We start from the raw sequence: 57,363 nt of genomic DNA, 5'->3' as shown, positions 1-57,363 counted from the left end.
GCCCGATTTCACGTAGAAGGTCGACAGGACATGCGGGTTGCCCAGCGTGTCGTACACGCTCATCGGGGTCTGCTTGTTATAGGTGGTCGGGTCGGTGGCGTCGAACGGCGTGTTGGTCGGGGTCACGCTGCGGGAGTCGAGGTTCAGCTCCACCTCGACTTCCTTGGTGGCCACCGGGGACAGGTCGGAAGAATCGATCCGCAGCGGCACCGGGGCGCCGGCAGCCAGCTGGCCATTGGCGTTGAGGCCGTAGCCGGTCAGTTTCGCGCCCTGCGCATTGATCAGGAAACCACCTTTGTCCATCGAAAACTGGCCATTGCGGCTGTATTGCACCATGCCGGAGGTTTCAGTACGGAAGAAGCCGGCGCCGTTGATGGCGATGTCGAGCGGGTTATTCGAGGCTTCGACGTTACCCTGGGTGAACTGCTGGGCAATGCCCGCCACTTTCACGCCGATGCCGGGCGAAATGCCGCCGGCGCCGTTGAGCGAACTGGCGTAGACGTCGGCGAACTGGGTGGTCGAGCCCTTGAAGCCGACGGTGCTCGAGTTGGCGATATTGTTACCGATGACGTCGAGGGCTTTGGCAGCGCCGTTCAAGCCGCTCAGGCCTTGTTGGAAAGACATGGTGTACTCCTGGAATGGGGTGAGTAAGGTAAGCGGCTGGCTTACAGGACTTGTTTGATATCGGCCAGGGTGACGGAACCCTTCACCGGCAGGTTCAGCTTGATGCCGTCCTTGCCGCCGGTGGTCACGCTGGCGACGCTGTCGAAGGACAGGGTCTTGGCGTCTTTCATCGGCTCGCCGCCGCGGCTGGCGACGACCTTGTACGTGTACATGCCATCGGGCAGGGTAACCGGCTTGCCGTCGGCGTCGACCCTGGTCGGGTCGGGCACGCCGTCCCAGGCGATCGGGACAATGCCGGCATCCTGGGCGCCGAGGTCGATGGTGGCGACTTCCTTGCCGGTGCTGGAACTGGTGATTACCACCTGCACCTTGTCGGCTGCGCTGGCCAGCTCGACGCCGAGGATGGCCTTGCCGCTGTTCAGGCCCAGCTTGTTGCCCTCGACCAGCACGCCGTGGCCGATCAGGTTGGTCGCCTGCATCGCTTCGGACGACTGGTAGCTGGTCTTGAGCGATTCCAGCGTGGCGTTGAGCTTGTTGACCCCGGTGACGGTCGAGAGCTGGGCCAGCTGGCTGGTGACCTGCGCGTTGTCGAGCGGATTCAGCGGATCCTGGTTCTTCAGCTGGGTAACCAGCAGGGTCATGAACTTATCGGTGTCGGCCTGGACGCCATCGACCTCGACCTTCTTGGCGTTCATGGTCGACATCAGGTCGGTGACCCGGGGGGAGGCGGCGGCGGTATTGGTTGCGGTAGTCATGGTGGTCTAGTCTTATTGGCCGAGGGTCAGGGTCTTGAGCAACATGGTCTTGGCCGCGTTCATGGTCTCGACGTTGGTCTGGTAGGAGCGCGAGGCCGACAGCATGTTCACCATCTCGTCGACCACGTTCACGTTCGGCATCGCCACATAGCCCTTGTCGTCGGCCATCGGGTGCTTGGGGTCGTAGACCTGCTTGAGCGGCGACGGGTCCTCGACCACTTCGCGCACCCGCACCCCGGTGGCGCCGGACTGGGTCGGCACCGACTCGAACACCACCGCCTTGGCGCGGTAGGCTTCGCCGCTGGGGCTGGAGGCGCTGTCGGCATTGGCCAGGTTGCTGGCGACGGTGTTCAGGCGCTGGGCCTGGGCGCTCATCGCGGAGCCGGACACATTGAAGATATTAAATAGCGACATGCGTTATCCCTTACTGGCCCTGGATGGCCGCCAGCAGGCCCTTGATCTGGTGGTTGATCATCGTGATCCCGGCTTCGTAGCGCAGCGCGTTGTCGGCGAACTGGTTGCGTTCCTGGTCCATATCGACGGTATTGCCGTCGACGCTGCCCTGCACCACCCCGCGGTACATCACCGGGGTGCCGTTGGACAGCATGTCGCCGGTCGGCGCGCCGCGGCCGATGTGGCCCTGGGTGGTGGTGGCCAGCGGCCCGGATGCGGCGCCCTTGCTGGCCAGCGCGCCCTGCAGCGCGGCGCTGAAGTCGATGTCGCGTGCCTTGTAGTTGGGCGTATCGGCATTGGCGATGTTCGACGCCAGCAGTTCCTGGCGCTGGGCGCGCAGGGACAGGGCTGCTTCATTGAAACCTAAGTACTGGTCGACTTTGCCGATCATGCCGCCTCCTGGGATTTGATGCGTATTGGGACAGCACCGATCATACGGACGGGCAACAACAGGCAATCGATGGAGAAAGGACGGCAAAACCCGGCTATTCAAAGTTTCACCAGGGAATCACGCTGCCTAGAATGGCAGCATTCCCAGTTTCCCAGGTTGGACTTCCATGAAACGCCATCTCGCCGCACTGCTCTTCCTTGCCGCGCCGCTTGCCTGCGCCCAGCAGCAGCTGGCCCAGCGCCAGAACCTGCCCGCGCTGCGCACGGTCGTCGAACAATACCTGCAGACCCAGGTCGCCGGTCTGCCCGGCCAGGTGACGGTCAAAGTGGGCGCGGTCGACCCGCGCACCAGCCTGGCGGCCTGCCCTGCCCCGGAAGCCTTCCAGCAGCCGGGCGCGCGGGCGTGGGGAAAAACAACGGTCGGGGTGCGCTGCACCGCGCCCGCGCCCTGGACCATCTACATCCAGGCCACGGTGAGCGTGGTGGCCGACTACGTCGCCGCCGCCGTGCCGCTGGCCCAGGGCCAGCCGGTCGACGCCGGCCAGCTGGTCATGATGAAGGGCGACATCGCCGCCATGCCAAACGGCATCATCACCGACATGGCCCAGGCTGTCGGCCGCACGCCCACCGCCTCGCTGCAGGCCGGCACGCCGCTGCGCCTGGACACGCTCAAGTCGCGGCCGGTGGTGCAGCAGGGCCAGGCGGTGCGGCTGGTCTCGAAAGGATCGAATTTCTCGGTCTCGAGCGAAGGCCGCGCGCTCGCCAATGCCGGCGAAGGCCAGGTGGCGCAGGCCCGCACCCAGTCCGGCACGGTCGTCAGCGGCACCGCGCGCGCCGGCGGCATCATCGAAGTCGCGATCTAGCCCCAGGCCGGCGCCTATTTTCACGCCCACCCCTTTTCTGCGCTAAAGTTTGTGAAATCCTTGCCGATACACGATGCAGATACCGGAGTTTCCGCTCCGGACCGAGAAGGATGATGCTGTGAAAATCAACGATACCGTCAAGGGCAACCCAGGCCTTCAGCCGGCCACGACGCCGGCCAACAACACCCGCGGCGCCGACAGGACCGCGAGCACCGCCGCCACCCCGGCCGCCACCGACAGCGTGCGCCTGTCCTCGCAGGGACAGGCCATGGCCGGCGCCGTGGCAGGCAGCAACCAGGTGTTCGACACCAAGAAAGTCGAACGCATCAAGCTGGCCATCGCCGATGGCCAGTTCCAGGTCAATTCCGAGAAAGTCGCCGACGGGCTGCTCGACACCGTGCGCGACTTGCTCCATTCACGCAAGCGATAAACTTCCATGCCTACCAGCCCGATCACGACCCTCGCCGCAGAACAGCAACACGTCATCTCCCTGGTGGAGCTGATGAAGCAGGAACAAACGCTGCTGGTCGCAGCGGACGCCGACGGGCTGGCAGAACTTACTCCGCGCAAGAACACCCTGCTGCAACAACTGGCCGCCCTGTCGGCCCAGCGCCACGCGGCGCTCGCCGCCGCCGGCTGCGAAGCCTCGGAAGCCGGCATGGAACCCTGGCTGGCCGTAGGCGGCAGCGCCGAAGCGCGCGCCCAGTGGGAAGCCCTGCTGGTGCAGGCCCGCGACGCCAAGGAACTGAACCGCGTCAACGGCATGCTGATCAACAAGCAGCTGGCGCACAACCAGGGCGTGCTCAACGCCCTGCGCATGCCGGCCGGCCTTGACGCCGGCGGCGTCTACGGCGCCAGCGGCCAGACCGTCGGCAGCGGCCCCTCGAAGCATTTCGTCATCGGCTAAACGTTGAAACTTCGGGGTCAGGTCTGACATTTGGACACGAGCTCTGCTGTTCGTACCGTCCAAACCGTGCACAGCTGAGCGAGCTCAGGGCGAGAACGCGCTGATCCGCTACCGTGAGCGGCATGACGCGGCCACTTCGACTGGAATTTCCTGGCGCCCTTTACCACGTGACCTCGCGTGGCAACCGGCGCACCCCAATCTATCGGCACGATACCGACCGCCAGGTCTGGCTGGCCGTACTTGCGCTGGTGTGCAAACGGCACAACTTCGTCGTCCACAGTTTTTGCCAGATGACGAATCATTACCATGTGCTGATCGAAACGATCGAGGGAAATCTCTCGCAAGGCATGCGCCAACTGAACGGCCTGTATAGCCAATACGTCAATCGGCAGCACAGCCTGGTCGGGCACCTGTTCCAGGGGCGCTACAAAGCCATCCTGGTGCAGAAAGAAAGCTATCTCCTAGAACTGGCGCGTTATGTAGTCTTGAATCCACTACGCGCGCGCATCGTTGCCTCGCTGGACGATTGGCATTGGAGCAGCCACCGTTATTTTGTCAGCGACGACCACCCGCCGGGCTGGCTCGAGCGGGACTGGCTCCTGCGCCGGTTCGGCGATAGCCGCGCGGACGCGGTCGCCGGCTACCAGGCGTTCGTCTCTGCCGGGATCGGCAAAACCAGCCCGCTCGCGGCGACCCGGCACCAGATCCTGCTCGGCGATGACGATTTCGTGGCGACGCACCAGTACGCGCAGCGATCAGAAGATTTCACCGAGGCCGCCAGGACCGAGCGCCGCGCAATCGCCCTCCCCCTCGCCGAGTATGCGGCCCGGTACGCCGACCGCAACGAAGCGATGGCGCGGGCCTATCATTCCACCGCGTTCACCATGTCGCAGATCGCCCGCAGCTTTGGCGTATCGAACAAGACGGTGAGCCGGGCTGTGGCGCACTTCACGCCATCCTAGGAAGCAGCGCGCCGGCAACGCACAAGCCGGCACCGGCACCGGCAATATCAACGGCAAACTTCGGGGTCAGGTCTGACAATTGGACACGGCCTCGACCGTATCTTTCCGCAAACCGCACACAATTCCCGGCAGGGCCCGGATTGGCAAATCAAGCTTGCCGGGATCCCGCACGCACAGCAGAGCTCGTGTCCAAATGTCAGACCTGACCCCGAAGTTGATGGTGATTAGTGGAAGTTTTTTGCGGGCTGCAGCATAGCTTCGATCCGGCCCGGCTCCACCGGCCGGCTGAAGCAGTAGCCCTGCATCTGGTCGCAGCCGTGGCGCTGCAGGAAGGCCAGCTGTTCGTCGGTTTCGACGCCTTCGGCGATCACGTTGAGCTTCATCGAATGCGCCAGCGCAATCACGGCGTTGACGATGGCGGCGTCGTCGGCGTCGCGGGTCAGGTCCATCACGAAGGAGCGGTCGATCTTCAGGCTGTGGATCGGGAAGCGCTTGAGGCTGGCCAGGCTGGAATAACCGGTGCCGAAGTCGTCGATCGCCAGTTGCACGCCCATCGCGGCCAAGCGGCCCATGGTCTCGGTGGCGGCCGCCGGGTTTTCCATCAGCACGCTTTCGGTGATTTCCAGGGTCAGGAAAGCGGGGTCGCAGCCGGTGCCGGCAAGCAGGGCGGCGACGCGCTGCGCCACGTCCTGGCCGAGGAACTGGCGCGCCGACAGGTTGACGCTGATGCGCACCGGACTCAGGCCCGCTTCACGCCAGGCCACCTGCTGGCGCATCGCCGTTTCCAGCACCCAGTCGCCGATCGGCACGATCAGGCCGGTTTCCTCGGCGAGCGGGATGAAGTCGGCGGGCGAGACCATCGGCCGGTCCTGCGGCTGCCAGCGCAGCAGGGCCTCGACCCCGGACACGACGCCGCTGCCGATGTCGACCACCGGCTGGTAGTACAGCAGGAATTCCTGGCGCTGCAGGGCGCGCTGCAGAGCGCCTTCCATGCGCAGGTGCTCGACCGCCTGGGCGCCCATCTCGGCCGTGTAGAACGAATGGTGGTTGCCGCCCTGCCCTTTGGAGCCGTACATCGCGCTGTCGGCGCACTTGAGCAGGGTCGCGCTGTCCTGGCCATCCTTTGGGTACATGGCGATGCCGATGCTGCCGGACGGGAACACGTCCTGGCCGCACAGGGTCACCGGCTGGAACAGGTTGCCGAGCAGCTTGCGCGCCACCTTGGTCGCGTCTTCCTGGCCGGCCAGGTCGGGCAGCACCACCACGAATTCGTCGCCGCCCTGGCGCGCCACGGTGTCGCTCTCGCGCAGGCTGCTCGACAGGCGGCGTGCGATCTCGACGATCAGCTGGTCGCCGGCGTCGTGGCCGAGGCTGTCATTCACATGCTTGAAGCGGTCGAGGTCGATGAACATCACCGCCACCTGGCGCTGCGCGCGGTGCGCGTGCATGATGGCCTGGCCGAGCCGGTCCTGCATCAGGACCCGGTTCGGCAAGCCGGTCAGGGCGTCGTGGTTGGCCATGCGCAGCAGGGCTTCCTCGGCCTGCTTCTGGCGCTGGATGTCCTTGATCACGCAGATGAAGCGCTGGTTGCCGTTGGCGTCGCGCATCGCCGAGACGTTGACGCTGACCCAGACCCGGGTGCCGTCGCGCCGCAGCAGGCGCTTTTCGCGGTGGTAGTCGTTGATCTCGCCGGCCTTGAGGCGCTCGATCAGCGCCAGCTCGTCGGGCAGGTCTTCCTGGCAGGTCAGCTGCTGGAAAAAGCGCTGCAGCAGCTCGATCTCGGTATAGCCGAGGATCTGCGACATCTTGCTGTTGGTGCGCAGCACCCGCCCGTCGCCGGCCAGCAGCACGATGCCGACCGCGGCCTGGTTGAAGGTGAGGCGGAAGAACTGTTCGCTCTCCTGCAGGCGCAGGCGGGCCTTGCGGCGGAAGGTAATGTCCTGGCCGATCAGCAGCAGCATGTGGCCGCCGTCCTTGCGGGTGCGGCGGATATTGAAGTCGATATAGCGCAGCCCGTCCGCGCGGGCGTCGAGCGTGACCAGCACGTTGTCGTGCGGGGCGCCGGTGCGCAGGGTCGCCTTGGCGGCGGCCGCCAGTTCCGGGCAAGGGATCAGCTCGGCCAGCGCCAGCGCTCGCTCGGCCAGCGCGTCGTCGGGCAGGCCGAGCAGGCCGGCCATCATCGGGTTCACCGAGCAGGCGCGCAGTTCGGCGTCGACCACCACCAGGCCGGCCGGCATGCCGTCGATGACCTGTTCCAGGTAGTTCTGGTTCTGCAGGCTGCTGCGCTGGCTGGCGTGGGTATAGGTGTCCAGCGCCAGCCCCATGTCGAAGCAGACGATCTTGAGCAGCGCGTCGACCGCGGCGTGGTAGCGTCCGGGCTGGTGCTGCAGGCGGTCCCACAGCATGGCGGTCAGCTCGGACAGGTATTTGCGGTAGGCGCCGATATACCATTTCGGGTCGAGCCCGATGCGCTGGTGGGTCGCGCCCACCATCAGGCGCTCGCGGATGTAGGCCTCGCCGTATTCGCCGGTCGTCAGGCTGCTGAAGTAGGAAGCCTGCACATGGCGCAGGCGCGCCTCGGCGCCCTCGCCCAGCAGCGCGCGCAGGCGCGGGAAGGACGCCAGGTGCGCGTAGAAGCGGTCCGAGAAGGCGTCGCGGTGGCATTCGAGCAGCGCGTGCACGTCTTGCAGCGCGGCGATGTCGGCCTCGCCCAGTTCCAGGAAGGCCTTGCGCCCCGCCACTTCATCGCGGTCGAGCCCGATCTCGCGGGCGAGGTCGTCGATATGGTCGTGAAAGCCGCTCATGACTGGCCTCCCGCGCATCCGGAGCGGGTTCGGTACTGGGTGTTCATGGGGAGACCTGCGAAAAGGACGATATTTACGCTTGGATAAAGTCATTGCATGATAGCAATCGACTTATCGGGAATCGAGTAAATATTCACTAATTATCACAGATGTTGTTAATCGGCCATACTCCCAGTGTGGTTTTGTTGCCGAGGGTAAATAGATACTTGGGATGGGTCAAAGTGGAGGCTGGAAGCAGGCCGCACAGTAGGGTGAACATCAACCCCGAGGAGACCGCCATGCCCCGCCACCTGTCCTTATCCCTGCTGCTGAGCCTGCCAGCCTTGAGCGCGCTGGCGCAGGACGTGAGCGTGACGATCGCCCCCGTGCGCGAGAAGTTTGCGCGCAGCGACGAGGTGCTGGTGCGCGTGACCCTGCAGAACAATAGTGCGGCGCCGCAGTTCCTGCTCAAGTGGCACACGCCCCTGGACGGGGTCGAGGCGCCCATCTTCGAGGTGCTGCGCGACGGCCAGCCGGTACGCTACCTCGGCATCAAGGCCAAGCGCCCGGCGCCCGGCCCGGGCGACTACCTGCGGCTCGAGCCGGGCGCCGCGGCCAGCAGCACGGTCGAGCTGTCGGCACTGTACGAGATGAACGTCACCGGCCCCTACACCCTGCGCTACCGCAGCGGCTCCCCAAGCCTGTACGCCAGCCCGGGCATGCGCCCGGTCGCGGGCACGCTGGCCTCGAACCCGGCCAGCATCTGGATCGACGGCCGCCTGCCGCGCGGCGCCCGCGCGCCGGCCAAGCAGGCCGTCGAGGGCGCCAGCCTGGACTTCAGCAAGTGCTCCAACGCGCAGCAGGAACAGCTGGCGGCGGCCGTGAATGCCGGCAAGGCCATGACGGTCGACGCCCACGGCTACCTGGCGGCGGCGGCCGCCGGCGGCAGTTATGGCGCCCGCTACGGCAGCTGGTTCGGCGCCTCGGACGTGGGCCGCGCGGCCACCGTGAACACGCACTTCACGGCGATCCGCGACGCCTTCGAAACCAAGCCCATCAAGATCGACTGCGGCTGCACCGCCTCGTATTTCGCCTACGTCTACCCAGCCCAGCCGTACACGATCTACGTGTGCAATGCCTTCTGGACCGCGCCGCTGACGGGCACCGACTCGCGCGGCGGCACCTTGCTGCATGAGCTGAGCCACTTCGACATCGTGGCCGCCACCGACGACCATGTATACGGCCAGCAAGGCGCGGCCGAGCTGGCCCGGACCGACCCGGCGCGGGCCATCAACAACGCCGATTCGCACGAGTATTTTGGCGAGAACACGCCGGCCCAGCAATAATTGCTAGCACTTGCGTATACAAACTGCCAGGGCACGATTGAGCCGTTTGGCAATTTGTTGACACTCCACAAAAATTGTCACGTTCGGTTCAATTCAACTTTACACAAACTCATGTTTCCGTAAATATGGTTTTGGGTTAACTCATGTCGTCCGGGTAACTCGATAAGGCCGAGGCAAGGCCACATAACTATTTTTCATACGGAGAACGAAGATGAGCTTGAACGGCATCGTGAAGTCGGCATTGGGCATCGCTGCGCTCGCGGCAGCATGCAACGTGGCCGCCGCGCCAAAAGGCGTGGCGGTCACCGTGGTTCCCGAGAAGAGCGCGCTGGGCCAGGACGACGACGTGGTGGTGCGCGTCACCATCACCAATACCTCGAGTGCGCCGCACTACATCCTCAAGTCGCGCACCCCGTTCGACGGCGTGGAAGAAGCGCTGTTCGAGGTGCGCCGCGACGGCCAGGCCGTGCCCTACCTCGGCGCCCACATCAAGCGCGCCGCACCAACCGCGGCCGATTACTTCGTGCTCAAGCCGGGCGCTTCGCACAGCGTGAAGGTCGAGCTGTCGGCGCTGTACGACATGAGCGTGAGCGGCGACTACCAGATCAGCTTCAGGCAGGCCTCGCCGCAGCTGTTCCTGGCGCCGGCCCCCGGCAGCGGCCGGGTCGGCGCGGCAGCCGCCGCCGACCTCGATTCGGCCAGTGCCGACAGTGCCTCGCTGGTGTCGGCCCCGGCCACGGTGTGGATCGACGGCCGCGTGGCGCGCGGCCAGAAGTCGCAGGCCATGCTCGATATCGAAGCAATGAAGGCAGCCGCGGCGCAGCCGGCAGCGGCCAGCCTGAGCTACAGCAAGTGCACCACCTCGCAGCAGGCCACGATCGCCTCGGCCATGGCGGCCGGCTCGACCATGGCCGGCAACAGCGACACCTATATGCAGAACGGCGCGATCGGCGCCCGCTACACCAAGTGGTTCGGCGCCAACAACGCGACCCGCGTGGCGACGGTGAAATCGCACTTCGCCGCCATCAAGGATGCGTTCGCGAACAAGCCGGTGACCGTGGATTGCGGCTGCAAGCAGAGCTACTACGCCTACGTGTACCCGACCCAGCCGTACAAGATCTACGTCTGCAAGGCCTTCTGGACGGCGCCCATGACCGGCACCGATTCCAAGGGCGGCACCCTGGTGCACGAGATGAGCCACTTCAATGTGGTGGCCGGTACCGACGACCACGTGTATGGCCAGTCGGGCGCGGCCAGCCTGGCGATCAGCAACCCGGCGCAGGCGGTCGACAATGCTGACTCGCACGAGTATTTTGCCGAGAACACCCCGGCGCTGAACTAGGTCCCGCGCCCAGGCAATCCGACGCCCGCATCCGCGGGCGTTGTTCGTATCAAGGGCCGGTAAAGCTGAAGCGCACCGGGGCCGCCGGGCTATGGCTGACGGCGTCGAGCTGCTTTACATCGGCCAGCCACGGGCCGTCGTAGCGGATCTGGTAGCCGTGCTTGCCCTTCCTGAAGGCATAGGAGGGCGTGATGTCGAGGGTGTTCATGTGCGTGGTGTGCGGCGCCACCGGGTGGAAGTCGGCGGCCGTGAAGGCGCCGCGCTTGACCATCATGCCGGTGTAGTCGACCGGCTTGCCGCTGGCGTCCAGCACCTCGAAGCGGCGGCCGGTGATGTCCTCGCCGGCGGCGAGCTCGCGCGGGACCCAGATCGTCGCATCGCCGCGGTTTTCCACCATCAGGCGCACGCGCACCTTGTTGCCGGTGGTCTCGACCTCGAGCTGGTGGCGGACGGTGGCGGCCTGGTCTGCGGTGGCGGCGCTCACCAGGCCCCCGGCAGCGAACAGGACGGCGGGCAGGAATCGAACGGCATGCATGGGTGCTCCTTGAAATATTCTTTCATCAGAAACGCCGGGATGAAATTTTATTGCACAGCCACAGGCAGCGGTTCCGGCGTCGAGGCCAGGATCATCACCGCCACGCGCCGGTTGCGGGCCTGGTTGACCGGCGTATCGTTGGGCGCCACCGGCCGCGTGGAGCCGTAGCCGATGGCCGACAAGCGCGCGTCGAGCACGCCCGCTTCGATGAACAGGCGCACCACGCTGGCTGCGCGCACCGCCGACAGTTCCCAGTTCGACGCGTAGCGCGCCGTCGCGATGGGCAGCTGGTCGGTATGTCCTTCGACCTCGATCCGGTGCGGATCGTTCCTGAGCAGCCCGGCCACCTCGCCCAGCAGCTCGCGCGCGTCGCGCTGCAGCTCGGCCTCGCCCTGGTCGAACAGGGCGCTGGCATTGATCTCGATGCTGATGCCGCGCGCATTCTGGGTCACCCGCACCTGTCCCGACTTCACCAGCGGCAGCAGGGTGGCCGACAAGTCCTTGGCCAGCACCTGCATGCGCTCGCGCTCGCGTTTCGCGGCCTCGAGCCGCTTGCGGTTGACGATGTGCGACAGCGGCAGCACTGGTTCCACCGTGGTGGCGGCCTGGGGCGCCAGGCTGCGCCCGCCGAAGGCGTCGCCCAGCGCTTCGGACAGTACCGCGTACTTGCCTTCGTTGACGATCGAGATCGCGTACATGACGACGAAGAAGGCGAACAGCAGGGTGATGAAATCGGCGTAGGAAATCAGCCAGCGCTCGTGGTTTTCCTGGGCGCCCGAGGCGTCGTCGTAGCGTTTGCGCGCCATGCTGGTCGGGCCCCGGTCAGTGGCGCTGCAGCAGGCTGGCCACGCGCTCGTCGACCACGCGGGTATGGTCGCCGGTGGCCAGGTCGTGGAAGACTTCGGCGAGGATCTCGTACTGGGTCACCTTGTCGGCGACGATGGCCTTGAGCTTGTTGCCGACCGGGTAGAAGAACAGGTTGGCCAGCCCCACGCCATACACGGTGGAGACGAAAGCCACCGCGATGCCGGAACCCAGGCGCGACGGATCCGACAGGTTTTCCATCACATGGATCAGGCCCAGCACCGCGCCCAGGATGCCGATGGTCGGCGCATAGCCGGCGGCCGACTCCCAGATGCGGGCGGCCTGGCGCTGCGAGAATTCGTAGGAGGAGATTTCGCTCTCGAGCAGGCTGCGCAGCTTGTCGGGCTGGATGCCGTCCACCACCAGGCGCAAGCCCTTCTGCACGAATTTATCGGGCGTGGCCATGTACTGCTCCAGCGACAGCAGGCCGTCGCGGCGCGCGCTCAGGCTCCACAGCGCGATTTCGCGCGAGAGCTTGTCGCGCCCGGATTTCGGCGGGAAGAACACCCAGCGCAGCATGCGCACGCCGCCCAGGAAGGTGCGCGCCTCGCTTTGCAGCAGCGTGGCGCCGGCAGTGCCGATCACCACGATGGCGAAGGCCGCCGGCTGGATCAGCGACGCGAATTTGCCACCGTCGAGCGTGTGGCCCACCAATACGCCCGCGATCGCGAGCACCAGTCCGGCTACGCTTGCCCAGTCCACAATTGCTCCTTGAGGGTAGCGCGCAGGCGCGACACGGCCTGGGTGTGCAGCTGCGACACGCGCGATTCGCTCACGCCCATGACCGCGCCGATTTCCTTGAGGTTGAGTTCTTCCTCGTAGTACAGGCCCATCAACAGCTTCTCGCGCGGCGGCAAGTTGTCGATGGCGTCGATGACGGCCTGGCGAAAGCCCGTTTCCATCAGGCTGCGCAGCGGATCGCTGTCGTCCACCGCATAGCGGTCGAGGAAGCTGCCGTCGCCGTCGTCGTCGTGAAAGTCTTCGTAGTACAGCAGCTGGTGGCCGCCGCCGTCGCCCAGCATGTCCTGGTAGTCGGCCAGCGACATCTTGAGCGACTGGGCGATTTCGGATTCGCTGGCCGGGCGGCCGAGGCGCTGGTTCAGCGCTTCCATGGCGGCCTCGACCTTGCGCATGTTCTGGCGCGTGCTGCGCGGCATCCAGTCGCTGTTGCGCAGCTCGTCGAGCATGGCGCCGCGGATGCGCAGCACGGCATAGGTCTCGAACTGGGCGCCGTGGTTGTCTTCGTAGCGGTTGATCGCGTCCAGCAGGCCCATCATGCCGGCCTGGATCAGGTCATCGACTTCCACCGAAGGCGGGAGCTTGGCCTTCATGTGGTGGGCAAGACGCTTTACCAACGGCATATGCTCCGTCAGTAGATGGTCCTTGTCCGATTTGCCTTTGGCCGTGTACATGCGCGCTCTGTTACCTTTGTCTTCTTTTATTCCATAACCCGTTACAACCCGGCCTGCGCGCTGCCTCCCCTGCCCAGCCCGGGCATCGCGTGCAGCGCGAACTTGCCCGCCAGGCGCCGGAAGGCGACCGAAGCCCCCGCCAGCGGGAAGGCATCGACCACCGCCCGCCCCAGGCGCGCGGCACGGTGCAGGTACTCGTCGGCCGGTACCGAGCCCATCGAGTTCAGCGTGACGGCGAGGTAGCGTGTTGCTGCAGTTGACATATTATCGTATACAACCTTGGCCTCCGCCTCTGTCGCGCCGGTAACAAGGATGCCGAAAGGACGGCGCCCCAGTTGCTGCGACAGGCGCTTGATCAGCGCGTAGGCATTGGTGATCGATGCGGCCGAGGTCCCGACCTGCACCACGATCTCCGAACTGGACATCAAGGGCAGCGGCAGTTCGCCGTCCGGGCCCAGCTCGGCGTCGACCATCACGATGCCGGCCTGCTTGGCCAGCACGTCGAAGATCTTGGCCAGGCGGCGCGCATCGGCGCCGCCTTCGCCGCGCTGGGGCACGCCCAGGCTCGCCACCGAAAAGCCCTGCGGCACCGCATGCAGCACCTGGTTCAGCGCGCAATCCTGGTGGGCCACGTCGGCCAGGGTCGCGGCGCGGCCCAGGCCCAGGCGGCGCGAGACGCCGTAGTCGCGTTCGCAGGCGTCCACGATCAGCACGTCGTTGCCGAGCTGGGCCAGCGAGGCGCCCAGGTTGACCAGCATCGCGCCCTTGTCGTCTTCAGGGGTGGCGGACAGGAAGGTGACGATGCGCGGGCGCGGGCCCTGCAGCATCCGGCGCAGGCCTTCGGCCTGGTCGAAATCGAAACTAGCCAAGGGACACCTCGCGCAGCGCATGTTCATGGCCGTCCATGCGGCCGGCGGCGGCCATCATCAGCGGCAGGTCGGCGTCGCCGAACTGGGCCGAGGCGGCGCGGTTGTTGCGGAAGGCGCGGTCGAGCAGCATGCCGCGGTCGGCCAGGTGCAGGTCTTCCGGCACGCGCTGGCCGTTCGAGATGTAGTGCAGGTTCAGTTTCTGGCGAATGACGACGTCGAGCACGTTGCCGATCGAGGCGGCTTCGTCCAGCTTGGTCATGATGCAGCCGGCCAGGCCACTGCCCTGGTAGGCGCGCACCACTTCGTTCAGGGTCTCGTTGGTCGAGGTCGCGTTCAGGCACAGCAGGCGCTTTACGTCGGCGCCCGATTCGCTCAGCATGGCCACCTGCTCCGTCACCATCTGGTCGCGCTGCGACATGCCGATGGTGTCGATCAGCACGGTGTGCTTGTTCTTGAGTTCCTTCAGCGCGATGCGCAGATCGGCCTCGTCCTTCACCGAGTGCACCATCACACCCAGGATCTTGCCGTAGATGCGCAGCTGCTCGTGGCCGCCGATACGATAGGCGTCGGTGGTGATCAGGGCCAGCTTGTCCGGGCCGTGGCGCATCACGCAGCGCGCCGCCAGCTTGGCGGTGGTGGTGGTCTTGCCGACGCCGGTCGGGCCGACCAGGGCGAACACACCGCCGCGCGAGAGCAGGTCGTCCTCGTTGGCGATGGTGGTGAGGTTACGGGCAAGGACGGTCTTGATCCAGCGCAGCGCTTCGGCCGCGTCCTTGGTGACCGGCATCTTGTCGATCAGGTAGCGCGCCAGCGTGGCCGAGAAACCGGCGGCCAGCATCTCGCGCAGCACGGCGGCTTTTTGCGGCTCGCGCTGGGCGGTGGCGTTCCAGGACAGCTCGGCCAGCTGGGTTTCCATCAGGCCACGCATGGCGCGGATCTCGCTCATCATGCCGCTCATCTCGGAAGCGGCCGATTCCTTGGCCTGGGCAATGGCAGCGCTCATCATCGAGCTCATGGCGGCCATGTCGATGGCGGGGGCCGCGGCCGGGGCGCGGCGGTTTTCGTAGGTCGGCGGCACTTCCACTTCGACCGGGGCCGGGGCGGCGCGGCGTTCCACATAGGCTTGGCCGGCGAAGGCGTCCAGTTGCGGGGCGGCGGCGCGCGGAGCCGGCTGGCGGGGCGCCGGCGCGCGGGTGAAGACCGGTTCCGGGTCGAAATCGTCGTCGAAGCTGGCGAAGCGCGGCTGCGGTTCGGCCTGGGTGCTTGGCGCCGCCAGCGAAGCGACGTCGTCGTTATCCAGCGCCAGGATCTCCACCACGCCGTCCACCGGGCGGTTGGACAGGATGACCGCGTCAGGGCCGAGCGCCTCGCGCACCTTGCGCAAGGCGTCACGGGAAGTAGCCGCTGTAAATTTCTTTACGTTCATCTTTTTTTCTCCGCACTTCAACTGGTGTGTTCTACGTCGCCGCGAGCGCAAGCGCCCGTCCATAAGCAGCATTGTGGGCGATGCCGTGGAGAAACCATCGGGGGAGAAAGCGGGGGAAAGGGGTCTATTTCAAACGGCGGGGGCTTACCACGGTTGGCATCGCCAGGCGACCAAGCGGTACGCAGCTTATCGACGATGGCGACGAACCTTACCAACGTCGCTCAATTTATAATGATCTACCCTCAAACAACGTCGCCCCGGCGCAGGCCGGGGCCTAATTTCCCCTCCGAAGCCGGCGCCGGCAACTGTTCGCAAAAATCGGGGTGAATAATGCCAGCGGCATTGTTCACGCCTGCGCCGGTACGACGGTCTTGAGGTCAGGTAAACAAAATCAGTGAGCGGATGGCGAACCGACACCCTCCCCTTACGCCGGGATCCCCACCAGACTGGTCACCCGAATCGTCTTGGTCTCCGGAATCTCGTTATGCGACAGCACCTTCAGCTGGGGCACTGCGCGGCGCAGGAAGCGGGACAACAGCACGCGCAGCGGGGCCGGGACCAGCAGGACCGGACTCAGGCCCAGTTGTTCCTGCTGCTGGGCGGCGTTGGCCGCCTGCTGGGCGATGGTGTCGGCCAGGCCTGGTTCGATGCCGGTGCCGTCGCCGCCCGCGCCCATGGCTTGCATCAGCAGGCGCTCGAGGCGGTTGTCGAGGGTCATCACGGACAATTCGTTCATGCCCGGGAACAGCTGCTGCACGATGGCGCGGCCGAGCGACACCCGCACCATGGCGGTCAGCTCGCCCGGGTCCTGGGTCTGGGTGGCGTATTCCGACAGCGACTCGATGATGGTGCGCATGTCGCGGATGTGGACGCCTTCCTGCAGCAGGTTCTGCAGCACTTTCTGCAGGGTCGACAGCGATACGACCTTCGGCACCAGGTCTTCCACCAGCTTCGGGCTGGCCTTGCCCAGGTGGTCCAGCAGGTCCTGGATTTCCATGCGGCCCAGCAGTTCCGAGGCGTGGGTCGTGATCAGGTGGTTCAGGTGGGTCGCCACCACGGTGCCCGCGTCGACCACGGTGTAGCCCATGCTTTGCGCTTCGTCGCGCAGGCCGGCGTCGATCCAGGTGGCCGGCAGGCCGAAGGCCGGATCGACCGTCGCCTGGCCCGGCAGCGTGCCGCTCGCCATGCCCGGGTTGATCGCCAGGAACTGGCCGTTCATCGCTTCGCCGGTGCCCACTTCCACGCCCTTGAGGGTGATGCGGTAGGCCGAGGGCTTGAGTTCGAGGTTGTCGCGGATGTGCACCGGCGGGGCCAGGAAGCCGACTTCCTGGGCGAATTTCTTGCGGATGCCCTTGATGCGCTTGAGCAGCTCGCCGCCCTGGTTCTTGTCCACCAGCGGGATCAGGCGGTAGCCCACTTCCAGGCCGAGGGTGTCGACCGCCATGACGTCCTGCCAGGTCGCTTCTTCGGTTTCGGCCGGGGCGCCCGCGCCGCCCGGGGCGCCGCCTGCCGCCGCTTCGGCCGCCGCCGCCGCTTCCTGTTGCGGCTTGTCCTTGGCGCGCTTGGCGATCATGTAGCCCCCGCCGCACAAGGCGCTGCCCAGCAACAGGAACACCAGGTTGGGCATGCCGGGGATCAGGCCCAGCGCGAAAATGATGCCGCCGGTGATGTACAGGACTTCCGGACGGGCAAACAGCTGGTTGGTCACCTGGCTGCTGATGTCGTCTTCGTTGGCCACGCGCGAGACCACCATACCGGCCGCGATCGAGATGATCAGCGACGGAATCTGTGCCACCAGGCCGTCGCCGATCGCCAGCAGCGTATAGGTCTCGGCCGCCTGGCCGATCGCCAGGTCGTGCTGCACCACGCCGACAATCAGGCCGCCAATGACGTTGATCAGGGTGATCATGATGCCGGCCACGGCGTCGCCCTTGACGTACTTGGAGGCGCCGTCCATGGCGCCGTAGAACTCGGCCTCTTGCGAGACTTCGCTGCGACGCTTGCGGGCGTCTGCTTCGCCGATCAGGCCAGCGTTGAGGTCGGCGTCGATCGCCATCTGCTTGCCCGGCATTGCGTCCAGCGCGAAGCGCGCGCCAACTTCGGCGATACGGCCCGCACCCTTGGTGACGACCGAGAAGTTGATGATGGTCAGGATGATGAAGACCACGATACCGACAGTGAAATTACCGCCGATCAGGAAGTGGCCAAAGGCTTCGACCACCTTGCCCGCGGCGGCGCCGCCGGTATGGCCCTCGGTCAGGACAATACGGGTCGAGGCCACGTTGAGCGCCAGGCGCAGCATGGTCGAGATCAGCAGGATCGACGGAAAGGCCATGAAATCGAGCGGCTTGACCGTGTACAGCGCGGTCAGCAGCACGATGACCGAGAGGGCGATGTTAAAGCTGAAGAACACATCCAGCACGAAGGCCGGCAACGGAAGGATCATCATCGCCAGCAGGACGATGATGAAGACCGGAGCGGCGAGCGCGCTGGCGCCGCGCGCCGCCAGCCCGTTGGTCCATGCCGGTAACTTGATGCTGTTCATTAGTGCAATGCTCCGTTGCTGTTATCGGGTGCGGCGCTGCCCGGCCCCTTGTAGGCCGGATCGTTCGGGTCCATCTCGGGCGGAACGGCCAGCTTGGCCGGACGGTCCGGATAGTCGCCGTCGCCCTTCTTGTAGGCGCGCAGCTGGTAGACATAGGCCAGGACTTCGGCCACCGCCGAGAACAGCTTTTCCGGGATCTCTTCGTCGATGTCGGTGTGCTTGTAGAGCGCACGCGCCAAGGCCGGGGCCTCGAGCAGCGTCACCTTGTGCTCGGCGCCGAGTTCGCGGATCTTGGCCGCCACCTCGTCGATACCCTTGGCCACCACGCGCGGCGCGCCCTTCTGGCCGTCGCTGTACTTCAATGCCACCGCATAGTGGGTCGGGTTGGTGACGATCACGTCCGCAGTAGGGACATTCTGCATCATGCGGCCGCGCGCCATTTCGCGCTGCATCTGGCGAATCCTGCCCTTCATCTGCGGATTGCCGTCCGATTCCTTGGATTCCTGGATCATTTCCTGGCGCGTCATCTTGAGCTTGTCGTTGTAATGCCACAACTGGTAGGGGCCGTCGATGGCCGCGATCACGCCCAGCGCGCCGACGATGAACAGGAAGGCCTTGGCCATCAGCTCGCCCACGTGGGCGCTGCCGGCGTTGAGCGGCTCGAGCGCCAGCCCGAGCATGGCTTCCTTCTGGCCCATGATGACCACCCAGGCCACGATGCCCACCACCAGGGTCTTGGCGATGGCCTTGAGCAGCTCGATCAGGGCATTGGCGGAGAACATGTTGCCGATACCCTTGATCGGGTTCAGCTTCATGAAGTTGGGCATGAAGGCCTTGGACGAAAACAGCCAGCCGCCGATCAGGATCGGCGAGGCCAGCGCGACCAGCATGATGAGGCCGGCCAGCGGCAGGCAGGCCAGCAGGACCGCCACCAGGTCGGTGGTGATGCGTTCGATCAGGACGTCGGGGTTGTAGGCCTGGTCGCGGCTGAGCGACAGGCCGGAATGCAGGGCCTGGCCGAGCTTGCCGGCAAGGGTGCCGCCGGTCATCCACAGGCCGGCGCCGGCGGTCATCAGGACGGTGAAGGTAGCCAGTTCGCGCGAACGTGGAACGTCGCCGTCCTCCCGGGCTTTTTCAAGCCTCCTGGGTGACGCGGGTTCGGTCTTTTCTGCGTCGCTGTCTTCCGACATCCACCGCTCCTGTTCGCTTGAAAGACAGGATTATCGCAGGTGTTGCCGTACGGCTAGAAGCGAAACAGGCTGCGGAACACCCCTTATTTACGCGGATTTGCGTGGAAACGACTCAGCAGTATCGGATGCGATATCAGTCGAACATCTCGGCCTGCGCAAATGGCAGGCCTTTGTCGTCCTTGGCCGACACCACCGGCGCCGCCTGCCCCGGCCAGGCGATGGCCAGTGCGGGATCGTTCCAGGCGATGCAGCGCTCGTGCTCGGGCGCGTAGTAGTCGGTGGTCTTGTAGACGAACTCCGCCGTCTCCGACAGCACCAGGAAGCCGTGGGCGAAGCCTTCCGGCACCCACATCTGCCGCTTGTTCTCCGCGCTCAGGACTTCGCCCACCCACTGGCCGAAGGTGGGCGAGGCGCGGCGCAGGTCGACCGCCACGTCGAACACGCTGCCGCTGACCACGCGTACCAGCTTGCCCTGCGGCTGGCGCAGCTGGTAATGCAGGCCGCGCAGCACGTTGTGGGCCGATTTCGAATGGTTGTCCTGCACGAAGGCGACCTTGCGGCCCAGCGCTTCCTCGAAGCGGGCCTGGTGGAAGCTTTCGTAGAAGAAGCCGCGTTCGTCGCCAAACACGCGCGGTTCGATGCGCAGGACGTCGGGAATGGACAGGCGGGTAATCTGCATCAGAACACCGTTTCGCTCAGGACCCGCATCAGGTACTGGCCGTAGCCGTTCTTGCGCAGGGGCGCGGCCAGCGCCTCGAGCCGGTCGCCGTCGATCCAGCCCTTGCGGTAAGCAATTTCCTCAGGGCAAGCTACCTTCAGGCCCTGGCGGCGCTCGATGGTCGCGATGAACTGGCTGGCGTCGAGCAGGGACTCGTGGGTGCCGGTGTCGAGCCAGGCGTAGCCACGGCCCATGATCTCGACGTCGAGCTTGCCCATTTCCATGTAGATGCGGTTCAGGTCCGTGATCTCGAGCTCGCCGCGCGCGGACGGCTTGAGCGTACGGGCGATAGCGGCCACGTTCTCGTCGTAGAAGTACAGGCCGGTCACCGCATAGTTGGAACGCGGCACGGCGGGCTTTTCTTCCAGGCTGACGGCCTTGCCCTTGGCGTCGAACTCGACCACGCCGTAGCGCTCCGGGTCCTGCACGTGATAGGCGAACACGCTGGCGCAATCGCGGCGGGCGTCGGCGCGCTCGAGCAGGGTGTTGAAGTCGTGGCCATAGAACAGGTTGTCGCCCAGCACCAGTGCCGACGGCGAATCGCCAAGGAATTCCTCGCCGATCAGGAAGGCCTGCGCCAGCCCGTCCGGCGACGCCTGGACCGCGTACGACAGGTTCAGGCCCCAGCGCGCGCCGTCGCCCAGCAGTTGCTGGAAGCGCGGCGTGTCCTGCGGGGTGGAGATGATGAGGATGTCGCGGATCCCGCCCAGCATCAGCGTGCTCAGCGGGTAATAAATCATCGGCTTGTCGAATACCGGCAGCAGCTGCTTGGAAATCGCGAGCGTGGCCGGGTGCAGGCGGGTGCCGCTGCCGCCGGCCAGGATAATACCTTTACGTTGCTTGGCTTCAGTCATGGGATCACTCACAGGTTTCCTTGCGCCGCCAGTTCGGCGATCAAGCGGTTGACATGGTGGCGCCAGTCCGGCATCTGCAGGCCGAAACTTGCGCAGAATTTGCTGCTGTCGAGGCGCGAATTGGCCGGGCGCGCCGCCGGGACCAGGAAGGCGCTGGCGGCGATCGGGAGCACCTGGCCGGGCCCGGCGCGCAACACCGCGCCATGGGCCTGGGCCTGTTCCAGCACATGCCTGGCGTAGGCGTGCCAGGTGGTCTCGCCCGCGGCGGCCAGGTGGTAGGTGCCGGACAGGTGCGCCGCGCCCTCGGTCGACCCGGCGATGCGGTGCAGCGCCAGCGCGGTGGCGTCGGCCAGCAGTTCGGCGCCGGTCGGGGCGCCATACTGGTCGGCCACGACCTTGAGCTCATCGCGTTCTTTTGCCAGGCGCAGCATGGTTTTCGCGAAGTTGCCGCCGCGTGGTGCGAAGACCCAGCTGGTGCGCAGGATCAGGTGGCGCACGCCGCTGGCGCGGATCCTTTCCTCGCCTTCGAGCTTGGTGCGGCCGTAGACCGACAAGGGATGGGTCGCGTCGGTCTCGACCCAGGCCCCGGCCTTGCTGCCGTCGAACACGTAATCGGTCGAGTAATGGACCAGCCAGGCGCCGAGCGCCTGCGCCTCGTCGGCCAGCACCCCGGGCGCCAGCGCATTGACGCTATGGGCGGTGGTTTCGTCGGCCTCGGCCTTGTCCACGGCGGTGTAGGCGGCGGCATTGACGATGATATCGGGACGCACGCTGCGCACCAGGGCGCGCAGCGATTCGGGCTGGCTGAAGTCGGCCTCGCTGCGGCCGACGGCGCACAATTGCCCGAGCGGGGCGAGCGCGCGCTGCAGCTCCCAGCCGACCTGTCCGTCCTTGCCGAGCAACAGGATCTTCATTGCGCGTATTGCCGTTCGACCCATTCGCGGTAATGTCCGCTGGTGATGTTGTGCACCCATTGCTGGTTGTCCAGGTACCAAGCGACAGTCTTGCGGATGCCGGTCTCGAAGGTTTCGGCCGGACGCCAGCCCAGCTCGCGCTCGAGCTTGCCGGCGTCGATCGCGTAGCGGCGGTCGTGGCCGGGACGGTCTTTCACGAAGCTCATCTGGGTCGCATAGGACGCACCGTCGGCGCGCGGGCGCAGCTCGTCCAGGATGGCGCACAGGGTCCGCACGACGTCGATGTTGGCTTTTTCGTTGCAGCCGCCGACGTTGTAGGTTTCTCCCAGCTTGCCCGCGGCCAGCACGCGGCGGATCGCGCTGCAGTGGTCGGTGACGTAGAGCCAGTCGCGGATCTGCTGGCCGTCGCCGTAGATCGGCAGCGGCTTGCCGGCCAGCGCATTGTGGATCACCAGCGGGATCAGTTTTTCCGGGAAATGATACGGCCCGTAGTTGTTCGAGCAGTTGGTGGTCAGGACCGGCAGGCCATAGGTATGGTGGTAGGCGCGCACCAGGTGGTCCGAGGCCGCCTTGCTGGCCGAGTACGGGCTGTTCGGTTCATAGCGGTGCTGCTCGTCGAAGGCGGGTGCGTCGCTCGACAGCGAGCCATACACTTCATCGGTCGACACGTGCAGGAAGCGGAAGGCCGCCCTGGCCTCGTCGTCCAGCCCGGACCAATACCCGCGCACCGCTTCGAGCAGGTTGAAGGTGCCGACGATATTGGTCTGGATGAAGGCGCCCGGGCCCTCGATCGAGCGGTCGACGTGGCTTTCAGCTGCGAAATTGAGTACTGCCCTCACCCCGTGCTCGGCCAGCAGGCGCGCCACCAGGGCGCTGTCGCCGATGTCGCCGCGCACGAAGTGGTGGCGGGCGTCGCCCTCGAGGCTGGCCAGGTTGTCGACGTTGCCGGCGTAGGTCAGCAAGTCGAGGTTGACGACCGCTTCGTCATGGTGCGCGAGCCAGTCGATCACGAAATTCGAGCCGATAAAGCCGGCCCCGCCGGTCACGAGGATAGTCATTCCTGCAATTCCTGTTCAGTTCAATGGTAGTCGGGCATGCCACACCCAGGGACGCTTTCTTCAACTCAAGAATTGTAATTGAATAACAGCGATACTGTCTGTTTGGCAATCCAATCGCGCGGGTACCTGGCGGGGAGACGGATGAGGAAATGTCGTGCCTGCACCACAGTTAGCAAGCAGGCATCATTTTGAAAGCAGTTGCGCGCCCTGTCAATGCAGGAGCGGCGGCGGCTGGAGACTTACAGGCCGCGTCCGATGAAGGACGAGTTGCCCGGTTCGAGCGAGATATCGGCCAGCGGCACCTGCAGCGGACGCTGCATGCGGCGCCGGCGCGCCCACCAGGCCGAGACGACGAAGGCATACACCGACAGGTACAGCAGGAAGCTGGCCAGCACGCCCTGCAGCAGGGCTTCGGGCACATTGGCAAAGCGCACCGCCATCATGGCCGGCACCAGCGCCACTGCCCACGAGAACGGCGACACGCAGGCGTTGCGCAGCGGCGCCGGCAATGCGCGGAAGTAGCGCGCCGCGACCGCGGTCTTGACCAGGCTGTGCAGGTGCCAGCTGTCCGGGTGGCCCGGATGGCGGCGGCACCACAGGCGGCGCACGATGGTAAACACGGTCTCGAAGATCGGGTAGGCGCAGGCCAGCAGCGGCGCCCAGGGCGAGACGCCCGGGTTGCGGTAGACCAGCATCACGGACAGCCAGGCCAGCAGGAAGCCGAGCAGGTAGGCCCCGCCGTCGCCGAGGAACAGCTTGCCGAACGGGAAATTGACGACAAAGAAGCCGGCGGTGACGGCGCACACCGTGAAGCACAGCTGGGCCAGGGTGGCGTCGCCGGCATCCTGGGCCAGCACGCCAAGCGCCGCCATGCCAATGAGCACGGTACCGCTGGCCAGGCCATTGAAGCCGTCGATGATATTGACCGCGTTGGCCACGCCGCCGACCGCGAAGGCGGTAAACAGCACCGACACCGGCAGCCACGACAGCAGCATGTCGAGCGGCTCGACGCCGATGCGCAGCAGGGTGACGCCGGTCAGGCCCCAGCAGCAGACGCCGCTGGCCATGGTGGCGAGCAGGCGCGCCCGCACCGAGACATTGCGGGTGAGGTCTTCGGCCAGCCCGAACACGAAGGCCGGCATGGCAGCCACCAGCACCGGCAGCAGCAGGTCCTGCTGTTCCGGCGTGAGCACGCCCAGCGACAGCCAGAGGCCGAGCATGATGGCGGCGCCGCCGACGCGCGGCGTCGGGGTGATGTGGAACTTTTGCACGCCGTGCGTCGCGTCGAGCGAATAGCGGCCGTGCCAGCGGGTCGTCAGGACGAGCAGCAGCGAACAGGCCAGCGTAACGGCGAAGCCAAGCTCGAGGCCGGCGAAGGGCAGATTAAGAATACTCATAGAACCACTTTGTTAACTCGTCAATTCTATCGCATTTCCATTTAACCAAAGACACAAGGTGTTACAGACTGTTTCCCACCATGCGCTGCAAGTCGTTGATTGTTCTAGAACAAATGTGGATTCTAGGGATTTTAAGCAGTCGCAAGCAAGCTCCCAGATACTTCTCCTACCATTTCTCGACAATTTGTTACATGTTTCGCTCGACAATATTCGTGACGGATAAACGCAGCATCCAGGAGCCGCCCAGATGGTTTTTCCCCGCACGTGCACGGCGCGCTTCCCGTCGCCTTCCGGCCTGCTGCTGCTCGCCGCGTTGTGGCTGCCGCTGCCGGCCTGGCCGCAGGCCACGGGGGAACTGGCCGAGCTGCGCGCGCGCCAGCTGGCAGCCGAGGCGCGCCAGGCCCTGGCCGAGGCCGAGCGCGCCGAACTGCTGGCGCGCCTGCCGCCAGCCCAGTCCAAGCCGCTGGCCGGCGCCGTCGATACGCGCCAGTTCGGCGCGGCCGGCCTGGTGCGCGCCTTCGACCTGGCGCGCGAACTTGCCGCCACGCTGTGCGCGCGCCTGCCGGCGGGCCGCGCCACCGCCCTGTATGAGCCGGTCACGGCCCAGGGCATGGTGGCGGCGCGCACCGTCGACAGCGCCCTCGTCCGCCTGTCCAGCGACATGGCCGAACGCAATAAGGAACTGCAGCGCTACCTCGACACCCACCGCCCGCCCGGTACCGGCACGGCGGCCATCCCGCTGGCGGTGCTCACGGTCGTGCCCGCCACCGTGCGCGCCGGGGCCGACATCGCCGCCCTGCTGCGCAGCGACGTCAGCGCAGCCGGCATCGGCTATGGCGAAGGCGCGCGCAGCCTGTTCGCCAGCGCCCTGGCACAGGCCTGCCCGGGCCGCATCAGCGGGCTCGGGGCCGGCTATCTTGGCGAACTCGACTGGCCACGCTACGAGAAACTGCTGGGCCGGGTCAGCGCCCTCGCGGTCCATCGCGCCGCCTACGCCCAGCGCATCGGCGCATTGCAGCTGCTGGCCGACGCCGCCAAGGGCGAGCAGAAAAAAGAATTCGCCGTCGTGGCGCAGGCCGCGCTGGCGCAGCTGAAGGTGGTCGACGCCTTCGTCGAATCGATCAAGGCCGGCGAAGCCAGCGAAAAGAGCCCGCTATTCAATACCGCGCGCTACCTCGGCTATAGCGAGCGCACCGCCGGCAGCCTGCTGCTCGACATCGACCTGCGGCTGGAAGGCATGAGCATCGTAAAGGAAAACCTGTTCACCGGGCAGCACCTGCGCCTGTCGGGTGTCGCCTTCCTGTGGTACCGGCTGCACGAGCCGGACGGCCGCCTGCTGGAAGCCGACGTGCTGCGCCGCATTACCCGGCCGGTGGAAGTCGACCTGCGCGGATCAAGCCCGGATACGTTCTGGTCGGGACCATGACGCTGGTCAACGCTCGGCTTTTTTTACCGTTTGGTCAATCGCCCCGAACACCGACTTGCCTTTCTCGTCCAGCATCTCGATCCGGATCGTGTCGCCGAAGCGCATGAATTCCGTCGTCGCCGCCCCGTCCGCTATCATTTCCAGGCAACGCTTCTCCGCGATGCACGAGTAGCCTTTGCTGGCATCCTTGTTCGACACCGTCCCCGACCCGACGATGCTGCCGGCCCGCACATTGCGGCTCTTGCACAGGTGCGCGAGCAATTGCGGGAAGTTGAACACCATGTCGGTGCCGGCGTCCGGCTGCCCGACCAGCTTGCCGTTCCACAGCGAGCGCAGCGGCAGGTGCAGCTTGCCGCCGCGCCAGGCCTCGCCCAGCTCGTCGGGCGTGACCGCCACCGGTGCGAAACTGGTGGCCGGTTTCGACTGCAGGAAGCCGAAGCCCTTGGCCAGCTCCTCGGGAATCAGGTTGCGCAGCGAGACGTCGTTAACCAGCGCCAGCAGCCGGATCTGCCCGTGCGCCTGGTCCGGCGTGGTCCCCATCCGCAGGTCGCCGGTGATGACCGCCACCTCGGCTTCGAAATCGATGCCCCACTCCTCGTGCGCCAGCACGATGTCGTCCATCGGCCCCAGGAAATCGTCGCTGCCGCCCTGGTACATGAGCGGATCTTCCCAGAACGAGGCCGGCATCTCGGCCTTGCGCGCGCGGCGCACCAGTTCCACGTGGTTGACGTAGGCCGAACCGTCGGCCCACTGGTAGGCGCGCGGCAAGGGCGCCATGCACTTGTCCGGCTCGAAGTCGAAGGGACGGCGCGCCCGGCCTTCGTTGAGCAGCAGCGACAGATCGTTCAGCTGGGGCGCGATGAAGGCCCAGTCGTCGAGCGCGGCCTGCAGCGTGGGCGCAATCCCGTCGGCAACGTGGGCAGTCTTCAGGTCGCGCGCGACGACCAGCAATTGGCCGTCGCGGCTACCGTCCTTGAGGGTGGCGAGTTTCATGAATGGCGGGCTCCTGTTGGCAACCCGCCATTGTACTGGCTTAGTAACGACTGCATCCTCGTTGCACGCGACCGCAGCGGCCAGACCTGCGATGCCGTTACCGGACGCGGGGCCGTGAGCGCGCTCCAGCTCGAACGGCACCTGTTACCGATGCTCGATCCCCAGGTGCTGCTGGTAACCGACGCCAACGCGGCCTACCGGGCGTTCAGCCGGCGCCACGGCATCGCCCACCAGTACGTCAACCTGCGCGCCGGCGAGCGGGTGCGGCGCAGCAGCGAAGGCGCCATCCATGTACAGAACGTGAATTCCTATCACCGCCGCCTGCGCGACTGGCTGGCGCGCTTCCACGGCGTCGCGTCCCGCTACCTGCCGAATTACCTGGGCTGGCGCAGGGCGCTCGATGGAGGGCGCGTCAAGTCCGCCGAGGGATTGCTGCGCCTGGCAATCAAACCCATCCATAGCGAAGGGTGACAGCGCCTAGTACTTGACCATCACCCCGGCGCCGATGCTGCGCTGGAAGTAGTTATAGTCGATCAGGCTCTGGCCATAACCGGAGAACCAGTGCACGTACCCCTTGAGCGGACCGGCCAGCGGGAAGGCCCAGCCGAGCTGGGTCGCGCCCTTTTTCGTGTGCAGGTTGCGCCGCAGCAGTGCCGAAAACTCATGCCCGTCCATGCGGTAGGTGCCGGTCAGCTCGCCATGGCCCAGGTAGTCGGCGATGTCGGGGTTGTTATCCTCGTCGAGCGACTCGTTGACGCGCTTCCATACCCGCGCCGTCATGCTCAGCGGGCCCCGTTCGAGGCCGACCTGGGCGTAGAAGCGGTTCCAGCTGCGCGACAGGCTGGCTGACTGCCCGTTGGACTGATGCACGAAACCCAGGTTCAGGAATTTCAGGTTGGCGCCAAGCACGCTGACGTTCAGCGGCGTCACGACCATCACCTCCGGCTGGTAGTTGGTCTCGCGGAAAGGACTCGAGGCGGCGCGGTTGCCGGCCTGCCAGAAGCTGTTCTGGGTATAGCCAAACCAGACGTCCACCGGCAGTTCGAAGGCGGTTTCGACGGCCTTCATCTTGAAGCCGAGCTGGAATTCCAGTTCGGCGTGGGACAGCTTGCCGGTGAAATCCTCGGCGCGCAATGCGCGGTACGGGGCTTCGTTCGGGCGGTAGGACCGGTTCGCCACCAGGTAGTTCGGATTATGCGGGCGGAATACGAAGGTGCCGCGGCGATGTTTTTCGCCCAGCTCCCAATGGCCATCCATGGTGTATTCGGCGGCTGCCTCGACCACCGGGTCCACCGACGCGGCCGCATCCGGCTGGGGCCTGGTCGGGAAGGCGGTGGGCTGCCGGCCCGGCGCGGCGGCGGCCACTTCCGGGGCGGCCGGGGCCGCGCCTGGGGCGGTCCCATGCGCGGCGGCGAGGCGGTCGAAGCAGGCAAGGCGCTCGGCCTGTCCGGTGACCTGGGCGCAATCGGCAAGTTGCTGCGGGAGTTGTTGGGCGACGGCGGGAGCGGCGAATAGGAGCGGAAGCAGTGCTGCAGGAATCTTTTTTAAGTGCATGGTCTTCTTTGGAAACGGCTATACGGCCGCCATGCCCGAACGTAGGACATGGCGGATTGCTAACGGAGTTTCGCGGAAAACCTCACATAGTGTCGCACCGCATGCCGCAGTGCGGCAAAATTCACGGCACCAGCAAGTCCAGTTGGTCCTTTTCCAGGAAGCACCATTCGCCTTCGGCCAGACCGAGCGCCTCGAGCGCCAAGCCGCCGATCTGCGAGCGGTGCAGCGCGCTGCAGTGGTTGCCGGCGGCGGCCAGCATGCGCTTGACCTGGTGGTACTTGCCCTGCTCCAGCACGATTTCCAGCAGGTGCTCGCCGCGCTGCATGCAAGACAGGGCTTTCAGGGGGGCCGGCTCGTCGTGCAGCTGCACGCCCGCCAGCAGTTGCGCCACCAGCGCCTCGGTCACCGGCTCGGCGGTGCTGGCCTGGTAGACCTTCGGGACGTGGCGCTTGGGCGAGGACTGGGCATGGATGAAGGGACCGTCGTCCGACATCAGCAGCAGCCCGGTGGTGTCGTGGTCGAGCCGGCCGACCGGCTGCACCTCGCGCCAGCTGAACTGTTCCGGCAGCAGGGTCAGCACGCCCGGGTGGTGACTGGGCTTGCGCGAACACTCGAAGTTGGCCGGCTTGTGCAGCGCGAGATAAAGGTGCTCGCGGTAGCGCCACTCTTCGTCGAATACCGTCAGCACCAGGTCGCCCGTGTCGAAGGTGGCCTTGTAATTGTCTTCGACCGCGCCGTTGACCGACACGTCGCCGTCCTCGATCAGTGCGCGGCAGTATTTGCGGGTACCGAATCCCTGCGATTGCAGGATGCGGTCCAGGGAAAGTTTGCTCATGGGGCGCCACTTTACCAGAATGGTCAGCCGGGTCCTATACTGCCCTCCTACAGCTCCCTTCAAGATTCCTACCCGGATCGCGTAGTACCGCCCCCCATGCCAAGGGTAAAGTATTCGCGCCGGGCTCGGATGCATCTGTACATTTGACGAGCGTCAAGCTTCAGAAGTTTCCTATTGATAGACTTCAACGCGTTAGGAATCCGCCTAACGACCCGAGGATATCTGAACTGCATAGCCCGACCGCGTAGATCTCCGCCCAGACCAATAGGACACGACCGTGCACACCAACGCGCAACCGACCGATGGAACGCTCCCCCTCGCAGCCGATCCTGCCGAGCGCCGCCAGATTGCCCGCTTTCACGCTGCCCTGTTCCCGACCCGGCTCGCCCTGGCGCGCTGGCAGAACGGGGGCCAGATTCCCCACCTGCACCACGCTACCCCTGCCTTGCGCGCGGCCTGGTATGGCGCCGCGCGCCGCGATTTCCAGGCCTGGCTCGACCGCGGCGGCTTCAGCCAGTACGAAGAAGAACCGCTGCGCGACCAGCCCCGCCCTTCCCGCAGCACCGGCCTGCGGCTGGTGGCCGGGGGCGATGCCGAGCAGGTCGGCAGTTGCACCTGAATCCACCGTGACAGCGCCAAATGAAAACGACGGCCGGAGCCGTCGTTTCCACTTCCTGAGAAGGAACACAACTGTGAGGAATTGAATTCTCTCGAAGCTGCACCGCTGTGCAGTGGGGGGCGCCTCTCGATCCGGGTGAACACCAGGCTGACAGTGTTGTCGGCTCGCCTTCAAGTCGCTACACACAATATAGAACATGTTCCGCAGGATGCAAGCAAAATGTCATCGAACCCGCGGCACAGTTCCCTTGTAGGCGGCATCGATGGCGCCACTGCCGACCGCCGCGCCGAATTTCTTCAGCACACGTTCCGGCAAGCCCTCATGGGCGGTGTAGTCGACGATGTCCTCGGCCTTGACGACGTCGCGCGCCACCGTGTCGACCGTGCCGAAACCGTCGGCCAGGCCCATTTCCACGGCCTTGGCGCCGGTCCAGTAGAGGCCCGAGAAGGTTTCCGGGGTTTCCTTGAGGCGCTTGCCGCGCCCTGCCCGCACCACCGAGATGAACTGCTGGTGGATTTCATTGAGCATCGACTGGGCGTGCGCCTTGTGCTTGTCCGATTGCGGGCTGAACGGATCCATGAAGCCCTTGTTCTCGCCGGCCGTCATCAGGCGCCGCTCGACGCCGAGCTTGTCCATGGTGCCGGTGAAGCCGAAGCTGTCCATCAGCACGCCGACCGAGCCGACGATCGAGGCCTTGTTCACATAGATGCGGTCGGCCGCCGAGGCGATGTAATAGCCGCCCGAGGCGCAGATCTCATCCACCACCACATACAGCGGCTTGTCCGGATAGCCGCGCTTGAGGCGCCGGATTTCATCCACGATGATGCCGGCCTGCACCGGGCTGCCGCCAGGACTGTCGATGCGCAGCACCACCGCGGCCGAGCCGGAATCGGAGAAGGCCTTGTTGAGCGAGGGAATCACGGTATCGGCCGCGCCGCTGCCTTCTGCTTCGATCTCGCCGTTAATCTCGATTAAGGCGGTGTGGCGCCCCAGGTTCTCGTCGCCGCCGGCGCCCACCGTGAAGTCGTAGTAGGCCCACAGGGCGAACACGCCCAGCAGCAGGAAACCGAGCTTGAAGAAGATGCCCCAGCGGCGCGCCGAGCGGCGCTCCTGCACGGTGGCGAACACCAGCTTCTCGAGCGTGGCGCGCTCCCAGTTGCCGATGCTGGGGTCGGTGGCGAGCTTGTGCTCGGCTGGATGGTCGTGACTCGTTTGGTCGCTCATAGATTCCAGAATTTAAGCTGCGTGTCCTTCCGCGGGCGCCCGCACCATGGCGTCGGGCTGCCACCAGATGCCGCCCTCGTGCTCGTGCACGGCGATCGGCCGCAGCTTCCCGCCGCGGCACGGGCCGCCCGCGCATCTGCCGGTAGCGGGCTCGTAGACCGCACCGTGGGTGGCGCACATCAGGTACAAGCCGCTCGACTCGAAAAAGTCGCCCTGCGACCAGTCCAGTTCGATCGGCACATGGGCACAACGGTTCAGGTAAGCAAAAGGTTTACCGTCATACCGTACCACAAAGCCCGTCGCCGGATGCCCGAAGGCAATGACCGGAAAACGCACGCCCTTGCCGCGCTCGAGCAGCAAGGCCGCATCGCACACGAACAGGCCGCGATCTTGCGTCATCCTTACGCGTTCTCCAGCAACCAGGCATGCAGCTCGGGAATCGAGCGGGCCGAGAACAAGGGGCGGCAGGCCTGCAGCTGGTGCACCGGATGCGCCCCGAACTCGACCGCGACGCCGGAAGCGCCGGCATTGGTGGCCATCATGAGGTCATGGGTGGTGTCGCCGATCATGAGGGTGCGCGACAGGGTCTGGCCCAGTTCGCGCGTGAGTTCCTGCAGCATAGCCGGGTGCGGCTTGGAGAATGTCTCGTCGGCGCAGCGGGTAGCGTCGAAGGTGCTCAGCAGGCCGGCCGCATTCAGCGCGCGGTTCAGGCCGACGCGGCTTTTGCCGGTGGCCACGGCCAGGAAATAACCTTCCTGCGCGAGGTCGTTCAGCATCTCGCGCACGCCCTTGAACAACACCAGCTCATGGTCCTTGGTAAGGAAGTGGTAGCGGTAGCGCTCCACCATGCGCGGATAAAGGGTGGGGTCGATGTCCGGCAGCACGGCCTGCATCGCCTCGGCCAGGCCGAGGCCGATCACGTGCGAGGCCGAGGCATCGCTCGGTACGGGCAGACCGAGGTCGCGCGCGGCGGACTGGATGCAACGGACGATGGCAGCCGTGCTGTCCATCAGTGTGCCGTCCCAGTCGAACACGATCAGGTCAAATTGCTTTCTTGGCATTCTTGTCGGCAGCGCTGCTGCCGGCTCCATATGGTTTGTGTGCATGCAAAAATGGCATTTATGCCATAGCTTGGCCCAAGCTTACCAAGAATTTGTCGCACTCGGCCGGTAGCGGCGCGCGCAGCGTCAGCGGCTGGCCCGTGTCAGGGTGCGTAAACGTGATCTGGTAGGCGTGCAGGAACATCCGCTTGAGCGCGCCGCGCTCGCTGTTGGCCTTTTGCAGCTGCTTGTTGAGGGCGAAATCGCCGTATTTCTCGTCGCCCAGGATCGGGAAGCCACTCGCGGACAGGTGCACGCGGATCTGGTGCGTGCGCCCGGTCTTGAGCTCGGCTTCGAGCAGGGCGACATGCGGCCACTTGCGCTTGAGGTTGAAGACCGTGTGCGATTCCTGGCCGCCGGCCTGCACCACCACGCGGCGCTCGCCGTCGGCGGTCGTGTATTTATGCAAAGGGAGCTTTACATGCTGGCGCTTGTTGGTCCAGTCGCCCGCCACCAGCGTGAGGTAGCGCTTGTCGGTGACGCCGTCGCGCATCTGGTCGTGCAGGTTGGTCAGTGCCGAGCGCTTCTTGGCGATGAGCAGCAGGCCCGAGGTTTCGCGGTCGAGGCGGTGCACCAGTTCCAGGAACTTGGCGTCCGGCCGCGCCGCGCGCAACTGCTCGATCACCCCATACGAGATGCCCGAGCCGCCATGCACGGCCACGCCGCAGGGCTTGTCGATGACGAGCAGGTGCGCGTCTTCGAACACGACGGCGAATTCGGCGCCGGGCGCGGCCTGGCTGCTGCTTTTTTCGGCGATGCGGATCGGCGGGATGCGCACCAGGTCGCCTTCAACGAGCCGGTACAGCTGGTCGATGCGGCCCTTGTTGACCCGGACTTCGCCCGAGCGGAGGATGCGGTAAATATGGCTCTTGGGTACGCCTTTGCAGACGCGCAACAGGTAATTGTCGATGCGCTGCCCGGCTTCTTCCTCGCCGATTGTGACGAACTGGGCCTGTAGTGCCGGCTGTGATGAAGGGGGAGGTCCATCGCTCTGTACTGCTGTTCGCATTGTCTTCCCAGAAATTCTCTCTAAGTCCTTCATTTTGAATATATAATCGACAGGCGGCGGTCAAACCTCTGCTGGTGTAAGAATTAAAACGATATTTTACACAGGGGCGCGCTCCATCGGCCCCGCCGAGTGCGAAATCGATGGAAAAAAAACGTGTACGCACATTCAGGCGCGAATCAGGGTTGCACCTGCAGTTGTAATCGGGTTGCGCGCATGAGTGCAGGATTGGATTGTTTGGATCTATAAGGATAAGTACCGGCAAGCCGCCTGTTTTGGCGGCTCGCCGGGTGATGGTGTCGATAACGCTTGTCGTTTCCGCCTGACCCCTGGCAGGCATTACCTGAAGGCTTCCGAGTCAAGGCTGATTGATCGCCTGGTGTTCGAAGCCCGGGGTATGTGCCTGCCTCGGTCTGGCTCGTTGTTGCACACCGCCTCGCTGATTCCGCCGTGCCCACCCCAACGTGGTGGCAGTCGGGACAGTCGCTGGTTGCGGCGTGCGTAGACAATGACGTTCGGCTCCATTTGCGCCCTGTGCGGCCGCGACGCGTAGCGTCGCCGCGCCCCACGCCCGGGTATTCCCCCCTCCAACGCTCCCTTCTCCGCGTACATCCCTGTACCTCGCCGCGTCTTACAAACGGGGCATGACACGGCCCCCGGGCCGCGGAGTTAATAAAAATGAAACGTATGTTGTTTAATGCTACGCAGCAAGAAGAGCTGCGCGTAGCGATCGTCGATGGACAAAAACTGATCGACATCGACATTGAGACAGCCGGACGAGAGCAGCGCAAGTCCAATATCTACAAGGGTGTCATCACCCGTATCGAACCCTCCCTCGAAGCCTGCTTCGTCAGCTACGGCGAAGACCGCCACGGCTTCCTCCCCTTCAAAGAAGTCGCCCGCACGTATTTCCGTGACGGCGTGGACGTGCGCAACTGCACCATCAAGGAAGCGCTGCGCGAAGGCCAGGAAATCATGGTCCAGGTCGAGAAGGAAGAGCGCGGCAACAAGGGCGCTGCCCTGACCTCGTTCATTTCGCTGGCGGGCCGCTACCTGGTCCTGATGCCGAACAACCCGCGCGGCGGCGGCGTGTCGCGCCGTGTCGAAGGCGAAGAGCGCCAGGAACTGCGCGAGACCATGGACAAGCTCGACCTGCCGCAGGGCATGTCGGTGATCGCCCGCACCGCCGGCATCGGCCGCAACGTCGAAGAACTGCAGTGGGACCTGAACTACCTGATGCAGCTGTGGCGCGCGATCGAAGGCGCCGGCAAGTCGGCCACGGGCGCCTTCCTGATCTATCAAGAGTCGTCGCTGGTCATCCGCGCGATCCGCGACTACTTCCAGCCCGACATCGGCGAAGTCCTGATCGACACCGACGACATCTACGAACAGGCGCAGCAGTTCATGTCGCACGTGATGCCCGACATGGCGCACCGCGTGAAGCGCTACAGCGACGACGTGCCGCTGTTCTCGCGCTTCCAGATCGAACACCAGATCGAGACCGCCTACGCGCGCACCGTGCCGCTGCCATCGGGCGGCGCGATCGTCATCGACCACACCGAAGCCCTGGTGTCCATCGACGTCAACTCGGCGCGCGCCACGCGCGGCTCCGACATCGAAACGACCGCCTTCAACACCAACTGCGAAGCCGCCGACGAAGTGGCGCGCCAGCTGCGCCTGCGCGACCTGGGCGGCCTGATCGTGATCGACTTCATCGACATGGAAGTGGCCAAGAACCAGCGCGAGGTGGAAACCCGCCTGAAGGACGCCCTGCACCATGACCGTGCACGCGTCCAGATGGGCAAGATCTCGCGCTTCGGCCTCATGGAACTGTCGCGCCAGCGCCTGCGTCCATCGCTGTCGGAAGGCTCGCACGTGACTTGCCCGCGCTGCTCGGGCACCGGCCACATCCGCGATACCGAATCCTCGGCCCTGCAAGTCCTGCGCATCATCCAGGAAGAGGCCATGAAAGAGAATTCGGCCGCGATCCACGTGCAGGTCCCGGTCGACGTCGCCGCCTTCCTGTTGAATGAAAAACGCGGCGAAGTGCTCAAGATCGAGAACCGCCACCGCATCACCGTGATCCTGATCCCGAACAAGCACCTGGACACGCCGCACTACAAGCTCGAGCGCATCAAGCACGACGACCCGCGCCTGGAAGACGCTCACGCCAGCTACACCATGGCGGAGTCGGCTGCCGACACCGACATGGCCTACGCCAAGCGCCAGAAGGAAGAAGCCAAGCCGCGCCAGGAAGCCGTCGTCAAGACCATCACCCCGGCCCAGCCGGCCCCGCTGGTCGATCGCAGCGAAACCGCCAAGCCGGTCAAGACCGCCGCCCCGGCCAGCGCCGCACCGGCACCGGTTGCCGCAGCACCTGCCGAGACCGGTTTCTTCGCCCGCATCCGCAACTTCTTCATGGGCGCACCGGTCGTGCCGGCCCCTGCCCCGGCCCCGGTCGTGGCCGACAAGCCTGCGGCGCCAGCCGGTGGCGAGCGTGGCGACCGCAACAGCCGTGGCCAGCGCACCCGCAACCCGCGTGGCGCCAAGGGCGGCCGCGATCGTGAAGAGGGTGGCAAGGCCGATGACGTCGCCAAGGCAGCCGATCTGGAAGCCAAGCCGGCGCGTCCGCCACGCGAACCGCGTCCGCCGCGCCAGCCACGCGAGCCGCGTGAGCAGGTCGAGGGCGCCGCACCGGCCGCTCCGCGCGCCGAACGTGGCGAGCCGGGCGAGCGCAAGGAACGCGCACCGCGCCAGCCGCGTGAACGTGGCGAGCGCAGCGAGCGCGCCGCCGCCCAGCCGGTCGAAGCGAAGTCGGAAGAACTGAAACTGCACGCCGTCCCGGCCCCGCTGGACGAGCACGAACTGTCCACCACCACCCCGCACGGCGACGCGCTGGAACACGCGGTGAAAGTGGCCTCTACCGGCCCGGACGGCGAGGAAATCGATGGCGAAGGCGACGAGCCGCGCCGCCGCCGCCGCCGCGGTGGCCGCAACCGCAACCGCCGCGACCGTGAAGCGGAAGGCGTCGAATCGACGGAAGGCACCGAAGGCGCACCAGCCTTCACGCCGGTCGCCGACGAAGAAGCCGCCAAGGTAGCCGCCGAAGCGAAAGCCGGCGCGCCGAAGGGCACGCCAGCATCGACCGAACCGGCGCCGTGGATCTTCCCGACCTCGGCATCGATGGCCGCCAAGGCGAAGGCCGAAGCCGCACCAGTCGTCGTCGCCATACCTGCACCGGCCCCGGCTGCGGCAGCGCCTGCGCCGGCCGCACCTGCTCCGGCGCCAGCGCCTGTCGCAGCAGCGGAACCGGCGCCATGGGTGTTCCCGACCGCCGCGTCGATGACGGTTGCACCGGCTCCGGTCGCACCGGTCGTCGAGGCAGCGCCGGCACCGGCGCCAGTGATCGAGGCACCGGCAGCGCAAGCGCCAGCGCCAGTCGAAGCCGCGCCTGCGCCAGTAGCCGCCGCGCCTGCCCCGGCCCCTACCCAGGCGCCGGCCGACCTGAGCGCCGCGCTGTCCGAAGCGGGTCTGCAGCTCGCCTCGACCGATCCTGAAAAGCTGCGCGCGGCCCAGGAAGCCGCCGCGCAAGCCAACCCGCCGCAACGCGTCGGCCGTGCCCGCAAGCCGGTGCAGGCGCCGGTGAGCGAGCCGCTGGTGCAGGTGGATACGCGTCAGTAAAGCGTTGTTTGCTTGACGGATAAAAAGGGGAGCTTCGGCTTCCCTTTTTTTATTTTGGGCGCGAGGTGTGCGACGAACTTGGGTTCCGGCCTTCGCCGGAACGACGGTCTTACGGGTAGTGCAAAGAATACTGGCAACTATTTGCCCACTCCGCCAGCACGTCGTCCCGGCGAAGGCCGAAACAATGCCCTCGGCATTGTTTCGCCCAATTTCCCCACCGAAGCCCCAAAGCAAACACCCCGTCACATTGTTGCGTTAGCATCCCCCCATGCCCCCCATCCCCTTCCGCGACGCCCTGCTCTTCTGGTTCAAACTCGGCTTCATCAGCTTCGGCGGCCCCGCCGGTCAGATCGCGCTGATGCACAGCGAACTGGTCGAGCGCCGGCGCTGGATCTCGGAGCAGCGCTTCCTGCACGCGCTGAACTACTGCATGCTGCTGCCCGGCCCGGAAGCAACCCAGCTGGCGGTCTACATCGGCTGGCTGCTGCACCGCACCCTGGGCGGGATCCTGGCCGGGCTGCTGTTCATCCTGCCCTCGCTGCTGCTGCTTATCGGGCTGTCCTGGATCTACCTGGCCTGGGGCCACCTGCCGGCCATTGCCGGCATCATGGCCGGCATCAAGCCGGCGGTGGTGGCCATCGTCATCGGCGCCGCCTGGCGCATCGGCAGCCGCACGCTGAGGAACGGCGCCCTGGCCGCCATCGCCGCGCTGGCCTTCATCGCCATCGCCGCGTTCGACGTGCCCTTCCCGCTGATCGTGCTGGCCGCGGCCACCGCCGGCTTCATTGGCGCAAGGCTGGCCCCCGACCGCTTCCATCCGGGCGGCGGCCATCCAACCGACCGCAAGCACGATGGGCCCGCCGTGATCGACGACGACACGCCCACGCCCGCCCACGCCCGCTTCTCGCTGCGCCGGCTGCTCAAGGCGGCCTGCATCGGCATCCTGCTGATGCTCGGCGCCTGGCTGGCGCTGGCCGCCCTCTACGGCGTGGACGGCGCGCTGGCGCGCATGGGCTGGTTCTTCACCAAGGCGGCCCTGATGAGCTTTGGCGGCGCCTACGCCGTGCTGCCCTACGTGGTGCAGGGCGCGGTGGAAAAGTATGGCTGGCTGAGCGCGGCGCAGATGATCGACGCTCTGGCGCTGGGCGAAACCACCCCCGGGCCCTTGATCATGATCGTGGCCTTCGTCGGTTTCGTGGGCGGCTGGACCCATGCGCTGTTCGGTCCCGCTGCCCTGCCCCTGGCCGGCATCGCCGGCGCGCTGGTGGCGGCGCTGTTTACTTTTTTACCGTCCTTCGTGTTCATCCTGGCCGGCGGGCCGCTGGTCGAGTCGGGGCGCGGCAATGTACGCCTTACCGCGCCGCTGACCGCCATCTCGGCCGCCGTGGTGGGCGTCGTGGCCAGCCTGGCCGCGTTCTTCGGCCAGCACGTGTTTTTCGCCGGTGGCCAGCTGCAACCGGCGGCCATCGCGATCGGGCTTGCGGCCAGCGTCGCCCTGCTGCGCTACCGGGTCGGGCCCATCAGCCTGATCGCCGCCTGTGCGCTGGCGGGGCTCGTGCTATCGTATTGGCATGCTTGAAAAAATCATCCCGATCAATGACCTGCGCTCGCCTGCGCTGGCCGTGCCCGCCGCGCCGGATGCGCCCAGCGGACTGCTGCTCGACACGCTCGGCCGGCCCTTGCACGACTTGCGCATTTCGGTCACCGACCGCTGCAATTTCCGCTGTGTGTACTGCATGCCGAAGGAAGTGTTCGACAAGGACTACGCCTACCTGCCGCACAGCGACCTGCTGTCCTTCGAGGAAATCACCCGCGTGGCGCGCATCTTCATCGCCCACGGGGTGGAAAAGATCCGCCTGACCGGCGGCGAGCCGCTGCTGCGCAAGCACCTCGAACGCCTGGTAGGCATGCTGCGCGCCCTGCCCACGCCCAGCGGCCGCCCGCTCGACCTCACCCTCACCACCAACGGCTCGCTGCTGGCGCGCAAGGCGCGCGCACTCAAGGATGCGGGCCTGGACCGGGTGACCGTCTCGCTCGACGCGCTCGACGACACCGTGTTTCGCCAGATGAACGACGTCGACTTCGCGGTGGCCGACGTGCTGCACGGGCTGGACGCGGCGCACGCCGCGGGGCTGGGGCCGGTCAAGGTCAATATGGTAGTCAAGCGCGGCACCAACGACAGCCAGATCCTGCCCATGGCGCGCCACTTCAAGGGTTCGCCCTTCATCCTGCGCTTCATCGAATACATGGACGTGGGCGCGTCCAATGGCTGGAACATGGATGAAGTCATCCCTTCCGCCGAAGTCATTCGCCGCATCGGCGCCGAGCTGCCGCTGGCCCCCAGCGCGCCGAACTACACGGGCGAGACCGCCGCGCGCTGGCGCTACCTCGACGGCAGCGGCGAAGTGGGCGTGATCTCCAGCGTCACCCAGGCCTTCTGCCACGACTGCAGCCGGCTGCGCCTGTCCACCGAGGGCAAGCTGTACACCTGCCTGTTCGCCACCCGCGGCCACGATTTGCGCGCGCTGCTGCGCAGCAGCCGCCCAGACCTTGAACTGTCCGGCGCCGTGGCCCAGCTGTGGCGCGGGCGCACCGACCGCTATTCGGAAACCCGCACCATCGATACCGCCGGCCTCCAGCGCGGCGCCAAGAAGGTCGAGATGTCCTATATCGGCGGCTAGACGAGAAAAGACGATGGATAAAAAAGCGATCACGGGACTCATCCTGGCGGGCGGACGCGGCTCGCGCATGGGCAATGCCGACAAGGGCCTGCAACCTTTCCGCGGCAGTACCATGGCCCAGCACGTGATCGAGCGCCTGCTGCCGCAGGTGGGCTCGGTCATGGTCAACGCCAACCGCAACCTGGACGCCTGGCTGGAACTGGCCGCGCCCGTGTGGGCCGATGAAACGCCGGGCTTCGCGGGCCCGCTGGCCGGCATCGAAGCGGGGCTGCGCCACTGCGCCACGCCGTGGCTGCTGGCGGTGCCCTGCGATTCGCCATTCCTGCCGCATGACCTGGCCGTGCGGCTCGCCGCCGCCGTCGAGGATGCGGATGCCGACGTCGCCTTCGCGGCCACGCAGGAAGGGGGAATGCGCCCGCAAGCGCATCCGGTGTTCTGCCTGGTCAAGGCGAGCCGCCTCGCGGAACTGTCGCGCTACCTGGCCGAAGGCGGGCGCCGGGTGGACGGCTGGTACAAGGACCTGAAGGCGGTCGAGGTGCTGTTCGAGGATGGCGACGCGTTCCGCAACATCAACACCCTGGAAGAGCTGCACGGGCTGGACGACACCCTGCCGCCGAGCCTGGCAAAAGTGGTCAGCTGCCTGTCGGGCTACGACCCGGACGCCCTGCCCGTGCGCGACGCCCAGCGCGTCATCCGCGACTTCGTCCAGCCGGTGCGCGCCATTGAAAAGGTGGCGCTGCGCGCCGCCCTCGGCCGGGTGCTGGCGCAGGACGTGATCTCGCCCATCGACGTGCCGGCGCACGACAATTCGGCGATGGATGGCTTCGCGCTGCGCGGCGCCGACCTGCGCAGCGACGCCCCGGTGAGCCTGCGCGTGATCGGCAGCGCCTTTGCCGGGAGCCCCTCCGGTCTGGTCCCAGGCCCTGGGGAGTGCGTGCGCATCATGACTGGCGGCGTCATGCCCGCCGGCTGCGACAGCGTGGTGCCGCAGGAATTCGTCACCCAGGATGGCGACTCGGTCACCCTGCCCGCCGGCGTGATCCGCCTTGGAGACAACCGCCGCTTCGCCGGCGAAGACCTGAAGGCCGGCAGCGCCGCCCTGCAGCGCGGCCGCGTGGTGCGCCCGCCCGACCTGGGCATGCTCGCTTCGCTCGGCATTCCCGAAGTCGCGGTGCAGCGCCGCCTGCGCGTCGCCTTCTTTTCCACCGGCGACGAGCTGCGCTCGGTCGGCGAGCCGCTAGCCGAAGGCTGCGTCTACGACAGCAACCGCTACACCATCTACGGCATGCTGCAGCGCCTGGGCGTGGATGTCATCGACATGGGCGTGGTGCGCGACGACCCGCAGGCGCTGGAACAGGCCCTGCGCAGCGCCTGCGAGAACGCCGACGCCATCATTACCTCGGGCGGCGTGTCGGTGGGGGCGGCCGACTACACCAAGCAGGTGATGTCCAAGCTCGGGGACGTCACCTTCTGGAAGATCGGGATGCGCCCCGGGCGGCCGCTGGCGTTCGGGCGCATCGCCTCGAACGGGCGCAGCGCCTTCCTGTTCGGGTTACCGGGCAACCCGGTGGCGGTGATGGTGTCGTTCTACTTCTTCGCGCGCGAGGCGCTGCTGCGCATGATGGGGGCCGAGGCCCCGCTGCCGCTGCTGCGCGCGCGCTCGGGCGTGGCGATCCGCAAGAAACCGGGCCGCACCGAATACCAGCGCGGCATCCTGTCAACCGGCGCGGATGGCCAGCCGGAAGTGCGGATCACCGGCTCGCAGGGTTCCGGCATCCTGCGCTCGATGTCGGAGGCGAACTGCATGGTGGTGCTGCACGACGAGCAGGGCAACGTCAGGTCTGGAGACATGGTCGACGTGTTGGTCTTCGAGGGCTTGATGTAGGGTGGTCGGCTCTGCCGACCGCGCATTGAACCGGTATCAGGTCAAGCTGCGCCTCGGTTCAGACGTGGTGTGGACGCGCGGCCGGCGTAGCCGGCCACCCTACGATTCCTCGCCATCGGCGCGGTCGGTACCCAGCATCAGCTGCGCCGCCTCGGTCGGCAGCGCTTCCACCGATTTGAGCTTCTTCGCCATCGCGCGGCTGCGCACCTCGGCGCTTTCGATGTTGCGCGCGGCCTTCTCCAGGGTCGCCCTGGTGGTGGCCAGCACATCGCCGAACTTGGTGAACTCGGTCTTCACCGCGCCCAGCACCTGCCACACCTCGGACGAGCGCTTTTCCAGCGCCAGCGTGCGGAAACCCATCTGCAGGCTGTTGAGCAGTGCCGACAAGGTCGACGGGCCGGCGATCGACACCCGCAGGGTGCGCTGCAGGTCGTCCGCCAGGCCAGGCCGGCGCATCACTTCCGCATACAGGCCCTCGGTGGGCAGGAACAGGATCGCGAAATCCGTGGTGGCCGGCGGCGACACGTACTTCTCGCAGATGGTCTTGGCTTCCAGCCGCACCGCGCGTTCGAGTTCGGCGCCGTAGCGCGCCACGCCGTCGGCGTCGGCGCTGTCGGCCGCTTCCAGCAGGCGTTCGTACTGCTCCTTCGGGAACTTGGCGTCGATCGGCAGCCACAATGGCGCGCCGCCGTCGACCACGCCCGGCAGCTTGATCGCGAATTCCACCCGTGCGCCGCTGCCGGCAATGGTCTCGACGTTCTTCGCGTACTGGTCCACGGTGAGTACCTGCTCGAGCAGCATTTCCAGCTGCACTTCGCCCCAGGTGCCGCGGGTCTTGACGTTGGTGAGCACGCGTTTCAGGTCCCCCACGCCGATGGCCAGCTGCTGCATCTCGCCCAGGCCCTGGTGCACTTTTTCCAGGCGCTCGCTCACCTGGCGGAAGGATTCGGTCAGGCGCGTTTCCAGCGTGGCGTGCAGTTTTTCGTCGACCGTCTGGCGCATTTCTTCGAGGCGCTTGGCGTTGTCGAGCTGGAGGTCGCGGATCTTGGTTTCCAGCGTGCCGCGCACTTCGAGCATGCGCTGGGCGTTCGATTCGGTGAGATTGGCCAGGGTCTGCTGCAGCGTGTCGGCGAAGCGCTTGAGCGAGCGGGCCTGCTCTTCGCGGCCGCTGCTCGACTGCAGCTGCATCTGCTGGCGCATGCTGTCGAATTGCTGGACGGCGGCGCCATGGTACTGGCCCATGTGCCCCGCCACTTCCTGGCGCGTGGCCTGGGCGGAACTTTGCAGCTCGCCCCGCAGTTCGCGTTCGAGGCGTTCGATGTGGCGGCCGTCGCCGGCGTTGCGGGCGCGGTTCAGGAGCAGCAGCTGCAGGACGATGACGACCAGCAGCGCCAGCAGGATCAGGAGTTCGACGGGGCCCATGGGTCAGTCGGCCTTGTTCCGCATCCAGTCGGCGGTCTGGTAGAACGACTGCATCAGGCGCATGCGCAGGGCCTCGTCGTAGCCCAGGTCTTCCATCGCCCACGCCATCGCGCGCAGCCACTGGTCGCGCTCGCTCGTGCCGATGGCGAACGGCAGGTGGCGCGCGCGCAGGCGCGGGTGGCCATGGCGTTCCACGAACAGGTCGGGGCCGCCGGTCCATCCGGACAGGAACATGAACAGCTTCTCGCGCGAGCTGTCGTTGGGTTTCGGGTGCAGGGCGTGGATGCCGGCGAATTCCGGCTCCAGTTCCATCAGGTCGTAGAAGCGGTCGACCAGTTCGCGCAGGCGGCTGGCGCCGCCCATCACGTCGTACAAGGTTTGCGGCTCGGGAGTGTTCGATTCAGGCATGGCGCCATGATAGCGCGCCGGGGCAGCACCTGGCCACCCCGGCAAGGCCGCTGTTACAAGCCCTTACGCTTCGCGCAGGGTCTGCAGCGGCGGCTGGCGCAGCACGCTGCGCAGGCCCAGCCAGCCGCCCACCAGCGCGCACAGCGCGCCCACCACGACCCCGGCCAGCCACACGCCGGGTTCGAAGCGCCAGGCGAACTTGAACACGTATTCGGCCAGCACCCAGCCCATCAGGGCCGCGCCGCTGGCCGCCAGCACGCCCGACAGGCTGCCCACCAGCACGAACTCGATCCGCTGCGCCGTCGCCAGCTGGCCGCGGGTGGCGCCCAGCGCGCGCAGCAGCCCTCCCTCGCGGGTGCGCTCGGACTGCGATCCCATCAGCGCCGCATACAGCACCAGCACGCCCGAAGCCAGCGTGAACATGAACAGGAACTCGACCGCCACCACCACCTGGTCGAGCACTTCCTGCAGCTGGCGGATGATGCCGGAGACGTCGATCACCGACAGGTTCGGGTATTCGCGGGTGAGCGTGTTGGTCAGCTTGCCCGCACTACCGGGGAGATGGAAGGCGGTCATGTAGCTCTTGGGCGCGTTCGCCATCGCCGCGGGATTGATGATGACGAAGAAGTTGGCCCGCATCGTGCCCCATTCCAGCTTGCGCAGGCTGGTCACCTTTGCCTCGACCGGCATGCCGCCCATGTCGAAGCGCATGGTGTCGCCCAGCTTGAGCCCGAGCGTGCCGGCCAGCTTCTGTTCCACCGACGCTTCGGCCACGCCCGGTGCGTCCCGGTACCAGCTGCCGGCGACGACTTCGTTCGTTTCCGGCAGGTCGGCCACCGTGGACAGGTTGAACTCGCGCTCGGCCATCCGGCGCGCCTCGCCGTTCTGGTAGGTGTCCCGGGTGAGCTGCTTGCCGTTGATCGCCGTCAGGCGGCCGCGGATCATCGGGTACAGCAGCACGTTCTTGACGCCGGCGCCCACCAGCTGGCGCTCGACGCCGGGCGCCTGGTCGGGCTGGATATTGATGATGAAGCGGTTCGGCGCGTCCGGCGGCGTGGCCATGCGCCAGGCCGACATCAGGTCGCCGCGCACCACGGTGAGCAGCAGCAGCGCCATCAGGCCCAGCGACAGCGACACCACCTGCACCACGGTGGCGCCGGGGCGGCGCTGCAGCGAAGTGATGGCGAAGCGCCAGCTCTGGTTGCTCGACACACCGCGCAGGCGCCGCAGCAGGCGCAGGCCGAGCCAGGCCACCAGGGCAAACACGCCCAGGCCGCCGAGGAAGCCGCCGGCCGTCATCAGGGCCAGTTTCGTGTCGCCGGCCTGCCACAGCAGCAGCGCCAGGAACACGCCGACGCCCAGGCCGTAGGTGGCCAGCGCCAGCGGCTGCGGGGCCGCCTGCTCGCGCCGGATGACGCGGTTGTGCGGCACGTTGCGCAGCTGGAGCACCGGCGGCAGCGCGAAGCCGACCAGCAGCAGCATGCCGGTGGCGACGCCCTGCAGCGCCGGCAACAGCGAGACCGGAGGCAGGTCGGGCGGCAGCAGGCTGCCGATCAGTTCCAGCAAGATGAAGTGGGCGCCGAAGCCGACCAGCACGCCCAGCAGGCTGCCCACCAGGCCGACGATGGCGAATTCGATCAGGTACATGGCGCCGACCTGGTTTTGGGTCATGCCCAGGCAGCGCAGCATTGCGCAGGCGTCGAGGTGGCGCTGCATGAAGCGGCGCGCCGCCATCGCCACGGCCACCGCGGCGAGCATCGCCGACAGCAGGCCGACCAAGGACAGGAAGCTGTCGGCGCGGTCCAGCGTGGCCCTCATTTCGGGGCGGCCGTTTTCGAGCGTTTCGATCCGCACGCCGCGCACGTTGCGCGCGGCGATGTCGGCGCGCAGCCATTTCTCGTAGGCGACGACCGCGCGCATGTCGTTCCTGGAGGGCGAGGCGACCTGCATCCGGTAGCTCACGCGCGAGAAATCGTCCACCAGGCCGGTAGCCGCCAGGTCTTCCAGCGACAGCATCACGCGCGGCGCGAAGTTGGCGAACGAGGCGCCTTTATCGGGCTCGGTGGCGATCAGCTGGGCGATGCGGAACTGCTTGTCGCCCAGCTGGATGGTGGCGCCGACGCTGGTGCGCAGCGCCGGCAGCAGGTTGGCGTCGACCCAGACCGTGCCCGGTGTCGGGGTGGCGGTGGTCTTCTGGCCGAGGGCGCGGCTGGCTTGCTCCGGGTCGGTTGTAAGGGTGAGCTGGCCGCGCAGCGGATAGCCGCTGGAGACGGCCTTCACCGCCGCCAGCTGCGCGCTCGAGGCGTCGCCTTGTCCCGCCTGCGCCATGCTCTGGAAGGTGACCGTCTCGGCCACCAGCAGGCCGCGCCGGCGCGCTTCCTCGCGCCAGCCCTTCTGGATCGGGTCGTCGGCATTGACCAGCAGGTCGGCGCCGAGCAGCTGGTGGGCGTCGCGGTTCAGGCCCGCGCGCATGCGGTCGATGAAAAAGCCCACCGAGGACAGGGCCGACACGGCAATGATGAGGGCCACCAGCAGGAAGCGCAGCTCGCCCGCGCGCCAGTCGCGAGCGGTCATGCGGAGGGACTGGCGGAAGGCAGAAAAGCGCATGCGGCGTCCTTAGGCGGTGGCGGCGTGGGAAAAGAAATCGTCGACCTCGGCCAGGTAGGCGCGCTTGCGCTCCGGGTCGAGGAAGGAGGCGGCGAAGCTGTTGCGCGCCAGCTGGCGCGCGTGGCCGGCGTCAAGCGGCAAGGCCTCGAAGGCGGCGATGAAGTTGTCGTTCATGTAGCCGCCGAAATAGGCCGGGTCGTCCGAATTGACGGTGGCGGCCAGGCCCTGGTCGAGCAGCTCGCGCAGGTTGTGGCTCCCCATGACGTCGAACACGCGCAGCTTGATGTTCGACAGCGGGCAGACCGTGAGCGCCATCTGCTCGCGCACCAGGCGCGCCACCAGTTCCGGGCTTTCCAGGCTGCGTACGCCGTGGTCGATGCGCTCCACCTTGAGCACGTCGAGCGCGCTTTCGATGTAGGCCGGTGGGCCCTCCTCGCCCGCATGCGCCACCAGGCGCAGGCCGAGCTGGCGGGCGCGCTCGAACACGCGCGCGAATTTTTCCGGCGGGTGGCCAACCTCGGACGAATCCAGGCCCACGCCGATGATCTTGTCGCGGTAGGGCAGCGACTCGTCCAGCGTGGCCAGCGCTTCTTCCTCGGACAGGTGGCGCAGGAAGCACATGATGAGGGTGGCGCTGACCGGGCCTTCCTGGCAGGCGCGCCAGATCCCGTTGATCACGGTTTCAAATGGCACGCCGCGCGCGGTATGGGTTTGCGGGTCGAAGAAGATCTCGGCGTGGCGTACATTGTCGGCATGTGCGCGCGCCAGGTAGGCGGCGGTCATGTCGTAGAAGTCCTGCTCGGTGAGCAGCACGCTGGCGCCGGCGTAATAGATGTCGAGGAAGGATTGCAGGTCACTGAAAGCGTAGGCCGCGCGCAACGCCTCGACCGAGGGGTAGGGCAGCGACACACCGTTTCTTTGTGCCAGCGCAAAAATCAGCTCGGGCTCCAGCGAACCTTCAATGTGGATGTGCAATTCTGCCTTTGGCATGTTCTGCAGGATGCTGCGCAGCTGTTCATTCAACATGATTTCTCCGGCGTGAACGTGGTTCGTGTGGACGTGGCCGACAAGTGTAACGCATGCCCGCCGGGCCCTCGTGCCATAGGAAAAAACGGGGACGTGTATTGACCGTATGCGTGCGCCACAGCTTGACCATATCGTGCAATATCGACTCACCATTATTGAATTTTACGCAGCCTCGAGCGGCACGAATCGGACGCTCCAGCGCGCCATTGGCGGCCCCTTCCGGAGCCCCGTTCCGGAGCCCGGCCGAGGCGCCAAAAACAGCCGTTTCCTTATTCGATTCAAGCACTTGCAAATGCAGTTCCAGCTCACACGACACTGCTTTGACTTCGGGAACTAATAGGCACATAATAAATTTCACAAACGCAAAAAAAGACACTCTCCAAACAAGCGGGAGACCGGACCGGGGCCATCGGCACCATCCGGGACGACAACAAGAAAAGCGCAGCATCGGTGGCGCCGGCGATCCCGGTTCCAGGTGCGGGCGACCCATAAGGAGCAAGTCAAGAAAAACATACCGGGGCCCTGGGCAGCCCCGCAGCACGCGGCTGCCGTGACAGTGATCGTTGTTAGCACATTAAAGGACACACGAAATGAGCATCTTTGACAACTACGCAGCCCGCTATGAGCGTACCAAGGAAGAGGAATACTCCATGTCGGAGTTCCTCGCGCTGTGCAAGAAGGATCCCCTCACGTACGCCAGCGCTCCGGAACGCATGCTTGCCGCGATCGGCGATCCGACCCTGATCGATACCCGCCTCGACCCGCGTTTGTCGCGCATCTTCGCCAACAAGGTGATCAAGGTCTACCCGGCCTTCCGCGAGTTCTACGGCATGGAAGAAGTGATCGAGCAGGTCGTTTCCTACTTCCGCCACGCGGCTCAGGGCCTGGAAGAACGCAAGCAGATCCTCTACCTGCTCGGGCCTGTCGGCGGCGGCAAGTCGTCGATCGCCGAAAAGCTCAAGAGCCTGATGGAACACGTGCCCTTCTACGCGATCAAGGGCTCGCCCGTGAACGAGTCGCCGCTGGGCCTGTTCAACGAACTCGAGGACGGCACCATCCTCGAAGAAGACTACGGCATCCCGCGCCGCTACTTGCGCACCATCCCGAGCCCGTGGGCGGTCAAGCGCCTGCACGAGTTCGGCGGCGACATCAACAAGTTCCGCGTCGTCAAGCGCTACCCGTCCATCCTCAAGCAGGTCGCGGTCTCCAAGACCGAGCCGGGCGACGAAAACAACCAGGATATTTCCTCGCTGGTCGGCAAGGTCGACATCCGCAAGCTCGAAGACTACGCGCAGGACGATCCGGACGCCTACAGCTATTCCGGCGGCCTGTGCCTGGCCAACCAGGGCCTGATGGAATTCGTCGAGATGTTCAAGGCGCCGATCAAGGTGCTGCACCCGCTGCTCACCGCCACCCAGGAAGGCAACTACAAGGGCACCGAGGGCTTCGGCGCGATTCCTTTCGAGGGCATCGTGCTGGCCCACTCCAACGAGTCCGAGTGGAAAACCTTCCGCAACAACCGCAACAACGAAGCCTTCCTCGACCGCATCTACATCGTCAAGGTGCCTTACTGCCTGCGCGTGTCCGATGAAGTGAAGATCTACGACAAGCTGCTGTACAACTCCTCGCTCGACAAGGCGCCATGCGCGCCCGGCACCCTGCGCATGATGGCGCAGTTCGCGATCCTGTCGCGCCTGAAGGACCCGGAGAATTCCAGCATCTATTCCAAGATGCTGGTGTACGACGGCGAGAACCTCAAGGACACCGACCCCAAGGCCAAGTCGCTGCACGAATACGTCGACTACGCCGGCGTGGACGAGGGCATGAATGGCCTGTCGACCCGCTTCGCGTTCAAGATCCTGTCCAAGGTCTTCAACTTCGACAATACCGAAGTGGCAGCCAACCCGGTCCACCTGCTCTACGTGCTCGAGCAGCAGATCGAGCGCGAGCAATTCCCGCCGGAGACCGAACAGCGCTACCACTCGTATATCAAGGAGCACCTGGCCCAGCGCTATGTCGACTTCATCGGCAAGGAAATCCAGACCGCCTACCTGGAAAGCTACTCCGAATACGGCCAGAACATTTTTGACCGTTATGTGACCTTCGCCGACTTCTGGATCCAGGACCAGGAATTCCGCGACCCGGATACCGGCGAGAGTTTTGATCGCGAATCGCTCAACGCAGAGCTGGAAAAAATCGAGAAGCCGGCCGGCATCTCGAACCCGAAGGATTTCCGCAACGAGATCGTCAACTTTAGCCTGCGTGCCCGGGCCACCAATGCCGGCAAGAACCCGGCCTGGACCAGCTACGAGAAATTCCGCAGCGTGATCGAGAAGAAGATGTTCTCGAATACCGAGGAATTGCTGCCGGTGATTTCCTTCAATGCGAAAGCCAGTGCCGAGGATGCGAACAAGCATGCCGACTTCGTGGCCCGCATGGTCGAGAAAGGCTATACGCCGAAACAGGTGCGCCTGCTGTGCGAATGGTATTTGCGCGTGAGGAAGTCCTCCTGAGCGGGCTGGGCGCCGGGCGGCGGCGCAGGCCCCGCCTCCCGCCGCCCGCCCCGCAGGCCGTGTGCGCACCGTACGCGCATTCGCACAGCGTATTAAGATAGGGGCACCGGGAGCTTGCCGGTCCGCCGCTAGCCAGTACTTAGAGCAGGAGGCCTGTTTTGACTTACCTCATCGACCGTCGCTTGCAGGGCAAGAACAAGTCAGCGGTCAACCGCGAACGCTTCCTGCGCCGCTACAAGGCGCAGATCAAGGATGCGGTGGGCCGCGCGATCAAGGGCCGCTCGATCACCGACATCGAGAGCGGCGAGAAGGTCACGATCCCCGTCAAGGACGTGAACGAGCCCCACTTCGGCCATGCCCACGGGGGCGTCTGGGAAACCGTCAACCCCGGCAATACCGAATACCAGAAAGGCGACCAGTTCAACCGCCCACGCAGCGGCGGCGGTTCCGGGCGCGGCCGTGCCGGCAACAGCGACCAGACCAACGAAGACGACTTCATCTTCGAGCTCTCGCGCGAAGAATTCATGAACTACTTCTTCGAAGACCTCGAGCTGCCGAACATGGTCAAGACGCAGCTGTCGCAAACCGTCGAATTCAAGAACCAGCGCGCCGGCTACAACGTGTCGGGCACGCCTTCCAACATCCACGTGCTGCGCTCGCTGCGCGGCGCACTGGGGCGCCGCATCGCCGTGGGCGGCCCCAGCAAGCGCCAGCTGAAAGACGCCGAACTCGAACTGCAGGCCTTGTTAGAGGCCGGCGCCCCCGACGACGAGCCCATGGTGGTCGAGCTGCGCGAGCGCATCCACCACCTGCACATCCGGCTCAATGCCATCCCCTTCATCGACCCCTTCGACCTGCGCTACTCGAACCGGGTCAAGATTCCCAAGCCCAGCACCCAGGCCGTGATGTTCTGCATCATGGACGTGTCCGGCTCGATGGACGAAACCCGCAAGGACACCGCCAAGCGCTTCTTCATCCTGCTCTACCTCTTCCTCAAGCGCGTGTACGAGAAGATCGAGGTCGTCTTCATCCGCCACCATACGGCCGCGGCCGAGGTCGACGAGAACGAATTCTTCCACTCGCGCGAATCCGGCGGCACGGTGGTGTCCTCGGCCCTGCACCTGCTGCAAAAGGTGCTTGCCGAGCGCTACGGCAGTTCGGACTGGAACGCCTACGTGGCCCAGGCCTCGGACGGCGACAACTGGGACAACGACTCGGTGCTGTGCCGGCAAATCCTGAACAACGCCATCATGCCGCGGGTCCAGTACTACACCTACGTCGAGATCACCGACGGCCCGCCGCAAAACCTGTGGGAGCAATATTGCGAGGTCGCCGGCCACCACAAGAATTTCGCGATGCAGAAGATCGTCACCCCGGCCGACATCTACCCGGTCTTCCGCGAGCTGTTCAAGAAACAGCCGAAGTAGCGAGCCGCAAGCAATGAACGGAGTCACCATGCCAAGAGACCCGAGCAACCCGCGCGCCCTGCCGGAGCAGTCCGAATGGACCTTCGACCTGATCGAACAGGCGCACGAGGAAATCAAGCGGGTGGCCAAACGCTACGGCCTGGACACCTACCCGAACCAGCTGGAAATCATCACCGCCGAGCAGATGATGGACGCCTACACCTCCGTCGGCATGCCGGTGTCGTACAACCACTGGTCGTTCGGCAAGCACTTCCTCACCACCGAAAAAAGCTACAAGCGCGGCCAGATGGGCCTGGCCTACGAGATCGTCATCAACTCGAACCCCTGCATCGCCTACCTGATGGAAGAGAACAGCCTCACCATGCAGGCGCTGGTGATTGCGCATGCTGCTTACGGGCACAATTCATTTTTCAAGGGCAACTACCTGTTCCGCACCTGGACCGACGCCGACGCCATCGTCGACTACATGGTGTTTGCCAAGAACTACATCGCCGAATGCGAACAGCGCTACGGTATCGATGCCGTGGAAGACTTGCTCGATTCCTGCCACGCACTGCAGAACTATGGCGTCGACCGCTACAAGCGGCCAGCCAAGCTTTCCATCGCCCAGGAAACGGCGCGCCAGAAAGAGCGCGAGGAATACGCCCAGTCGCAAGTCAACGAAATCTGGCGCACCCTCCCGCTGCGCGAAGAACAGGTGGCCAATGCCGCGCCGCTGCGTTTCCCGCCCGAGCCCGAGGAAAACCTGCTCTACTTCATCGAAAAATATGCCCCGCTGCTGGAACCCTGGCAGCGCGAGCTGGTGCGCATCACGCGCAAGATTTCCCAATATTTCTATCCGCAGCGCCAGACCCAGGTGATGAACGAGGGCTGGGCCACCTTCTGGCACTACACCATCCTGCAAGACCTCTATAAAGAGGGCATCGTCGGCGACGGCTTCATGCTCGAGTTCCTGCAGAGCCACACCAACGTCGTGTACCAGCCGCCGGCGACCAGCCCCTATTACAGCGGCATCAACCCGTACGCGCTCGGATTCGCGATGATGACCGACATTCGCCGCATTTGCGAGGAACCGACGCCCGAAGACCGGGCCTGGTTCCCGGACATGGCGGGCAGCGACTGGCTCAAGACGCTCGACTTTGCGATGCGCAACTTCAAGGACGAGAGCTTCATCGCCCAATACCTGTCGCCCAAGCTGATCCGCGATTTCCACTTCTTCGCCGTGCTCGACGACGACCGCAGCGACAAGCTCACCATCTCGGCCATCCACGACGAGCAGGGCTACCGCTACGTGCGCCACAAGCTGGCCGAGCAGTACAACATCGGCAGCCGCGAACCCAACATCCAGGTCTGGCAGGTGAACACGCGCGACGACCGCGCCCTCACCCTGCGCCACACCCAGTTCAACCGCCGGCCCCTGAACCAGCAGGCCCAGGAAGTGCTCAAGCATGTCGCGCGCCTGTGGGGCTTCGATGTGCGGCTCGAAACCGTGGACCCGGCCGGCCACGTGGTCAGCTTCCTGGAGTGCCGGCGCGAGAAACGCGGCCGCTGAGCGGGCCCGGGCACCCCGCCCCTGGGCGGGGTGCGTTCCTCATGGCAATCCATGCTGCCAGGCTGCTCACCCTGCCCTTGCGGCTTTCCACTATTCAATCCGGCGGCGGGCCACGCTGGCGCCGCTGCGCTGGTTCGGCAGCAGGCCAACAGATCGGACCTCCCTTACCCACGCAACCCAGGCATCGTTTCCATGCGTGACCGCATGTTTTACCACCCGTTTCCCGTCAAAACACCAACACAACGCAATTTTTTTGCGTGTCTGTGCGCGAACACTCTGTTCAAAACGCTAAAATCCATGTAGTTTTGCTATGCATGAGCGTCGGGAATCTCGTGAAACGGTTGTCAGACGCACAACTGAAGCATATCAAGACGCATTTCGCCCATTACTTTCAGCTATACAAAGGGGCCGGTGGGCACGCGATCCTGGCTGCTCAACAGTACGCCCGGGTTGACGGAAACTGGCTATAGTTTTCATAAAGACGGCAGAACCGTCATACGAAATTTGCCGTATAGCGGTTTTAGCATGAATAATTTGGTGATTACGGCATCGGAGCCTGATGATCCACAGATGGAGGAGGACAGCTACATAAATTTACAATTCCCCCCTGCTTTCTGGACCACGGACACCCCGGCGCAAGGCTTGTATAGATGCGCTTGTTTGCCTGTTTTTACGGGCAGATACGCCCCTTTCAGGGGTGTAAAAATGTATGCTCAAAAAAGGATTCGTAGGTATAATTCCGCGAATGTCCCGGATGCGGCCCTAGGTTTTTGTCGTGTTTAGTGGGTTTAGTGGCAACAAAAAAGAGTTGGTATTGGAGAAAGATGGCATGAATTTTACGCATGAGAAGAACCCGGGAAAGAACTTCACAGGTCTCGCCATTGTCATCCTGTTGCACGTTCTGGTAGCTTGGGCGGTCGTCAATGGCCTGGGCACCCGGATCGTGAACAAGGTAACCGAGGCTGTGGAAACCAAACTGATCGAAGAGGTGAAGCCGCCTCCACCGCCAGATACGCCGCCACCGCCGCCACCGCCGGAAATGAAGGCTCCGCCACCGCCATTCATTCCACCGGTCGAAGTGCAGGTGCAAACGCCTCCGCCACCAGCGAACGCGATCACGACGGCAACCAACACGCCGCCGCCGACCACGTCGCTGGCGCCTCCGGCCCCACCGGCACCGCCAGCTCCGCCGGCAGCGCCACGTGGCCCGAGCCGCACCGAGGCAGTCGCAGACTTCAACACTTGCGCACGCCCGGAATATCCGCGTTCGTCGCAGCGTAACGAAGAAACGGGTACCACGACCCTCCAGTTCCTGATTGGTGTCGATGGTCGCGTGATGGATTCCAAATTGTCGAAGACCAGTGGCTTCCGCGATTTGGACCGAGCCGCCCAGTCGGCTCTGAGCAAATGCCGATTCAAGCCGGCCATGGTTGATGGCCAGCCGCAACAGGCGTGGACAGCGGTGCAGTACGTCTGGACGCTGGAATAAAACCGAGACAGAACACCGTCTCAACTCTATGATTTTCGTTGTTACTAAGTTCAGCGAACTGTCTATTTTATATTTTTGGAGGAAGCATGTTTAAGAATACCCGTTTGTCCGCTATGCTGGCGGCTGTCCTGTTCTCGGTAACGGCGGCATCGGCCCTGGTCTCCGCACCAGCCTTCGCTGACGCTCCTGCCGCAGGCGCCACCGCTCCGGCGGCTGACGCGGCTGCAGCTCCTGCTGCCGACGCAGCTGCTGCACCGGCTGCCGACGCAGCTGCTGCACCGGCTGGCGACGCTGCCGCTCCGGCCGCTGCTGGCGCTACGGAAGAAGTCCACAACCCATACGGCATCGGCGCCATGTGGGAAGAAGGCGACTTCGTCAACAAAGGCACCATCATCATCCTGGCCCTGATGTCCATCGGTTCGTGGTACATCATCATCACCAAGCTGATCGACCAGCAAAAAATCATGCGCCAGTCGAAGGAAGCTTCGGCCAAGTTCTGGAAAGCTCCTTCGATCGCTGCCGGTTCGGCATCGCTGAAAGAAGGCTCGCCATTCCGCTTCATCGCTGAAACCGGCACCAAGGCAACCCAGCACCACGACGGCGCCCTGCTCGAGCAGATCGACCTGTCGACCTGGGTCACCATGCAGATCCAGCGCGCAGTGGACCGCGTCCAGTCGCGCCTGCAAGACGGCCTGTCGTTCCTGGCAACCGTCGGTTCGACCTCGCCGTTCATCGGCCTGTTCGGTACCGTCTGGGGCATCTACAACGCGCTGACCGCCATCGGTATGTCGGGTAACGCGTCGATCGACAAAGTGGCAGGCCCAGTGGGTGAAGCACTGATCATGACCGCATTCGGTCTGTTCGTGGCAGTTCCTGCGGTCCTGGGTTACAACTGGCTGGTGCGTCGCAACAAGTCGGTCATGGAAGACGTCCGTTCGTTCTCGGCTGACGTGCACTCGGTCCTGATCTCGGGCGCCATGTCGACCTCGAACGCCGCTGCCGGCGCCAAGAAGGCTGGCTAATCATGTCGATGAGTGTCGGCTCCGATTCCGGAGATGAAGATGCAGTGATGTCAGAAATCAACACGACGCCGCTAGTCGACATCATGTTGGTTCTTCTGATCATCTTCCTGATCACTAGCCCGGTCGTTCTGAATCTGCAGAAAGTTGCACTGCCTGCGGAGTCGAACGAGGTTACCAAGACCAAGCCGGAAGACGTCAACATCACCATCAACAAAGATGGCGAGATGTACTACAACCAGACGCGCATCGCGAACACGGACGAGCTGTTCAAGTTCCTCGCGGAGCAGTCGGTGAAGCAGCCGCAGCCGGCAGTGAAAGTTCGTGGCGACCAGGAAAGCCGCTACGAAGCGATCGGCCGGGTGATTTACACGGCTCAACGTGCTGGGATTCAGAAGGTCGGTTTCGTTATCGAACCGCCTGACAGGGGCTAAGACCCTGTCCGCGGTGCCGGTTTCCCCCAGGGGCCCGGCGCCGCGTCCGTTACCCAACATTTGAAAAGGAAACACCATGAGCATGAACGTGGGTTCGGGCTCCGCAAAAGGAGCCGATCCGGAACCGATGATGGAAATGAACATGACGCCGCTGATCGACGTCCTGCTCGTTCTGATCATTATGATGATTATCACGATTCCGAAACAAAACCACTCGGTCAACCTGAACATGCCGGTGGGTACCCCGCCGCCATCGACGGTGAAGCCAGTGGTCGTCACGATCGACGTGGACTTCGACGGAACCATCCTCTGGGATGGCGAAGTCATCCCGGATCGTGCAGGCCTGGAAGCCAAGATGAACAGCGTCGCTGCGATGCCTGACCAGCCGGAAGTGCATCTGCGTCCGAACAAGCTGGTCGAGTACAAGGTGGTTGCCGGCGTCATGGCTACCGCCCAGCGCCTCGGCGTCACCAAGATCGGCATGGTCGGTAACGAGCAGTTCCAGTAATCGATGCATGTATGACCAACACGGCAGGGTTTCCCTGCCGTGTCCATTTTGAAAGAAGGATGTTTTCAGATGATTAAATTCCGTCTCGCACACCTTGGCCTCGCACTGGCCGCCCTCGGTTTCACCGCTGCCCTGCCGGTCGTCGGCCTGGCGCCCGTGCATGCCGCGGTCCTGCGTGCCGAAATCGGCAAGCCGATCCAGCAAGCGCAAACGCTGATGAAGCAAGGTAATCACAAGGGCGCCCTGGCAGCACTGCGCGACGCGGACAAAGCGGCCAAGGACGACAACGAGCGCTTCCTGATCGAGCGCGTGCGCGCATCGGCGGCCTCGTCGGCTGGCGACTGGAACACCGCGGCCAGTTCGTTCGAAAAGCTGCTGGACTCGGGCAAGCTCAACGCCAATGAGCGCTCGCAGTTCTCGGAAGGCCTGGTCGGCATCTACATGCGTGCCGGCGACCTGAGCAAGGCAAACGCCACCATCCTGAAACTGCTCAAGAACGGCAACGATCCGAAGCTGCGCGCCTACCTGATGCAGAACTATTACAAGCAAGGCAATGTCGCCGCGCTTGAGCAGGAATTGCGCAATGCCGAAAAGAGCGGCCGCCTGAGCGAAGACGAGCTCGGCATGCTGGCAAACATCCAGCTCAAGAAAAACGACAAGGCAGGCTACGTCAACACCATCGAAAAGCTGGCCTCCAGCTATCCGAAGACCCAGTATTGGACCGACCTCCTGAACCGCGTGCAGGGCAAGCCTGGCTTCTCCAGCCGCCTGTCGGTCGACGTCTACCGCCTGAAGCTGGCCAACAACCTGCTGAAAAAACCGAGCGAGTTCATGGAAATGGCCCAGCTGGTGCTGCAGGCGAAAGCCCCGGCCGAAGCGCTGAAGGTCATCGACAAGGGCTACAAGGCCGGCGCCCTGGGCACCGGTACCGATGCGCCGCGCCACCAGCGCCTGAAAGAACTTGCAGAGAAGAACTTGGCTGAGCAGAACAAGAGCGTCGCCGCCCTGGAAGCCGAATACACGGCCGCCAAGGACAACGACGCACTGGTCGCCCTCGGTTACGCACTGGTGCAGGCTGGCCAGGCCGACAAGGGCCTGAAGATGATGGAAGCCGCCATCAAGGCCGGCGGCCTGCGCTACGGCGACGAAGCCAAGCTGCGCCTTGGCGAAGCCTACGCTGCAGCCGGTAAGAAGCAGCAAGCCATCAGCACGCTCAAGTCGGTTGGCGGCAAGGAAGGCACTGCCGACCTGGCCCGCTACTGGATCATGGCCATCAACCGTCCGGTTGCCTGATCGACCATCGCGTTACGCGTCATGAAACGCCGCCTGTTCGCAGGCGGCGTTTTTTTTGGCGCTGTCACTCTTTGCTATGGATGGGTTTGATTGCCAGGCGCAGCAATCCCTCGGCAGACTTGACGCGCCCGCCATCGAGCGCCCTGCGCCAGCCCAGGTAGTTCGTCAGGTAGCGGGACGCGACGCCGTGGAAGCGCGCCAGCCAGTCGCGCAGGCGGCGGTGGTAGGCATTCACGTTTTGGACATGGATGGCGCCTTCGCTGCTGCGACGCACCCGCTCGCCGGCGCGCAGGTTGACGTACTGGTGGGCGATGCCGTGGCGCCGGCTGAACGCCCGGTAGGCCGCGTTGGCGTCGGTTACCAGCAGCACTTGGGGATCGAGCATCGGTAACAGGTGCCGTTCGAGCTCGAGCGCGCTCACGGCCCCGCGTCCGGTAACGGCATCGCAGGTCTG

At 65.2% G+C, this 57,363-nt stretch carries 50 protein-coding genes and 1 pseudogene (1 of these 51 only partly in view); 21 read left to right on the top strand and 30 right to left on the bottom strand.

What is annotated here, in order from left to right:
* The 4 genes in view from BM031_RS11400 to flgB are tightly spaced (at most 41 nt apart) and all read right to left on the bottom strand, a layout consistent with a single transcriptional unit that may run on beyond the window.
* Window positions 1-624, bottom strand: partial view of a flagellar hook protein FlgE gene (locus BM031_RS11400; protein WP_091874692.1) — the 5' end (the start) only. The gene continues 909 nt to the left of window position 1, outside the view; 624 of the gene's 1,533 nt are visible here — the first part of the coding sequence; the start codon lies at window positions 622-624; its stop codon lies off the left edge, out of view.
* A 41-nt stretch (window positions 625-665) separates the two neighbouring features.
* Window positions 666-1,379, bottom strand: a complete 714-nt coding sequence (locus BM031_RS11395; protein WP_091874691.1) for a flagellar hook assembly protein FlgD — start codon at window positions 1,377-1,379, stop codon at window positions 666-668.
* Window positions 1,380-1,391: 12 nt separating this feature from the next.
* Complete coding sequence (gene flgC, locus BM031_RS11390; protein WP_091874690.1) at window positions 1,392-1,793, bottom strand: flagellar basal body rod protein FlgC; 402 nt, start codon at window positions 1,791-1,793, stop codon at window positions 1,392-1,394.
* 10 nt (window positions 1,794-1,803) lie between these two features.
* Window positions 1,804-2,223 carry a flagellar basal body rod protein FlgB gene (gene flgB / locus BM031_RS11385; protein WP_091874689.1) on the bottom strand — a complete coding sequence of 140 codons (420 nt, stop codon included), beginning with the start codon at window positions 2,221-2,223 and terminating at the stop codon, window positions 1,804-1,806.
* A gap of 166 nt (window positions 2,224-2,389) precedes the next feature.
* On the opposite strand from flgB, the gene flgA reads away from it, so the two are divergent.
* From flgA to BM031_RS11365, 4 genes are all read left to right on the top strand, one after another.
* Entirely contained in the window at window positions 2,390-3,085 is a 696-nt protein-coding gene (flgA, locus tag BM031_RS11380; RefSeq protein ID WP_091874688.1) for a flagellar basal body P-ring formation chaperone FlgA, read from the top strand.
* 118 nt (window positions 3,086-3,203) lie between these two features.
* Window positions 3,204-3,515: a flagellar biosynthesis anti-sigma factor FlgM gene (gene flgM / locus BM031_RS11375; protein ID WP_091874687.1), complete on the top strand. Its 312-nt coding sequence runs from the start codon at window positions 3,204-3,206 to the stop codon at window positions 3,513-3,515.
* A 6-nt stretch (window positions 3,516-3,521) separates the two neighbouring features.
* A complete protein-coding gene (locus tag BM031_RS11370) occupies window positions 3,522-3,992 on the top strand; it encodes a flagella synthesis protein FlgN (protein ID WP_091874686.1) in 471 nt (156 codons plus the stop codon).
* Between the two features lie 122 nt (window positions 3,993-4,114).
* Window positions 4,115-4,954, top strand: a complete 840-nt coding sequence (locus tag BM031_RS11365; protein WP_091874685.1) for a transposase — start codon at window positions 4,115-4,117, stop codon at window positions 4,952-4,954.
* A gap of 224 nt (window positions 4,955-5,178) precedes the next feature.
* Here the strand turns inward: BM031_RS11365 and BM031_RS11360 are convergent, their stop codons facing one another.
* Window positions 5,179-7,758: an EAL domain-containing protein gene (locus BM031_RS11360; protein ID WP_091874684.1), complete on the bottom strand. Its 2,580-nt coding sequence runs from the start codon at window positions 7,756-7,758 to the stop codon at window positions 5,179-5,181.
* 278 nt (window positions 7,759-8,036) lie between these two features.
* Here BM031_RS11360 and BM031_RS11355 point away from each other — a divergent pair, with 278 nt between their 5' ends.
* The gene (locus tag BM031_RS11355; protein ID WP_091874774.1) at window positions 8,037-9,083 is read left to right on the top strand and encodes a M35 family metalloendopeptidase; all 1,047 of its coding nucleotides are present in this window, start codon (window positions 8,037-8,039) and stop codon (window positions 9,081-9,083) included.
* Between the two features lie 211 nt (window positions 9,084-9,294).
* Window positions 9,295-10,425, top strand: a complete 1,131-nt coding sequence (locus BM031_RS11350) for a M35 family metalloendopeptidase (RefSeq protein WP_091874683.1) — start codon at window positions 9,295-9,297, stop codon at window positions 10,423-10,425.
* Between the two features lie 49 nt (window positions 10,426-10,474).
* Here BM031_RS11350 and BM031_RS11345 read toward each other — a convergent pair whose 3' ends face one another.
* From BM031_RS11345 to BM031_RS11285, 13 genes are all read right to left on the bottom strand, one after another.
* Entirely contained in the window at window positions 10,475-10,960 is a 486-nt protein-coding gene (locus BM031_RS11345) for a hypothetical protein (RefSeq protein WP_177207722.1), read from the bottom strand.
* A gap of 47 nt (window positions 10,961-11,007) precedes the next feature.
* A complete protein-coding gene (gene motD / locus BM031_RS11340; protein WP_091874682.1) occupies window positions 11,008-11,766 on the bottom strand; it encodes a flagellar motor protein MotD in 759 nt (252 codons plus the stop codon).
* 16 nt (window positions 11,767-11,782) lie between these two features.
* A complete protein-coding gene (locus BM031_RS11335) occupies window positions 11,783-12,526 on the bottom strand; it encodes a flagellar motor protein (RefSeq protein WP_091874681.1) in 744 nt (247 codons plus the stop codon).
* Window positions 12,508-13,236 carry an RNA polymerase sigma factor FliA gene (locus BM031_RS11330; protein ID WP_091874680.1) on the bottom strand — a complete coding sequence of 243 codons (729 nt, stop codon included), beginning with the start codon at window positions 13,234-13,236 and terminating at the stop codon, window positions 12,508-12,510. Before BM031_RS11330 ends, BM031_RS11335 begins: the two co-directional genes overlap by 19 nt.
* Window positions 13,237-13,277: 41 nt before the next feature.
* Window positions 13,278-14,105 (bottom strand): MinD/ParA family ATP-binding protein, encoded by an 828-nt coding sequence (locus BM031_RS11325; RefSeq protein WP_091874679.1) that lies wholly within the window; start codon window positions 14,103-14,105, stop codon window positions 13,278-13,280.
* Complete coding sequence (gene flhF, locus BM031_RS11320) at window positions 14,098-15,531, bottom strand: flagellar biosynthesis GTPase FlhF (RefSeq protein ID WP_091874678.1); 1,434 nt, start codon at window positions 15,529-15,531, stop codon at window positions 14,098-14,100. The genes BM031_RS11325 and flhF overlap by 8 nt, the downstream gene beginning before the upstream one ends.
* 424 nt (window positions 15,532-15,955) lie before the next feature.
* The gene (gene flhA / locus BM031_RS11315; RefSeq protein ID WP_177207721.1) at window positions 15,956-18,076 is read right to left on the bottom strand and encodes a flagellar biosynthesis protein FlhA; all 2,121 of its coding nucleotides are present in this window, start codon (window positions 18,074-18,076) and stop codon (window positions 15,956-15,958) included.
* Window positions 18,076-19,266: a flagellar biosynthesis protein FlhB gene (gene flhB, locus BM031_RS11310; protein ID WP_091874676.1), complete on the bottom strand. Its 1,191-nt coding sequence runs from the start codon at window positions 19,264-19,266 to the stop codon at window positions 18,076-18,078. Before flhB ends, flhA begins: the two co-directional genes overlap by 1 nt.
* A 133-nt stretch (window positions 19,267-19,399) precedes the next feature.
* A complete protein-coding gene (gene rfbC, locus BM031_RS11305) occupies window positions 19,400-19,945 on the bottom strand; it encodes a dTDP-4-dehydrorhamnose 3,5-epimerase (protein ID WP_091874675.1) in 546 nt (181 codons plus the stop codon).
* Window positions 19,945-20,838, bottom strand: coding sequence for a glucose-1-phosphate thymidylyltransferase RfbA (rfbA, locus tag BM031_RS11300; protein ID WP_091874674.1), 894 nt, complete (start codon window positions 20,836-20,838; stop codon window positions 19,945-19,947). Before rfbA ends, rfbC begins: the two co-directional genes overlap by 1 nt.
* Before the next feature lie 8 nt (window positions 20,839-20,846).
* Window positions 20,847-21,752 (bottom strand): dTDP-4-dehydrorhamnose reductase, encoded by a 906-nt coding sequence (gene rfbD, locus BM031_RS11295; protein ID WP_091874673.1) that lies wholly within the window; start codon window positions 21,750-21,752, stop codon window positions 20,847-20,849.
* Entirely contained in the window at window positions 21,749-22,810 is a 1,062-nt protein-coding gene (gene rfbB, locus BM031_RS11290) for a dTDP-glucose 4,6-dehydratase (RefSeq protein ID WP_091874672.1), read from the bottom strand. The genes rfbD and rfbB overlap by 4 nt, the downstream gene beginning before the upstream one ends.
* A gap of 239 nt (window positions 22,811-23,049) precedes the next feature.
* Window positions 23,050-24,207 (bottom strand): MraY family glycosyltransferase, encoded by a 1,158-nt coding sequence (locus BM031_RS11285; protein ID WP_091874671.1) that lies wholly within the window; start codon window positions 24,205-24,207, stop codon window positions 23,050-23,052.
* Between the two features lie 247 nt (window positions 24,208-24,454).
* Between BM031_RS11285 and BM031_RS11280 the strand changes: the two genes are divergently transcribed.
* Entirely contained in the window at window positions 24,455-25,633 is a 1,179-nt protein-coding gene (locus BM031_RS11280) for a hypothetical protein (protein WP_229408798.1), read from the top strand.
* A gap of 6 nt (window positions 25,634-25,639) precedes the next feature.
* Here BM031_RS11280 and BM031_RS11275 read toward each other — a convergent pair whose 3' ends face one another.
* Complete coding sequence (locus tag BM031_RS11275; protein WP_091874670.1) at window positions 25,640-26,626, bottom strand: fumarylacetoacetate hydrolase family protein; 987 nt, start codon at window positions 26,624-26,626, stop codon at window positions 25,640-25,642.
* A gap of 48 nt (window positions 26,627-26,674) precedes the next feature.
* Between BM031_RS11275 and BM031_RS11270 the strand changes: the two are divergent.
* Window positions 26,675-27,097: pseudogene (locus tag BM031_RS11270) on the top strand (IS1595 family transposase); the annotation flags it as partial.
* A 6-nt stretch (window positions 27,098-27,103) separates the two neighbouring features.
* On the opposite strand, the gene BM031_RS11265 reads toward BM031_RS11270, so the two are convergent.
* Window positions 27,104-28,180, bottom strand: coding sequence for a phospholipase A (locus tag BM031_RS11265; RefSeq protein ID WP_091874669.1), 1,077 nt, complete (start codon window positions 28,178-28,180; stop codon window positions 27,104-27,106).
* 121 nt (window positions 28,181-28,301) lie between these two features.
* Window positions 28,302-29,015, bottom strand: a complete 714-nt coding sequence (locus BM031_RS11260; RefSeq protein WP_091874668.1) for a pseudouridine synthase — start codon at window positions 29,013-29,015, stop codon at window positions 28,302-28,304.
* Window positions 29,016-29,292: 277 nt separating this feature from the next.
* Between BM031_RS11260 and BM031_RS11255 the strand changes: the two genes are divergently transcribed.
* Complete coding sequence (locus BM031_RS11255) at window positions 29,293-29,634, top strand: hypothetical protein (protein ID WP_091874667.1); 342 nt, start codon at window positions 29,293-29,295, stop codon at window positions 29,632-29,634.
* A 222-nt stretch (window positions 29,635-29,856) separates the two neighbouring features.
* Here the strand turns inward: BM031_RS11255 and BM031_RS11250 are convergent, their stop codons facing one another.
* Genes BM031_RS11250 through BM031_RS11235 form a run of 4 tightly spaced genes read right to left on the bottom strand, consistent with a single transcriptional unit; the run spans window position 29,857 to window position 32,967 of the window.
* The gene (locus BM031_RS11250) at window positions 29,857-30,858 is read right to left on the bottom strand and encodes a S49 family peptidase (RefSeq protein ID WP_091874666.1); all 1,002 of its coding nucleotides are present in this window, start codon (window positions 30,856-30,858) and stop codon (window positions 29,857-29,859) included.
* A gap of 12 nt (window positions 30,859-30,870) precedes the next feature.
* Window positions 30,871-31,257, bottom strand: coding sequence for a Rieske (2Fe-2S) protein (locus BM031_RS11245; RefSeq protein ID WP_091874665.1), 387 nt, complete (start codon window positions 31,255-31,257; stop codon window positions 30,871-30,873).
* Between the two features lie 2 nt (window positions 31,258-31,259).
* Entirely contained in the window at window positions 31,260-31,919 is a 660-nt protein-coding gene (locus tag BM031_RS11240) for an HAD-IIIA family hydrolase (RefSeq protein WP_091874664.1), read from the bottom strand.
* Window positions 31,920-31,977: 58 nt separating this feature from the next.
* The gene (locus tag BM031_RS11235) at window positions 31,978-32,967 is read right to left on the bottom strand and encodes an RluA family pseudouridine synthase (RefSeq protein WP_229408796.1); all 990 of its coding nucleotides are present in this window, start codon (window positions 32,965-32,967) and stop codon (window positions 31,978-31,980) included.
* A gap of 675 nt (window positions 32,968-33,642) precedes the next feature.
* On the opposite strand from BM031_RS11235, the gene BM031_RS11230 reads away from it, so the two are divergent.
* From BM031_RS11230 to moeA, 4 genes are all read left to right on the top strand, one after another.
* The gene (locus tag BM031_RS11230) at window positions 33,643-36,645 is read left to right on the top strand and encodes an Rne/Rng family ribonuclease (RefSeq protein WP_091874662.1); all 3,003 of its coding nucleotides are present in this window, start codon (window positions 33,643-33,645) and stop codon (window positions 36,643-36,645) included.
* Window positions 36,646-36,913: 268 nt separating this feature from the next.
* A complete protein-coding gene (gene chrA / locus BM031_RS11225; RefSeq protein WP_091874661.1) occupies window positions 36,914-38,224 on the top strand; it encodes a chromate efflux transporter in 1,311 nt (436 codons plus the stop codon).
* Complete coding sequence (gene moaA / locus BM031_RS11220; protein WP_091874660.1) at window positions 38,217-39,326, top strand: GTP 3',8-cyclase MoaA; 1,110 nt, start codon at window positions 38,217-38,219, stop codon at window positions 39,324-39,326. The genes chrA and moaA overlap by 8 nt, the downstream gene beginning before the upstream one ends.
* A 13-nt stretch (window positions 39,327-39,339) precedes the next feature.
* On the top strand, window positions 39,340-41,211 hold the full coding sequence (gene moeA / locus BM031_RS11215; RefSeq protein WP_091874659.1) for a molybdopterin molybdotransferase MoeA: 1,872 nt from the start codon (window positions 39,340-39,342) through the stop codon (window positions 41,209-41,211).
* A 99-nt stretch (window positions 41,212-41,310) separates the two neighbouring features.
* Here moeA and BM031_RS11210 read toward each other — a convergent pair whose 3' ends face one another.
* From BM031_RS11210 to BM031_RS11195, 4 genes are all read right to left on the bottom strand, one after another.
* Window positions 41,311-42,633, bottom strand: coding sequence for a DNA recombination protein RmuC (locus tag BM031_RS11210; RefSeq protein ID WP_091874658.1), 1,323 nt, complete (start codon window positions 42,631-42,633; stop codon window positions 41,311-41,313).
* Window positions 42,634-42,636: 3 nt separating this feature from the next.
* Complete coding sequence (locus tag BM031_RS11205) at window positions 42,637-43,041, bottom strand: group II truncated hemoglobin (protein ID WP_091874657.1); 405 nt, start codon at window positions 43,039-43,041, stop codon at window positions 42,637-42,639.
* A 63-nt stretch (window positions 43,042-43,104) separates the two neighbouring features.
* The gene (locus BM031_RS11200; RefSeq protein WP_229408794.1) at window positions 43,105-45,648 is read right to left on the bottom strand and encodes an ABC transporter permease; all 2,544 of its coding nucleotides are present in this window, start codon (window positions 45,646-45,648) and stop codon (window positions 43,105-43,107) included.
* A gap of 9 nt (window positions 45,649-45,657) precedes the next feature.
* On the bottom strand, window positions 45,658-46,674 hold the full coding sequence (locus BM031_RS11195) for an adenosine deaminase (protein WP_091874656.1): 1,017 nt from the start codon (window positions 46,672-46,674) through the stop codon (window positions 45,658-45,660).
* Between the two features lie 590 nt (window positions 46,675-47,264).
* On the opposite strand from BM031_RS11195, the gene BM031_RS11185 reads away from it, so the two are divergent.
* The 8 genes from BM031_RS11185 (at window position 47,265) to BM031_RS11150 (ending at window position 56,909) form a co-directional block, all read left to right on the top strand.
* On the top strand, window positions 47,265-49,187 hold the full coding sequence (locus tag BM031_RS11185) for a PrkA family serine protein kinase (protein ID WP_091874654.1): 1,923 nt from the start codon (window positions 47,265-47,267) through the stop codon (window positions 49,185-49,187).
* Window positions 49,188-49,345: 158 nt separating this feature from the next.
* A complete protein-coding gene (locus tag BM031_RS11180) occupies window positions 49,346-50,614 on the top strand; it encodes a YeaH/YhbH family protein (RefSeq protein WP_091874653.1) in 1,269 nt (422 codons plus the stop codon).
* Between the two features lie 28 nt (window positions 50,615-50,642).
* The gene (locus BM031_RS11175) at window positions 50,643-52,166 is read left to right on the top strand and encodes a SpoVR family protein (RefSeq protein ID WP_091874652.1); all 1,524 of its coding nucleotides are present in this window, start codon (window positions 50,643-50,645) and stop codon (window positions 52,164-52,166) included.
* An 829-nt stretch (window positions 52,167-52,995) separates the two neighbouring features.
* Window positions 52,996-53,655, top strand: a complete 660-nt coding sequence (locus BM031_RS11170; protein ID WP_091874770.1) for an energy transducer TonB — start codon at window positions 52,996-52,998, stop codon at window positions 53,653-53,655.
* 86 nt (window positions 53,656-53,741) lie between these two features.
* On the top strand, window positions 53,742-54,677 hold the full coding sequence (locus BM031_RS11165; protein WP_218147587.1) for a MotA/TolQ/ExbB proton channel family protein: 936 nt from the start codon (window positions 53,742-53,744) through the stop codon (window positions 54,675-54,677).
* Window positions 54,678-54,679: 2 nt separating this feature from the next.
* Window positions 54,680-55,108: an ExbD/TolR family protein gene (locus BM031_RS11160; RefSeq protein ID WP_091874650.1), complete on the top strand. Its 429-nt coding sequence runs from the start codon at window positions 54,680-54,682 to the stop codon at window positions 55,106-55,108.
* A 76-nt stretch (window positions 55,109-55,184) separates the two neighbouring features.
* Window positions 55,185-55,616, top strand: coding sequence for an ExbD/TolR family protein (locus BM031_RS11155; RefSeq protein WP_177207720.1), 432 nt, complete (start codon window positions 55,185-55,187; stop codon window positions 55,614-55,616).
* Between the two features lie 69 nt (window positions 55,617-55,685).
* A complete protein-coding gene (locus BM031_RS11150; RefSeq protein ID WP_091874649.1) occupies window positions 55,686-56,909 on the top strand; it encodes a tetratricopeptide repeat protein in 1,224 nt (407 codons plus the stop codon).
* A gap of 64 nt (window positions 56,910-56,973) precedes the next feature.
* Here BM031_RS11150 and BM031_RS11145 read toward each other — a convergent pair.
* Window positions 56,974-57,363, bottom strand: a 390-nt coding sequence (locus BM031_RS11145; RefSeq protein ID WP_143084567.1) for an IS1595 family transposase, incomplete at its 5' end; no start/stop codon positions are given.

The organism is Massilia yuzhufengensis, from assembly GCF_900112225.1.
Taxonomy (GTDB): Bacteria; Pseudomonadota; Gammaproteobacteria; order Burkholderiales; family Burkholderiaceae_D; genus Telluria; species Telluria yuzhufengensis.
This window is presented reverse-complemented; position numbering and strand designations above follow the sequence as displayed.

Excerpts from the sequence above, each read along its gene's own strand:
- rfbC (WP_091874675.1), bottom strand. The coding sequence starts at position 19,945 with ATGCAGATTACCCGCCTGTCCATTCCCGACGTCCTGCGCATCGAACCG.
- BM031_RS11395 (WP_091874691.1), bottom strand. The coding sequence starts at position 1,379 with ATGACTACCGCAACCAATACCGCCGCCGCCTCCCCCCGGGTCACCGAC.
- BM031_RS11195 (WP_091874656.1), bottom strand. The coding sequence starts at position 46,674 with ATGTTGAATGAACAGCTGCGCAGCATCCTGCAGAACATGCCAAAGGCA.
- BM031_RS11155 (WP_177207720.1), top strand. The coding sequence starts at position 55,185 with ATGAGCATGAACGTGGGTTCGGGCTCCGCAAAAGGAGCCGATCCGGAA.
- BM031_RS11365 (WP_091874685.1), top strand. The coding sequence starts at position 4,115 with ATGACGCGGCCACTTCGACTGGAATTTCCTGGCGCCCTTTACCACGTG.
- BM031_RS11285 (WP_091874671.1), bottom strand. The coding sequence starts at position 24,207 with ATGAGTATTCTTAATCTGCCCTTCGCCGGCCTCGAGCTTGGCTTCGCC.
- BM031_RS11275 (WP_091874670.1), bottom strand. The coding sequence starts at position 26,626 with ATGAAACTCGCCACCCTCAAGGACGGTAGCCGCGACGGCCAATTGCTG.
- rfbB (WP_091874672.1), bottom strand. The coding sequence starts at position 22,810 with ATGACTATCCTCGTGACCGGCGGGGCCGGCTTTATCGGCTCGAATTTC.
- BM031_RS11235 (WP_229408796.1), bottom strand. The coding sequence starts at position 32,967 with ATGCGAACAGCAGTACAGAGCGATGGACCTCCCCCTTCATCACAGCCG.
- flgB (WP_091874689.1), bottom strand. The coding sequence starts at position 2,223 with ATGATCGGCAAAGTCGACCAGTACTTAGGTTTCAATGAAGCAGCCCTG.
- BM031_RS11350 (WP_091874683.1), top strand. The coding sequence starts at position 9,295 with ATGAGCTTGAACGGCATCGTGAAGTCGGCATTGGGCATCGCTGCGCTC.
- BM031_RS11370 (WP_091874686.1), top strand. The coding sequence starts at position 3,522 with ATGCCTACCAGCCCGATCACGACCCTCGCCGCAGAACAGCAACACGTC.
- BM031_RS11150 (WP_091874649.1), top strand. The coding sequence starts at position 55,686 with ATGATTAAATTCCGTCTCGCACACCTTGGCCTCGCACTGGCCGCCCTC.
- chrA (WP_091874661.1), top strand. The coding sequence starts at position 36,914 with ATGCCCCCCATCCCCTTCCGCGACGCCCTGCTCTTCTGGTTCAAACTC.
- rfbA (WP_091874674.1), bottom strand. The coding sequence starts at position 20,838 with ATGACTGAAGCCAAGCAACGTAAAGGTATTATCCTGGCCGGCGGCAGC.
- moeA (WP_091874659.1), top strand. The coding sequence starts at position 39,340 with ATGGATAAAAAAGCGATCACGGGACTCATCCTGGCGGGCGGACGCGGC.
- BM031_RS11175 (WP_091874652.1), top strand. The coding sequence starts at position 50,643 with ATGCCAAGAGACCCGAGCAACCCGCGCGCCCTGCCGGAGCAGTCCGAA.
- BM031_RS11265 (WP_091874669.1), bottom strand. The coding sequence starts at position 28,180 with ATGCACTTAAAAAAGATTCCTGCAGCACTGCTTCCGCTCCTATTCGCC.
- BM031_RS11280 (WP_229408798.1), top strand. The coding sequence starts at position 24,455 with ATGGTTTTTCCCCGCACGTGCACGGCGCGCTTCCCGTCGCCTTCCGGC.
- rfbD (WP_091874673.1), bottom strand. The coding sequence starts at position 21,752 with ATGAAGATCCTGTTGCTCGGCAAGGACGGACAGGTCGGCTGGGAGCTG.
- BM031_RS11165 (WP_218147587.1), top strand. The coding sequence starts at position 53,742 with ATGTTTAAGAATACCCGTTTGTCCGCTATGCTGGCGGCTGTCCTGTTC.
- BM031_RS11260 (WP_091874668.1), bottom strand. The coding sequence starts at position 29,015 with ATGAGCAAACTTTCCCTGGACCGCATCCTGCAATCGCAGGGATTCGGT.
- BM031_RS11170 (WP_091874770.1), top strand. The coding sequence starts at position 52,996 with ATGAATTTTACGCATGAGAAGAACCCGGGAAAGAACTTCACAGGTCTC.
- BM031_RS11245 (WP_091874665.1), bottom strand. The coding sequence starts at position 31,257 with ATGACGCAAGATCGCGGCCTGTTCGTGTGCGATGCGGCCTTGCTGCTC.
- motD (WP_091874682.1), bottom strand. The coding sequence starts at position 11,766 with ATGGCGCGCAAACGCTACGACGACGCCTCGGGCGCCCAGGAAAACCAC.
- BM031_RS11330 (WP_091874680.1), bottom strand. The coding sequence starts at position 13,236 with ATGTACACGGCCAAAGGCAAATCGGACAAGGACCATCTACTGACGGAG.
- BM031_RS11355 (WP_091874774.1), top strand. The coding sequence starts at position 8,037 with ATGCCCCGCCACCTGTCCTTATCCCTGCTGCTGAGCCTGCCAGCCTTG.
- flhF (WP_091874678.1), bottom strand. The coding sequence starts at position 15,531 with ATGAACGTAAAGAAATTTACAGCGGCTACTTCCCGTGACGCCTTGCGC.
- BM031_RS11210 (WP_091874658.1), bottom strand. The coding sequence starts at position 42,633 with ATGGGCCCCGTCGAACTCCTGATCCTGCTGGCGCTGCTGGTCGTCATC.
- BM031_RS11185 (WP_091874654.1), top strand. The coding sequence starts at position 47,265 with ATGAGCATCTTTGACAACTACGCAGCCCGCTATGAGCGTACCAAGGAA.
- BM031_RS11200 (WP_229408794.1), bottom strand. The coding sequence starts at position 45,648 with ATGCGCTTTTCTGCCTTCCGCCAGTCCCTCCGCATGACCGCTCGCGAC.
- flgC (WP_091874690.1), bottom strand. The coding sequence starts at position 1,793 with ATGTCGCTATTTAATATCTTCAATGTGTCCGGCTCCGCGATGAGCGCC.
- BM031_RS11250 (WP_091874666.1), bottom strand. The coding sequence starts at position 30,858 with ATGAGCGACCAAACGAGTCACGACCATCCAGCCGAGCACAAGCTCGCC.
- flhB (WP_091874676.1), bottom strand. The coding sequence starts at position 19,266 with ATGTCGGAAGACAGCGACGCAGAAAAGACCGAACCCGCGTCACCCAGG.
- BM031_RS11360 (WP_091874684.1), bottom strand. The coding sequence starts at position 7,758 with ATGAGCGGCTTTCACGACCATATCGACGACCTCGCCCGCGAGATCGGG.
- moaA (WP_091874660.1), top strand. The coding sequence starts at position 38,217 with ATGCTTGAAAAAATCATCCCGATCAATGACCTGCGCTCGCCTGCGCTG.
- flhA (WP_177207721.1), bottom strand. The coding sequence starts at position 18,076 with ATGAACAGCATCAAGTTACCGGCATGGACCAACGGGCTGGCGGCGCGC.
- BM031_RS11205 (WP_091874657.1), bottom strand. The coding sequence starts at position 43,041 with ATGCCTGAATCGAACACTCCCGAGCCGCAAACCTTGTACGACGTGATG.
- flgA (WP_091874688.1), top strand. The coding sequence starts at position 2,390 with ATGAAACGCCATCTCGCCGCACTGCTCTTCCTTGCCGCGCCGCTTGCC.
- BM031_RS11240 (WP_091874664.1), bottom strand. The coding sequence starts at position 31,919 with ATGCCAAGAAAGCAATTTGACCTGATCGTGTTCGACTGGGACGGCACA.
- BM031_RS11230 (WP_091874662.1), top strand. The coding sequence starts at position 33,643 with ATGAAACGTATGTTGTTTAATGCTACGCAGCAAGAAGAGCTGCGCGTA.
- BM031_RS11345 (WP_177207722.1), bottom strand. The coding sequence starts at position 10,960 with ATGCATGCCGTTCGATTCCTGCCCGCCGTCCTGTTCGCTGCCGGGGGC.
- BM031_RS11160 (WP_091874650.1), top strand. The coding sequence starts at position 54,680 with ATGTCGATGAGTGTCGGCTCCGATTCCGGAGATGAAGATGCAGTGATG.